This is a genomic window from Stenotrophomonas sp. TWI273 (assembly GCF_039674765.1).
GTDB lineage: Bacteria > Pseudomonadota > Gammaproteobacteria > Xanthomonadales > Xanthomonadaceae > Stenotrophomonas.
In genome coordinates, this window is the sequence record NZ_JBDJOA010000014.1 from 1 (window position 1) to 55,421 (window position 55,421).

At 66.9% G+C, this 55,421-nt stretch carries 56 protein-coding genes, 5 tRNA genes and 1 pseudogene (1 of these 62 running past the window's edge); 37 read left to right on the forward strand and 25 right to left on the reverse strand.

Annotation, left to right across the window (positions count from 1 at the left end; genetic code table 11):
* Positions 1-183: 183 nt before the first annotated feature.
* Positions 184-723 carry a Smr/MutS family protein gene (locus ABE571_RS15170; protein WP_346465499.1) on the reverse strand — a complete coding sequence of 180 codons (540 nt, stop codon included), beginning with the start codon at positions 721-723 and terminating at the stop codon, positions 184-186.
* A 186-nt stretch (positions 724-909) separates the two neighbouring features.
* On the opposite strand from ABE571_RS15170, the gene surE reads away from it, so the two are divergent.
* The 4 genes from surE to ABE571_RS15190 are packed head-to-tail and all read left to right on the forward strand — an operon-like array spanning position 910 to position 3,773.
* Positions 910-1,689, forward strand: a complete 780-nt coding sequence (surE, locus tag ABE571_RS15175; protein WP_346494048.1) for a 5'/3'-nucleotidase SurE — start codon at positions 910-912, stop codon at positions 1,687-1,689.
* Positions 1,686-2,363 (forward strand): protein-L-isoaspartate(D-aspartate) O-methyltransferase, encoded by a 678-nt coding sequence (locus tag ABE571_RS15180; protein WP_121041772.1) that lies wholly within the window; start codon positions 1,686-1,688, stop codon positions 2,361-2,363. Before surE ends, ABE571_RS15180 begins: the two co-directional genes overlap by 4 nt.
* Before the next feature lie 19 nt (positions 2,364-2,382).
* Positions 2,383-2,997 (forward strand): YqaA family protein, encoded by a 615-nt coding sequence (locus ABE571_RS15185; protein WP_121041774.1) that lies wholly within the window; start codon positions 2,383-2,385, stop codon positions 2,995-2,997.
* Positions 2,994-3,773, forward strand: coding sequence for a peptidoglycan DD-metalloendopeptidase family protein (locus ABE571_RS15190; protein ID WP_313211998.1), 780 nt, complete (start codon positions 2,994-2,996; stop codon positions 3,771-3,773). The genes ABE571_RS15185 and ABE571_RS15190 overlap by 4 nt, the downstream gene beginning before the upstream one ends.
* Positions 3,774-3,825: 52 nt before the next feature.
* Here ABE571_RS15190 and ABE571_RS15195 read toward each other — a convergent pair whose 3' ends face one another.
* Both ABE571_RS15195 and yhbY read right to left on the reverse strand, forming a co-directional pair.
* Positions 3,826-4,200 carry an Mth938-like domain-containing protein gene (locus ABE571_RS15195; RefSeq protein ID WP_123728906.1) on the reverse strand — a complete coding sequence of 125 codons (375 nt, stop codon included), beginning with the start codon at positions 4,198-4,200 and terminating at the stop codon, positions 3,826-3,828.
* Between the two features lie 13 nt (positions 4,201-4,213).
* Positions 4,214-4,519 carry a ribosome assembly RNA-binding protein YhbY gene (yhbY, locus tag ABE571_RS15200; RefSeq protein WP_019183325.1) on the reverse strand — a complete coding sequence of 102 codons (306 nt, stop codon included), beginning with the start codon at positions 4,517-4,519 and terminating at the stop codon, positions 4,214-4,216.
* Between the two features lie 65 nt (positions 4,520-4,584).
* On the opposite strand from yhbY, the gene rlmE reads away from it, so the two are divergent.
* From rlmE to ABE571_RS15280, 16 genes are all read left to right on the forward strand, one after another.
* Positions 4,585-5,217, forward strand: coding sequence for a 23S rRNA (uridine(2552)-2'-O)-methyltransferase RlmE (rlmE, locus tag ABE571_RS15205; protein ID WP_121041780.1), 633 nt, complete (start codon positions 4,585-4,587; stop codon positions 5,215-5,217).
* A gap of 53 nt (positions 5,218-5,270) precedes the next feature.
* Positions 5,271-7,217, forward strand: a complete 1,947-nt coding sequence (gene ftsH / locus ABE571_RS15210) for an ATP-dependent zinc metalloprotease FtsH (protein ID WP_313211994.1) — start codon at positions 5,271-5,273, stop codon at positions 7,215-7,217.
* Between the two features lie 103 nt (positions 7,218-7,320).
* Positions 7,321-7,506, forward strand: coding sequence for a hypothetical protein (locus ABE571_RS15215; RefSeq protein WP_019183322.1), 186 nt, complete (start codon positions 7,321-7,323; stop codon positions 7,504-7,506).
* 107 nt (positions 7,507-7,613) lie between these two features.
* Complete coding sequence (locus ABE571_RS15220; protein WP_346481850.1) at positions 7,614-8,117, forward strand: hypothetical protein; 504 nt, start codon at positions 7,614-7,616, stop codon at positions 8,115-8,117.
* 57 nt (positions 8,118-8,174) lie between these two features.
* Positions 8,175-9,074: a dihydropteroate synthase gene (folP, locus tag ABE571_RS15225; RefSeq protein ID WP_346494020.1), complete on the forward strand. Its 900-nt coding sequence runs from the start codon at positions 8,175-8,177 to the stop codon at positions 9,072-9,074.
* On the forward strand, positions 9,074-10,027 hold the full coding sequence (miaA, locus tag ABE571_RS15230; protein WP_346463711.1) for a tRNA (adenosine(37)-N6)-dimethylallyltransferase MiaA: 954 nt from the start codon (positions 9,074-9,076) through the stop codon (positions 10,025-10,027). Before folP ends, miaA begins: the two co-directional genes overlap by 1 nt.
* A 107-nt stretch (positions 10,028-10,134) precedes the next feature.
* Complete coding sequence (hfq, locus tag ABE571_RS15235) at positions 10,135-10,416, forward strand: RNA chaperone Hfq (RefSeq protein WP_123728913.1); 282 nt, start codon at positions 10,135-10,137, stop codon at positions 10,414-10,416.
* Positions 10,417-10,442: 26 nt separating this feature from the next.
* On the forward strand, positions 10,443-11,753 hold the full coding sequence (gene hflX, locus ABE571_RS15240; protein ID WP_313217881.1) for a ribosome rescue GTPase HflX: 1,311 nt from the start codon (positions 10,443-10,445) through the stop codon (positions 11,751-11,753).
* 140 nt (positions 11,754-11,893) lie between these two features.
* Complete coding sequence (locus tag ABE571_RS15245; protein ID WP_019183317.1) at positions 11,894-12,388, forward strand: CinA family protein; 495 nt, start codon at positions 11,894-11,896, stop codon at positions 12,386-12,388.
* 36 nt (positions 12,389-12,424) lie between these two features.
* Positions 12,425-14,104: a 2-polyprenylphenol 6-hydroxylase gene (gene ubiB, locus ABE571_RS15250; RefSeq protein WP_346465508.1), complete on the forward strand. Its 1,680-nt coding sequence runs from the start codon at positions 12,425-12,427 to the stop codon at positions 14,102-14,104.
* A gap of 440 nt (positions 14,105-14,544) precedes the next feature.
* Complete coding sequence (gene lexA / locus ABE571_RS15255) at positions 14,545-15,195, forward strand: transcriptional repressor LexA (protein ID WP_121041795.1); 651 nt, start codon at positions 14,545-14,547, stop codon at positions 15,193-15,195.
* A 204-nt stretch (positions 15,196-15,399) separates the two neighbouring features.
* Complete coding sequence (recA, locus tag ABE571_RS15260; RefSeq protein WP_123728917.1) at positions 15,400-16,440, forward strand: recombinase RecA; 1,041 nt, start codon at positions 15,400-15,402, stop codon at positions 16,438-16,440.
* A 110-nt stretch (positions 16,441-16,550) separates the two neighbouring features.
* The gene (recX, locus tag ABE571_RS15265; RefSeq protein WP_123728918.1) at positions 16,551-17,042 is read left to right on the forward strand and encodes a recombination regulator RecX; all 492 of its coding nucleotides are present in this window, start codon (positions 16,551-16,553) and stop codon (positions 17,040-17,042) included.
* A gap of 107 nt (positions 17,043-17,149) precedes the next feature.
* Positions 17,150-19,798: an alanine--tRNA ligase gene (gene alaS, locus ABE571_RS15270; RefSeq protein WP_313212551.1), complete on the forward strand. Its 2,649-nt coding sequence runs from the start codon at positions 17,150-17,152 to the stop codon at positions 19,796-19,798.
* 145 nt (positions 19,799-19,943) lie between these two features.
* Complete coding sequence (gene csrA, locus ABE571_RS15275; protein ID WP_019183311.1) at positions 19,944-20,147, forward strand: carbon storage regulator CsrA; 204 nt, start codon at positions 19,944-19,946, stop codon at positions 20,145-20,147.
* Between the two features lie 81 nt (positions 20,148-20,228).
* A tRNA-Ser gene (locus ABE571_RS15280) sits at positions 20,229-20,321 on the forward strand.
* A gap of 58 nt (positions 20,322-20,379) precedes the next feature.
* On the opposite strand, the gene ABE571_RS15285 is transcribed toward ABE571_RS15280, so the two are convergent.
* Positions 20,380-20,757: a VOC family protein gene (locus ABE571_RS15285; protein WP_313212552.1), complete on the reverse strand. Its 378-nt coding sequence runs from the start codon at positions 20,755-20,757 to the stop codon at positions 20,380-20,382.
* A gap of 238 nt (positions 20,758-20,995) precedes the next feature.
* Between ABE571_RS15285 and ABE571_RS15290 the strand changes: the two genes are divergently transcribed.
* The 3 genes from ABE571_RS15290 to ABE571_RS15300 all read left to right on the forward strand — a co-directional run bounded on the left by ABE571_RS15290 (position 20,996) and on the right by ABE571_RS15300 (position 25,264).
* Positions 20,996-21,625: an ankyrin repeat domain-containing protein gene (locus ABE571_RS15290; RefSeq protein WP_346494050.1), complete on the forward strand. Its 630-nt coding sequence runs from the start codon at positions 20,996-20,998 to the stop codon at positions 21,623-21,625.
* Between the two features lie 121 nt (positions 21,626-21,746).
* On the forward strand, positions 21,747-22,895 hold the full coding sequence (locus ABE571_RS15295; RefSeq protein ID WP_313212554.1) for an aldo/keto reductase: 1,149 nt from the start codon (positions 21,747-21,749) through the stop codon (positions 22,893-22,895).
* A gap of 230 nt (positions 22,896-23,125) precedes the next feature.
* Positions 23,126-25,264, forward strand: a complete 2,139-nt coding sequence (locus ABE571_RS15300; RefSeq protein WP_346483039.1) for a TonB-dependent siderophore receptor — start codon at positions 23,126-23,128, stop codon at positions 25,262-25,264.
* A gap of 57 nt (positions 25,265-25,321) precedes the next feature.
* Here ABE571_RS15300 and ABE571_RS15305 read toward each other — a convergent pair whose 3' ends face one another.
* Positions 25,322-26,023, reverse strand: coding sequence for a pirin family protein (locus tag ABE571_RS15305; RefSeq protein ID WP_346494022.1), 702 nt, complete (start codon positions 26,021-26,023; stop codon positions 25,322-25,324).
* 140 nt (positions 26,024-26,163) lie between these two features.
* Here ABE571_RS15305 and ABE571_RS15310 point away from each other — a divergent pair, with 140 nt between their 5' ends.
* Positions 26,164-27,090, forward strand: coding sequence for a LysR family transcriptional regulator (locus ABE571_RS15310; protein WP_346494024.1), 927 nt, complete (start codon positions 26,164-26,166; stop codon positions 27,088-27,090).
* A gap of 155 nt (positions 27,091-27,245) precedes the next feature.
* A pseudogene (locus ABE571_RS15315) lies at positions 27,246-28,334 on the forward strand (alpha/beta fold hydrolase); the annotation flags it as partial.
* 64 nt (positions 28,335-28,398) lie between these two features.
* Here ABE571_RS15315 and ABE571_RS15320 read toward each other — a convergent pair.
* From ABE571_RS15320 to ABE571_RS15365, 10 genes are all read right to left on the reverse strand, one after another.
* Positions 28,399-28,475, reverse strand: a tRNA-Arg gene (locus tag ABE571_RS15320).
* An 82-nt stretch (positions 28,476-28,557) separates the two neighbouring features.
* A tRNA-Arg gene (locus ABE571_RS15325) sits at positions 28,558-28,634 on the reverse strand.
* Positions 28,635-28,688: 54 nt separating this feature from the next.
* Positions 28,689-28,765, reverse strand: a tRNA-Arg gene (locus tag ABE571_RS15330).
* A gap of 62 nt (positions 28,766-28,827) precedes the next feature.
* On the reverse strand, positions 28,828-29,667 hold the full coding sequence (locus ABE571_RS15335) for an alpha/beta fold hydrolase (RefSeq protein WP_346494026.1): 840 nt from the start codon (positions 29,665-29,667) through the stop codon (positions 28,828-28,830).
* Positions 29,664-30,473 carry a bifunctional hydroxymethylpyrimidine kinase/phosphomethylpyrimidine kinase gene (gene thiD / locus ABE571_RS15340; protein ID WP_313212559.1) on the reverse strand — a complete coding sequence of 270 codons (810 nt, stop codon included), beginning with the start codon at positions 30,471-30,473 and terminating at the stop codon, positions 29,664-29,666. The genes ABE571_RS15335 and thiD overlap by 4 nt, the downstream gene beginning before the upstream one ends.
* Before the next feature lie 43 nt (positions 30,474-30,516).
* Positions 30,517-31,188: a YoaK family protein gene (locus tag ABE571_RS15345; RefSeq protein ID WP_313212560.1), complete on the reverse strand. Its 672-nt coding sequence runs from the start codon at positions 31,186-31,188 to the stop codon at positions 30,517-30,519.
* A gap of 30 nt (positions 31,189-31,218) precedes the next feature.
* The gene (locus tag ABE571_RS15350) at positions 31,219-31,698 is read right to left on the reverse strand and encodes a hypothetical protein (protein ID WP_313212566.1); all 480 of its coding nucleotides are present in this window, start codon (positions 31,696-31,698) and stop codon (positions 31,219-31,221) included.
* Positions 31,699-31,721: 23 nt separating this feature from the next.
* A complete protein-coding gene (locus ABE571_RS15355) occupies positions 31,722-33,119 on the reverse strand; it encodes a PhoH family protein (RefSeq protein WP_313212561.1) in 1,398 nt (465 codons plus the stop codon).
* An 81-nt stretch (positions 33,120-33,200) separates the two neighbouring features.
* Positions 33,201-33,680 (reverse strand): peroxiredoxin, encoded by a 480-nt coding sequence (locus ABE571_RS15360; RefSeq protein WP_176989669.1) that lies wholly within the window; start codon positions 33,678-33,680, stop codon positions 33,201-33,203.
* 78 nt (positions 33,681-33,758) lie between these two features.
* Positions 33,759-34,319 (reverse strand): glycine cleavage system protein R, encoded by a 561-nt coding sequence (locus ABE571_RS15365; protein WP_019183297.1) that lies wholly within the window; start codon positions 34,317-34,319, stop codon positions 33,759-33,761.
* 163 nt (positions 34,320-34,482) lie between these two features.
* Between ABE571_RS15365 and dapA the strand changes: the two genes are divergently transcribed.
* Positions 34,483-35,376 (forward strand): 4-hydroxy-tetrahydrodipicolinate synthase, encoded by an 894-nt coding sequence (gene dapA, locus ABE571_RS15370; RefSeq protein WP_346483353.1) that lies wholly within the window; start codon positions 34,483-34,485, stop codon positions 35,374-35,376.
* A gap of 26 nt (positions 35,377-35,402) precedes the next feature.
* Positions 35,403-35,927, forward strand: coding sequence for a hypothetical protein (locus ABE571_RS15375; protein WP_346494028.1), 525 nt, complete (start codon positions 35,403-35,405; stop codon positions 35,925-35,927).
* A 185-nt stretch (positions 35,928-36,112) separates the two neighbouring features.
* Here ABE571_RS15375 and fdxA read toward each other — a convergent pair whose 3' ends face one another.
* Entirely contained in the window at positions 36,113-36,436 is a 324-nt protein-coding gene (fdxA, locus tag ABE571_RS15380) for a ferredoxin FdxA (RefSeq protein ID WP_137189155.1), read from the reverse strand.
* 204 nt (positions 36,437-36,640) lie between these two features.
* Positions 36,641-37,549, reverse strand: a complete 909-nt coding sequence (locus tag ABE571_RS15385) for an SMP-30/gluconolactonase/LRE family protein (RefSeq protein WP_346494030.1) — start codon at positions 37,547-37,549, stop codon at positions 36,641-36,643.
* A gap of 328 nt (positions 37,550-37,877) precedes the next feature.
* Here ABE571_RS15385 and ABE571_RS15390 point away from each other — a divergent pair, with 328 nt between their 5' ends.
* Complete coding sequence (locus tag ABE571_RS15390; protein ID WP_346494032.1) at positions 37,878-39,308, forward strand: sugar porter family MFS transporter; 1,431 nt, start codon at positions 37,878-37,880, stop codon at positions 39,306-39,308.
* A 151-nt stretch (positions 39,309-39,459) separates the two neighbouring features.
* On the opposite strand, the gene ABE571_RS15395 is transcribed toward ABE571_RS15390, so the two are convergent.
* Positions 39,460-39,534 (reverse strand) — tRNA-Glu (locus ABE571_RS15395).
* A 50-nt stretch (positions 39,535-39,584) separates the two neighbouring features.
* Between ABE571_RS15395 and pcnB the strand changes: the two genes are divergently transcribed.
* The 6 genes from pcnB (at position 39,585) to pgi (ending at position 45,233) form a co-directional block, all read left to right on the forward strand.
* Positions 39,585-40,952, forward strand: coding sequence for a polynucleotide adenylyltransferase PcnB (pcnB, locus tag ABE571_RS15400; protein WP_070427115.1), 1,368 nt, complete (start codon positions 39,585-39,587; stop codon positions 40,950-40,952).
* Between the two features lie 3 nt (positions 40,953-40,955).
* On the forward strand, positions 40,956-41,444 hold the full coding sequence (folK, locus tag ABE571_RS15405) for a 2-amino-4-hydroxy-6-hydroxymethyldihydropteridine diphosphokinase (protein WP_346463694.1): 489 nt from the start codon (positions 40,956-40,958) through the stop codon (positions 41,442-41,444).
* Between the two features lie 31 nt (positions 41,445-41,475).
* Complete coding sequence (gene panB, locus ABE571_RS15410; RefSeq protein WP_121041839.1) at positions 41,476-42,291, forward strand: 3-methyl-2-oxobutanoate hydroxymethyltransferase; 816 nt, start codon at positions 41,476-41,478, stop codon at positions 42,289-42,291.
* Entirely contained in the window at positions 42,288-43,130 is an 843-nt protein-coding gene (panC, locus tag ABE571_RS15415) for a pantoate--beta-alanine ligase (RefSeq protein WP_019183274.1), read from the forward strand. Before panB ends, panC begins: the two co-directional genes overlap by 4 nt.
* A 211-nt stretch (positions 43,131-43,341) precedes the next feature.
* A complete protein-coding gene (gene panD / locus ABE571_RS15420) occupies positions 43,342-43,722 on the forward strand; it encodes an aspartate 1-decarboxylase (protein ID WP_019183273.1) in 381 nt (126 codons plus the stop codon).
* The gene (gene pgi, locus ABE571_RS15425; protein ID WP_346494034.1) at positions 43,719-45,233 is read left to right on the forward strand and encodes a glucose-6-phosphate isomerase; all 1,515 of its coding nucleotides are present in this window, start codon (positions 43,719-43,721) and stop codon (positions 45,231-45,233) included. The genes panD and pgi overlap by 4 nt, the downstream gene beginning before the upstream one ends.
* Before the next feature lie 346 nt (positions 45,234-45,579).
* Here the strand turns inward: pgi and ABE571_RS15430 are convergent, their stop codons facing one another.
* Positions 45,580-46,164: a response regulator transcription factor gene (locus ABE571_RS15430; RefSeq protein WP_019183269.1), complete on the reverse strand. Its 585-nt coding sequence runs from the start codon at positions 46,162-46,164 to the stop codon at positions 45,580-45,582.
* Positions 46,161-47,387 carry an ATP-binding protein gene (locus tag ABE571_RS15435; RefSeq protein WP_313212903.1) on the reverse strand — a complete coding sequence of 409 codons (1,227 nt, stop codon included), beginning with the start codon at positions 47,385-47,387 and terminating at the stop codon, positions 46,161-46,163. Before ABE571_RS15435 ends, ABE571_RS15430 begins: the two co-directional genes overlap by 4 nt.
* 144 nt (positions 47,388-47,531) lie before the next feature.
* Here ABE571_RS15435 and ispG point away from each other — a divergent pair, with 144 nt between their 5' ends.
* The 3 genes from ispG (at position 47,532) to ABE571_RS15450 (ending at position 50,354) form a co-directional block, all read left to right on the forward strand.
* The gene (ispG, locus tag ABE571_RS15440; protein ID WP_313217914.1) at positions 47,532-48,797 is read left to right on the forward strand and encodes a flavodoxin-dependent (E)-4-hydroxy-3-methylbut-2-enyl-diphosphate synthase; all 1,266 of its coding nucleotides are present in this window, start codon (positions 47,532-47,534) and stop codon (positions 48,795-48,797) included.
* Complete coding sequence (locus tag ABE571_RS15445) at positions 48,778-49,485, forward strand: phosphatase PAP2 family protein (RefSeq protein WP_313217916.1); 708 nt, start codon at positions 48,778-48,780, stop codon at positions 49,483-49,485. The genes ispG and ABE571_RS15445 overlap by 20 nt, the downstream gene beginning before the upstream one ends.
* A gap of 221 nt (positions 49,486-49,706) precedes the next feature.
* Complete coding sequence (locus ABE571_RS15450) at positions 49,707-50,354, forward strand: response regulator (RefSeq protein ID WP_019183265.1); 648 nt, start codon at positions 49,707-49,709, stop codon at positions 50,352-50,354.
* A gap of 54 nt (positions 50,355-50,408) precedes the next feature.
* Here the strand turns inward: ABE571_RS15450 and ABE571_RS15455 are convergent, their stop codons facing one another.
* The 5 genes from ABE571_RS15455 to zwf form a co-directional block, all read right to left on the reverse strand.
* Complete coding sequence (locus tag ABE571_RS15455) at positions 50,409-51,068, reverse strand: bifunctional 4-hydroxy-2-oxoglutarate aldolase/2-dehydro-3-deoxy-phosphogluconate aldolase (RefSeq protein ID WP_313212899.1); 660 nt, start codon at positions 51,066-51,068, stop codon at positions 50,409-50,411.
* 201 nt (positions 51,069-51,269) lie between these two features.
* Complete coding sequence (gene edd, locus ABE571_RS15460) at positions 51,270-53,186, reverse strand: phosphogluconate dehydratase (RefSeq protein ID WP_346463688.1); 1,917 nt, start codon at positions 53,184-53,186, stop codon at positions 51,270-51,272.
* Positions 53,187-53,231: 45 nt separating this feature from the next.
* Positions 53,232-53,954, reverse strand: a complete 723-nt coding sequence (gene pgl / locus ABE571_RS15465) for a 6-phosphogluconolactonase (RefSeq protein ID WP_313211452.1) — start codon at positions 53,952-53,954, stop codon at positions 53,232-53,234.
* Complete coding sequence (glk, locus tag ABE571_RS15470; RefSeq protein WP_346494036.1) at positions 53,951-54,958, reverse strand: glucokinase; 1,008 nt, start codon at positions 54,956-54,958, stop codon at positions 53,951-53,953. Before glk ends, pgl begins: the two co-directional genes overlap by 4 nt.
* Positions 54,955-55,421, reverse strand: the 3' portion of a protein-coding gene (gene zwf / locus ABE571_RS15475; protein WP_313211456.1) for a glucose-6-phosphate dehydrogenase. 973 nt of this gene lie beyond the right edge of the window; the window shows 467 of its 1,440 coding nt (coding positions 974-1,440); its start codon lies beyond the right edge, outside the window; it ends in the stop codon at positions 54,955-54,957. The genes glk and zwf overlap by 4 nt, the downstream gene beginning before the upstream one ends.

The window sequence follows — 55,421 nt, forward strand, 5'->3', positions numbered from 1 at the left end:
CCGGAAAACCTGCACCGCTCAGCCGACCAACGGTCGGCTCTACCTCAGCCGACCAACGGTCGGCTCTACCTCAGCCGACCAACGGTCGGCTCTACCTCAGCCGACCAACGGTCGGCTCTACCTCAGCCGACCAACGGTCGGCTCTACCGCGCGCGGTGCATGGCGGTGATTCCGGGCCCGTCGTTACCGGTTCGCCAGCAGCACCAGTACCGCACCCGTCCCGCCTTGACCGGCGGGCGCGGAATGAAACGCCAGCACATCGTTGCGCAGGCGCAGCAGCCGATCGACCAGATTCTTCAGCACCGGTGCGCCGCCATCGGACTGCAGCCCCTTGCCGTGGATGATGCGCACGCAGCCGTACTCATGCGCATGCGCTTCCACCAGGAACTGCCGCACCAGCGCCTCGGCCTGGGCCACGGTCGCACCATGCAGGTCCAGTTCGTCCTGCACGGAGTACTGGCCGCGCTTGAGTCGCTGGAACATTCGTGGCGGCAGGTTCTCGCGCCGGTAGCTGGCCGTATCGCCAGCCTCCAGGGGGCTGCTGTCGCGCAGCAGCCGGGCGAATTCCCCGCGTGCGTCCTGTTCATCCTGCTCGGCCATCCGTGCACGCGGCTTCGGCCGCGGCGCGGCCGGCGGCGGGGTGACCACCTTGCGCAGCGGTTTGACCTCGCCGATAGCGGCGCGGAACAACGCGGCAGGATCTTCGTCTTCAGGATGTGACATGCGTACAGCCTAATGGGCGGGGAGGGCGATGCCTACCGTTATCGGGGTAGGACGATCTGTCCGCTTGCGGCACAATAGCGGACGCACTTGCGCGGTCGTCATGCTCCCAAGGGGGCACGGCCACCGCCGCCAACAGTGGGAAGTGATGGAATCGAAGTCTTGAAAAATCAAGCGGTTAAATCGCAGATGCGGATTCTGGTCAGCAACGATGACGGTGTCGATGCACCGGGCATCAAGATGCTCGCCACGGTTTTACGTGACGCCGGTCATGAAGTGACCGTGGTCGCCCCCGATCGTGATCGCTCCGGCGCCAGCAATTCGCTGACCCTGGATCTGCCGATCCGCATGAAGCGCATCGACCACTACACCTGCTCGGTGGCCGGCACCCCGACCGATTGCGTGCATCTGGCCCTGACCGGCATGCTCGAGTACGAACCGGACATGGTGGTATCGGGTATCAACAACGCCGCCAACCTCGGCGACGACGTCATCTACTCCGGCACCGTCTCGGCGGCGATGGAAGGGCGATTCCTCGGCCTGCCCGCCGTGGCGATGTCGCTGGTCACGCACAACCACGAGCCGCGTAACTTCGACACCGCCGCCCGCGCCGCGGTCGAGATCGTCACCCGGCTCAAGGCCGACCCGCTGCCCGCCGACACCATCCTCAACGTCAACGTGCCGGACCTGCCGTGGAGCGAGGTCCGTGGCTTTGAAGTGACCCGCCTGGGCAACCGCCACCGCGCCGAAGGCTGCATTGCCCAGCGCGATCCGCGCGGCAATGAGGTGTTCTGGATCGGCCCGGCCGGGCGCGAGCAGGATTCCGGCCCCGGTACCGATTTCCACGCGGTCCGCAACGGCTACATCTCGATCACCCCGATCCAGGTCGATCTCACCCGTTACCAGGCCTTGGAGAAAGTGGCCAGCTGGGTGGCGGGGCTGACCGACGCGCTGGAACGGCCGGCATGACCCCGCGCCTGCGCCTGCAGCCCGAAGCCGTCGGCATCGGCATGACCTCGCAGCGGGTCCGTGATCGCCTGGTGGATCGCCTGCGCGATGCCGGCATCGCCGACGAAGCCACCCTCAATGCCATCCGCGTGGTGCCGCGCCATCTGTTCATCGATGAAGCGCTGGCGTCGCGTGCCTACGAAGACACCGCGCTGCCGATCGGGCACGGGCAGACCATTTCCCAGCCCTGGGTGGTCGCGCGCATGACCGAAGCGGTGCTGCAGTCGGCGCCGAAGAAGGTGCTGGAAGTCGGCACCGGCTCGGGCTACCAGGCCGCTGTGCTGGGCGCGATCGGGCTGGAGGTCTACACGGTCGAGCGTATCGGTGATCTGCTGCGCCAGGCGCGCAAGCGCTTCCGTGCGCTGGGCATGAACATCCGCAGCAAACATGACGATGGCCGCATCGGCTGGGCCGAGCACGGTCCTTACGATGCGATCGTGGTGACCGCGGCCGCACCGGCGCTGGTCGATGCGCTGGTCGAACAGCTTGCCGTGGGTGGCCGCCTGGTCGCGCCGGTCGGCGGCCCGGGCGCGCAGTCGCTGATCCAGTTGACCCGTCGCGATGACGGCAGTGTTGAACAGCAGGTACTGGCGCCGGTCACGTTCGTACCGCTGCTGTCTGGCATGCTGGACTGATTCCAAGGAGCGTTGCGTCATGAAGATTTTTGGTCCGCTGTACGAGCGGGCAATGAAGTGGGCCGCGCACGAGCGCGCGCCGACCTATCTGACGGTGTTGAGCTTCATCGAGGCGATCATCTTCCCGGTGATGCCCGAGGTGATGCTCGCCCCGATGTGCGTGGCCCAGCCCAAGCGCGGCTGGTGGTTCGCCACGCTCAGCCTGGCCGGTTCGATGGCCGGTGCGCTGGTCGGCTATGCGCTGGGCCACTTCGCCTTTGAAGCGCTCAAGCCGGTGTTCGCCGCGCTGGGCATGTTGACCAGCATCGAAGGCGGCATCGCCATCGTGCAGGCCAAGATGGCCGAGTCGCCCTGGGCGGTGTTCACCTTCCTGGTGCTGGGCGGCTTCATGCCGATCCCGATGAAGGTCTTCACATGGGCATCGGGTATCGTCGGCGTGCCGTTGCCGCAGTATTTCCTGAGCATGTTGATCGGCCGTGGCAAGCGCGTGTACGTGCTGGCGGCGGTCATTCGTATTGGCGGGCCGCGCGCGGAAGCTGCGCTGCGCCGTTGGATTGAACCGCTGGGCTGGATCGCGACCGCGCTGGTGGTCGTGCTGGTGGCCTGGCTTGTATGGAGAGCGAAGTTCGCATGAGTGCTGATCGTTTGAGCAAGGGAGTGCGCACCGGCGCGCTGCTGCTGGTGGTGTCGGCGCTGAGCGCCTGTGGCACCGCCACCGTGGTGCGGCCTTCGGGCTCGGGCGGTGTGGCCCACAGCACCCCGCAGACCTCGGTGGCCAAGCCCGGCCAGACCGCTGTCGTCCGTCGTGGCGACACGTTGTATGCACTCGCGCGCATCCACAACATCACCCCGCGCGATCTGGCCGCCTGGAACGGGCTGGCCGAGCCCTACACGATCTATCCGGGGCAGTCGCTGCGGCTGTTCCCGGGCGGCAGTGGTGGCAGTCCGGCCCGCGCGCCGACCACCGTGGTCACCGCGCCGCGGCCGGGCAGCACCGCGCCGGCCGCCACCCCGTCGCCGACCACCGCGATCAAGAGCAACATCAGCTGGCGCTGGCCGGCCGATGGCGCGATCGTCGGCCGTTTCGTCGCCGGTGAAGCGACCAAGCAGGGCGTGGACATTGCCGGCACCAGTGGCCAGCCGGTCCGCGCGACCGCCGCCGGCGTGGTGGTGTACTCCGGTGCCGGCCTGGTCGGTTTCGGTGAGCTGATCATCATCAAGCACAGCGATCAGTGGCTGTCAGCGTATGGTCACAACCGCAAGCGCCTGGTCAACGAAGGCCAGAGCGTGAAGGCCGGCGAGCAGATCGCGGAGATGGGCCGCACCGGCGCCGCACGCGACATGCTGCACTTCGAGATCCGCTACAACGGCAAGCCGGTCGACCCGCTGCTGTACCTGCCGCCGAAGTAAGCACGAAAAAGGCCGCCTCAAGGGCGGCCTTTTCTGAACGGAAATCCCGGTCTCACCCCTTCAGGATGAACGCCGCGGCCACCTTGCGGCCCTCGCTGGCAAGGATGTTGAAGGTCCGTGCCGCCGCCGGGTTGTTCATCACTTCCAGGCCGATCCCGCGGGTCAGGCACGCGGCCATGACCGCGGCCGGCGGGAACACCTGGGTATCGCCCGTGCCCAGCACCACCAGCGCGGGGTTCAGTGCCAGCACCGGCTGCAGGTCTTCCGGGGTCAACTGGGCGATATCGGCCACCGGCCACGCTTCGATTAACGTGTCCGGGGCGAGGATGAAACTCGCGGCCAGGGTCCGGTCATTCACTTTCGCACTGCGGCCATCGGCGGCACGCAGGGCGTAGGCGTAGTCGGGGATTTCGTGGCTCAGCTGCATGGGCGTTCCGGGATCAGCCGCGCGGCAGGACGATCTGGCGCTGTTCCTTGCTCGGGCGGTACAGCACGGCCACGTGGCCGATACGCTGCACCAGCGCGCTTTCGCTGGCACTGACCAGCTCGGCGATGAGGGCGTCGCGGGCCTCGCGGTCTTCGGCGGCAACCTTGACCTTGATCAGCTCGTGGCGCTCCAGCACCTCTTCCAGTTCAGCCAGGAAGGCCGGTGTCACCCCCTTGCCGCCGATCTGGAGCAGGGCTTTCAGATCATGCGCGTGGCCGCGGAGGAAACGGGTTTGGGAAGAAGTCAGGGCGATAGCCATTCAGGAACAAGCGGTTAACTGGGGCGATCAGGGTATCATGACCTCCCCATCCGACCCGCATCTCAATGGCAACCCGTAGCAAAAGCAGTCAACGCTGGTTGAAAGAGCACTTCGCCGACCCCTTCGTGAAGAAGGCCCAGGCCGAGGGCATGCGCTCGCGCGCGGCCTACAAGCTGGAGGAGTTGCTGCAGCGCGATCGGCTGCTGAAGCCGCACATGGTCGTGGTCGATCTGGGCGCCGCCCCGGGTGGCTGGTCCCAGCAGGTCCGCCGCCAGATCGGCGATACCGGCCGGGTGCTGGCGCTGGACATCCTGGAGATGCCGCCGCTGGCCGGCGTGGAGTTCCTTCACGGTGACTTCAGGGAGCAAGCCGTCCTATCGGAGTTCGAAGCCATGCTGGGGGATCAGCCGGTAGACCTTGTGCTCTCGGATATGGCCCCCAATAAGAGTGGAATGGATGCGGTGGACCAACCGCGGATGATGCACCTGGCGGAGTTGGCGTTGGATTTTGCCGACAACCATCTCAAGCCGGGTGGCGCGTTCCTGATCAAGCTGTTCCAGGGCGTGGGCTTTGACGACTACGTGCGCGAAATGCGCCGCCGGTACGACAAAGTAGTGATCCGCAAGCCTGAAGCCTCCCGGAAGCGCTCGCCCGAGGTGTACGCCTTGGGGCAGGGAAAACGCGCGCAGATCAAGTAAGCTCAACCATACGAATCGCGTCAGGAATTAGAGGAACACCGGAGCCAATGAGGATGAACGACTTGACCAAGAACCTCCTGCTATGGGTGGTCGTCGCCGTCGTGCTGATGGTGGTCTTCCAGAGCTTCTCGCCGAAGAGCAGCGGAGCCGGCGCACAGGGCGCGACGTACTCGCAGTTCCTGGACCAGGTGGACAGCGGCAACGTCCAGAAGGTGACCTTCAGCGGTGACATGCGTGGCGGCACCAATCAGATTTCCTACACCACCCGTGGCGGCCAGTCGGCCACCATCACCGCCCCGTTCGATCGCGACCTGATCAACGTGCTGCGCGGCAAGAACGTGGAAATCGTCCAGGAGGAGCCCTCCAGTGGCATCTCGCTGGGCGCGATCCTGATGAACTTCCTCCCGGTGATCCTGATCATCGGCTTCTGGATATTCATCATGCGCCAGATGCAGGGCGGTGGCGGCGGGGCCAAGGGCGCAATGTCCTTCGGCAAGTCGCGGGCCAAGCTGCAGGGCGAGGACCAGATCAAGGTCACCTTCGCCGACGTTGCCGGGTGCGACGAGGCCAAGGAAGAAGTCGGCGAACTGGTCGATTTCCTGCGCGACCCGACCAAGTTCACCAAGCTGGGCGGCAAGATTCCGCGCGGCGTGCTGATGGTGGGTCCGCCGGGTACCGGCAAGACGCTGCTGGCCCGCGCGATCGCCGGTGAAGCCAAGGTCCCGTTCTTCTCGATCTCCGGTTCGGACTTCGTAGAAATGTTCGTCGGCGTCGGCGCAAGCCGCGTGCGCGACATGTTCGAGCAGGCCAAGAAGCAGGCGCCGTGCATCATCTTCATCGATGAAATCGACGCCGTCGGTCGCCACCGTGGCGCCGGTCTCGGCGGCGGTCATGACGAGCGCGAGCAGACCCTGAACCAGCTGCTGGTCGAGATGGACGGCTTCGAGGGAGGCGAGGGCGTGATCGTCATCGCCGCCACCAACCGTCCCGACGTGCTGGATCCGGCGCTGCTGCGCCCGGGCCGTTTCGACCGCCAGGTCGTGGTCGGCCTGCCGGACGTCAAGGGCCGCGAGCAGATCCTCAAGGTGCATATGCGCAAGCTGCCGCTGGCCGACGATGTCGAGCCGATGGTGATCGCGCGCGGTACCCCGGGCTTCTCCGGTGCGGACCTGGCCAACCTGGCCAACGAAGCAGCACTGTTCGCCGCGCGCGGCGGTGAGAAGGAAGTCCGCATGGACCACTTCGACCGTGCCCGCGACAAGATCCTGATGGGTGCCGAACGTCGTTCAATGGCGATGAGCGAAGAAGAAAAGACGCTCACCGCCTATCACGAAGCTGGCCACGCCATCGTCGGTCGCCTGGTTCCCGAGCACGATCCGGTCTACAAGGTCACCATCATTCCCCGCGGTCGTGCGCTGGGCGTGACGATGTACCTGCCGGAAGGCGACAAGTACTCGATGAACCGGGTGGCGATCGAATCGCAGTTGTGCTCGCTGTACGGCGGTCGTGTGGCCGAAGAGCTGATCTTCGGCACCGACAAGGTCACCACCGGTGCCTCCAACGACATCGAGCGCGCCACCAAGATGGCCCGCAACATGGTCACCAAGTGGGGCCTGTCCGACGAGCTCGGACCGATCGCCTACGGTGAAGAGGACGATGAAGTGTTCCTCGGCCGTTCGGTGACGCAGCACAAGAGCGTGTCGGATGACACCGCGCGCCGCATCGACGAAGTGGTCCGCAGCATCCTGGACAAGGCGTACGCCCGTACCACCGAACTGCTGACGGCCAATCTCGACAAGCTGCACACGATGTCGCAGCTGCTGCTGCAGTACGAGACCATCGATGCGCCGCAGATCAATGCCGTGATGGAAGGCCGTGATCCGCCGCCGCCGATGGGCTGGGACAAGTCCGCCAGCAACAAGGATGGCGGCAACAACAACGACAAGGGGGGCGATGCCCGTCCCGTGTCGCCGATCGCCGGTCCTGCCGAGCAGATCTGAGGGTGTTGCCCACGTAAGTGACGAAGGCCGGGGAAACCCGGCCTTCGTCGTTTCGGGCAGGTCATAATGACGGTCCGTTTTCGCCCCTCGTTCTGGAGTCGTCATGTCCGCACCCCCGCCGCAGCCGATCTCGCACACCACTGAAATGGTGATCGCCACGATCATTGGCGTGGCCATCGGCCTGACCCGCGACAACTTCCTGCTCGGCGCCGGCATCGGCATCGCGGTTGGCGTGTTGATGAGCATCGCCAAGACCGTCTACGTGGAGCGCAAGCGCCGCCAGCGCTGAGTGCTTGCGTGCGCGGCCGGCAGTGGGCACGATGCGCGTGCCCGCGCCGCATGCCGCGGTCGGGCATGGCCGGGGGATCGGCCCACACACTTTCCAGGGGGATGTTCATGCGTCATTCGATGCGCGCAGCCGTTGCTGCGCTGCTGTGCTGTGCCACGCCGGTCATGGCGGCCGAGATCCACGTGCAGGATCCGGTGCCGTTCAACGAGTCGGCGATCATTGCCGAGAACATCAAGGCCGAGTGCCGGATGGGCGCGCAGCTGGCGACCGCGCTGGGCAAGAATGCCCCGGCGCATGGCAACACCATCGTCTTCGGCAGTGATCCGGTGAACACCGGCAGCGGGCACGCGTTGAAGCTGGAGCTGGTGGAAGCGCAGAGCGCAGGCAATGCGTTCACCGGCCACTTCAAGTCGGCGGCCGTGCGCGGCGTGCTGTTCGAGAACGGCCAGCAGGTGGCCACGGTCACCGCACGCCGCGTGTCGCGCGGTGGCGCGTTTGCCGGCTTCAAGGGCTCCTGCGACGTGCTTGAACGCACCGTCAATGCGATCGGCAACGATCTGGCGATCTGGCTGGCCAAGCCGGTCGATGGAGCCCGCCTCGGCGACCTCTGACAGCCGGTCCGGTGCGCCAGCGTAAACTACGCGCTGGCGTACTTCGTGGATCTGCCCATGTTCGATATCTCCCCCCAGCTCGATTGCGGCGGCCGGCTGCTGCGGCTGGATCGCCCGCGGGTCATGGGCATCGTCAACGTCACCCCGGATTCGTTCTCCGACGGCGGTGACCACGACAGCGTGGAGGCTGCGGTCGCGCACGGCCTGCAACTGGTGGCCGAGGGCGCGGATCTGCTCGACATCGGCGGCGAATCGACCCGGCCAGGCAGTGCGCCGGTGCCGTTGGATGAAGAACTCCGCCGGGTCATCCCGGTGATCGAGCGCTTGGCACGCGAAACCACCGTGCCGATCAGCATCGACACCTTCAAGCCCGAGGTGATGCGCGCAGCGGTCGCGGCCGGTGCCGGCCTGATCAATGACATCCATGCGTTGCGCCAGCCCGGTGCGCTGGACGCCGCCGCCGAACTCGGCGTGCCGGTGGTGCTGATGCACATGCAGGGCGAGCCGGGCAGCATGCAGGACACCCCGCACTACGATGACGTGGTCGCCGAGGTGCATCGCTTCCTGACCGAGCGCATGTTCCAGGCCGAGATGGCCGGCGTGGCCAAGAAGCATCTGATCATCGATCTGGGCTTCGGCTTCGGCAAGACCACCGAACACAACATGATCCTGCTAGCGCGTTCGGAGCGCTTCCTCGAGCTGGGCGTGCCAATGCTGGCCGGCCTGTCGCGCAAGCGCAGCATCGGTGAACTGACCGGTCGTGAGCAGCCGCGTGACCGCGTGGCCGGTTCGGTCGCCGCGCACCTGATCGCGGCCCAGCGTGGCGCGATGCTGCTGCGTGTGCACGATGTCGCCGCCACGGTCGATGCGCTGAAGGTGTGGGCCGCGGTCGATGCCGTGCCGATGCCGCGGGTGTCCGCCGCCCCGGCGATGCCGCGCTGGCCGGACGAGGACTGATGGCCGTCGATCAGCGCCCGCTGGCGATCGCGGTGATGGGCCCGACCGCGTCAGGCAAGACCGCCACCGCGATCGCACTGGCCCAGCAGCTGGACGGTGAGATCGTCAGCGTCGATTCGGCGCTGGTCTATCGCGGGCTGGATATCGGCTCGGCCAAGCCCGATGCGGCCGAGCGCGCACAGGCGCCGCACCATCTGCTCGATGTGCGCGACCCGTGGCAGACCTATTCGGCGGCGGAGTTCGCCAGCGACGCGGCGCGGGCCGTCCGCGACATCATCGCGCGCGGTCGCATGCCGATCCTCGCCGGTGGCACCGGGCTGTATTTCCGCGCGTTGCTACAGGGCCTGTCGCCGATGCCCGAGGCCGATCCGGCGGTGCGCGCACAGATTGCCGCCGAGGCGGCCGAGCAGGGCTGGGCGGCAATGCATGCCCAACTGGCCGGCATCGATCCGGCCGCGGCAAAGCGCATTCACGCCACCGACCCGCAGCGCATCCAGCGGGCACTGGAAGTCCATCGGCTGACCGGTACCCCGATCAGCGAATGGCAGAAGCTGCCCGGCGTCGACCGGCTGCCGGTACGGGCGCTCAAACTGATTCTCGCGCCGCGCGAGCGCACGGTGCTGCACCAGCGCATCGAAACCCGTTTCGACGCGATGCTGGATCACGGCTTCCTGGACGAAGTCCACGCCCTGCGGGCCCTGCCGGCGATGGCCGAGGTGGCCGCGCCGTTGGATCTGCCGGCCGTGCGGGCGGTGGGCTACCGGCAGGCCTGGGAGTATCTGGACGGGCAGGGCACGGCCGAGGCGTTCCGTGAGCGCGGCATCCAGGCCACCCGCCAGCTCGCCAAGCGCCAGCTGACCTGGCTGCGCGGGGAGCTTGATGCGCGCTGGTTCGATCCCCATCTAGACAGGGCTTCCCTGGCGGATGCGGTGTCGACCTTCGTCGCACGCTGAGTCCACGCCTTCACCCGCCCACCCCGTGTACCATCAAGGGTTCCGGCGGGCGGCGGGGGCCGTGGTAACTGCCGGAAGACCATAAAAACAATAATCAGGAGTGTGCAATGTCCAAGGGGCAATCGCTGCAGGATCCGTTTCTGAATGCACTTCGGCGCGAACGCGTGCCGGTGTCGGTGTATCTGGTCAATGGCATCAAGCTGCAGGGAACGATTGAATCGTTCGACCAGTTCGTGGTGCTGCTGCGCAATACGGTGAGCCAGATGGTGTACAAGCACGCCATCTCGACCGTGGTGCCGGCGCGCAACGTGAAGGTCGGGCCCGGAGGTGGTTATGTGCAATCCAATGATGGCGCCGATGGCGTCCAAGGTGATGACGACGTTGAGTGACTGCGTGAAGAATTCTGGAGAACTGCGTGTTTGACCGTTCCAAGCGAGGCGAACACGCACTCCTGATCCAGCCGCATGCCGGCCGGCTCGAAGATGACGTGCTTGAAGAGTTCACCGATCTGGCCCGCTCCGCCGGGGCCAGCATCGCGGCCACGCTGACCGCGCGCATCGATCGGCCCAATCCGTCGATCCTGATCGGCAGCGGCAAGCTGGACGAGGTCAAGGCCGCGGCCGATGCCACCGGCGCCGACCTGATCCTGGTCAACCATGCGCTGTCGCCGGGGCAGGAGCGCAACCTGGAGCGCTTCCTGGAACGGCGCGTGATCGACCGCACCGGGCTGATCCTGGATATCTTCGCCCAGCGTGCGCGCAGCCACGAAGGCAAGCTGCAGGTGGAGCTGGCGCAGCTGCGCCACATGTCCACGCGGCTGATCCGCGGCTGGACCCATCTGGAGCGCCAGCGTGGTGGTTCCATCGGCCTGCGCGGCCCGGGTGAAACCCAGCTGGAAACCGATCGCCGCCTGCTGCAGAAGCGGGTGGAGCAGCTGCAGAAGAAGCTGGAAAAGGTGGAAGTGCAGCGCACCCAGATGCGTCGTGCCCGCCTGCGCAGCGAGCTGCCGCGCGTGGCGCTGGTGGGCTACACCAACGCCGGCAAGTCGACCCTGTTCAACGCATTGACTGGCGCCGAGGCCTTCGCCGCGGACCAGTTGTTCGCGACGTTGGACCCGACCGTGCGCCGCATCGCGCTGCCGGGCGGCAGCGTGGTGCTCGCCGATACCGTCGGCTTCGTCCGCGACCTGCCGCATGATCTGGTGGCCGCGTTCCGGTCGACCCTGTCCGAAGCCCGCGAAGCGGACTTCCTGCTGCACCTCGTCGATGCGGCCGATCCGCACCGTGAGGAGCGCATCGCACAGGTGGATGAAGTGCTGACCGCCATCGGCGCGGGCGATCTGCCGCAGTTGCTGGTGTTCAACAAGATCGACCGCATCGACGGGGCCGACGTGCGTCACGATGCCCAGGACGGCATCCCCGACAACGCGCGCCGCGAGCGGGTCTGGATTTCCGCCCGCGACAACGTTGGCCTGCCGCTGCTGCAGTCCGTGCTGGGCAAGCGCCTGGGCCTGCAGCACGTCAGTGGCGAGCTGCGGCTGCCGCCGAGTGCCGGTCGCCTGCGTTCGCGCCTGCATCAGCTGGAGGTCGTGCGCAGCGAAGCCACCGACGAAGACGGTTGGCTGCTGCAGGTCGAGATCCCGATCGCCGAGGCCGAGAAGCTGGCGGCTGGCGAGGGCGGCGAACCGATCCGCGCGATGCTTCCGGAAAAGCTTCCGGAATGGTGATGCGGGTGCCGGCCGCCGGCTGGCGCCCATGATTCTCCCGGCGGGGCTTCGCCCTCCGTCGCACCCGGCAACACACGACATCACTCACGATTTCGGCTAAAACAGGGGGCGTTCGTCCCCCCGTTGATCCAGGACTTCCCATGACCGTTCCTTCCGACGCCGAGCTGGGCGCCCTCGCCAGTGACGTGGGCCAGCGCCTCCAGCAGGCCTCGCTGCAGCTGGTGACTGCCGAAAGCTGCAGTGGCGGCTGGATCGCCAAGGCGATGACCGATATCGCCGGCTCCTCGGCGTTCTTCGATTGCGGCATGGTGGTCTACAGCTACGAAGCCAAGCAACGCCTGCTGGGCGTGCGCGCGCAGACGCTGGAACAGTTCGGCGCGGTCAGCCGCGAGACCGTGCTGGAAATGGTCTCCGGTGCGCTGATCAATTCCGGTGCCGGCATCGCCGTGGCGGTGACCGGCATTGCCGGGCCGGGCGGTGGCAGCGAGGACAAGCCGGTCGGCAGCGTCTGGATCGGCTGGAAGGGCCGTGGCGGCTACGCGCGTGCGCAGCTGTTCCAGTTCGATGGCGACCGCGAAGCCATACGGCGGCAGACCGTGCAGCAGGCGCTGACGGGAATCTTCCCGCTGTTGTGACATCCTGACCGGGTGTGCTGACAGGAGAGTGGGCCGATGTGGGAAACGCTGGGTACCGTGCGTGACCTGGGGCGATTGCAGGAAATCGCGTCGGTCCTGATCCGCTATGGCTTCGGCGACCTCGTGCGCCGCATCGGCCTGGCCGATGTGCTCGAACGCGCTGGCCGCCTGCTGCACTGGAACGATACCCAGCAGATGCTGCGGATGACCGCGCCTGTGCGCGTGCGCCGCGCGATGGAAGACCTGGGCCCCACCTTCGTCAAACTCGGCCAGGTGCTGGCCACCCGCGTGGACCTGTTCCCGCCGGATTGGATCGCCGAGTTCTCCGAACTGCAGAACGCCGTGCCCGCGCTGCCGTATGCACAGGTGCGTGAGCAGCTCGAACGTGATCTCGGCGCACCGGCCACCGAGGTGTTCGCGTGGCTCGATGAAACGCCCATGGCCGCGGCCTCGCTGGCACAGGCGCATCGCGCAACGCTGCATGACGGCACCGCCGTGGTGCTGAAGATCCGTCGTCCGGGCATCCGTGACGTCATCGAAGCCGACCTGCGCCTGCTGGCGCGGCTGGCCGAGATCGTGGAGGCGCGCCTGCCCGATCTGCAGCGGTATCGGCCGGCCGAGGTGGTGCAGCAGTTCCAGGTGTCGCTGCGCCGCGAGCTGGATTTTGCCGCCGAATGCCGCAATGCCGAGCGCATCGCGCGCAATTTCCAGGGCCGCGACGACATCCTGATCCCCAACGTGCACTGGCAGTGGACCTGCGAGAGCCTCAACGTGCAGGACTTCGTGGACGGCATTCCCGGCCGCGATCTGGTTGGCGTCGATGCGGCCGGTCTGGACCGCGTGCAGCTGGCCCGCACCGGCGCGCGCATCGTGCTGAAGATGGTGCTGGAGGACGGCTGTTTCCACGCTGATCCGCACCCGGGCAACATCATCTACCTGCGGGATGGCCGCATCGGCGTGATCGATTTCGGCATGGTCGGGGCGATCTCCGAGCAGCGCCGCTTCCAGGTTGCCCAGCTCCTGCATGGCCTGGTCACCCAGGAGCCGGAGCAGGTGGCCGACGTGCTGCTGGACTGGGCCGGTGGCGTGGAAGTGGACGAGTCGCGCCTGCAGCAGGACATCAGCACCTTCGTGGACCAGTACCGCGGGGTCCCGCTGAAGGACCTGCACATGGGCCTGATGCTGGGCAACATCACCCAGCTGCTGCGCCAGTACGCGCTGACCCTGCCGGCCGATCTGGCGCTGATGATCAAGACCTTCCTCACCCTGGAAGGCATGGGCCGCCAGCTGGACCCGCAGTTCGATATGGCCAGCGCCGCGCGCCCGTATCTGGAGCGGGTGATGTGGCAACGCTACTCGCCCGGCGCGATGCTCAAGCGCGGCAAGCGCAGCCTGGTCGGGGTGATGGATCTGGTCGGCGATCTGCCGCGCGATGTCCGCCGCCTGCTGCAGATGGCGCGCCGCGGCCGGCTCCAGCTCAAGATTGAAACCACGGCGCTGCAGGGCTTCGGCGACCAGGTCAACCGCGCGGCGAACCGGCTGGTGATGGGCATCGTGACCGCCGCGCTGATCATCGGCTCCTCGATCGTCATGCACAGTGTCGGCGGCATCTCCAGCCGCTGGCTGCTCGCGCTTGGCGTGGCCGGCTTCATCGGTGCCGGCTTCTGTGGCGTGTGGATCCTGTTTTCGATCTGGCGCAGCGGCAAGAACCCGTAGGGTTCTTACCGCTGGGATCCGCAGGATCCCCGGAATCTCCCGCGCAAGCGGGGGATTACGTGTAGGTCCGACCGTTGGTCGGACGCTCCTGCCTGACGACCCGTCACTATTTGCCCACCGGTAGAGCCACGCCATGCGTGGCTGCTCCAGCCCGCCGCCGCACCCACCGGTAGAGCCACGCCATGCGTGGCTGCTCCTCGTCCGGCCCCCACGAATGCCTGACCCAACAGATTGCAGAGGCTAAACGCCGGAGAGCTGGCCGCAAGCGATACGCACCCGCGCCGTCAGACATCGCCGCGCGTTCGCGCGGTCACCGACCAACGGTCGGTGGCTACGGGCATTGCTGGAGGCTTCGGCCGGTGCGGGACAGCCCTTCTTCTATCGGCTCTTCCTCTGCGGGCACTTGCGTGCCCGCATCGTTAGTAGTAATACTACTAACCATGGACCTGACCGATACCCAGCAGGCGATCCTGCAGTTGATCGCCGAGCGTATAGAGACCGATGGCGCACCGCCGTCGCAGACCGAAATCGCCCGCGCGTTCGGCTTCAAGGGCGTCCGCGCAGCCCAGTACCATCTGGAAGCGCTGGAGCAGGCCGGGGCGATCCGTCGCATCCCGGGCCAGGCCCGCGGCATCCGGCTGGTCCAGGCGCCGGCGCTGCAGAACGGCCTGCCCGAATCACTGCCTGCGTCGGCGTTGCCGGACCACGTTCTGCGCCTGCCGGTGCTGGGCCGGGTCGCGGCCGGTCTGCCGATCGGCGCGGATATCGGCTCGGATGATTTCGTGGTGCTGGACCGGGTGTTCTTCTCGCCCGCGCCGGACTACCTGCTGAAGGTGCAGGGCGACTCGATGATCGACGAGGGCATCTTCGACGGCGATCTGATCGGTGTGCACCGCACCCGCGACGCCCGCTCCGGGCAGATCGTGGTGGCCCGCATCGATGACGAGATCACGGTCAAGCTTCTGAAGATGGGGAAGGATCGGATCCGCCTGCTGCCGCGCAACCCCGATTACAAGCCGATCGAAGTGCTGCCCGACCAGGACTTCGCCATCGAAGGCCTCTATTGCGGGTTGCTGCGGCCCAACCGCTGACCCTGTTCCCCATTGAATCATGCGCGGTCTTTTGTGGCACATCTCTGGTTTTGCTGAGGTTGGTACGGATGTCCGATAATTTTTTTCCGAACGCCGGGCAGAATCTCAGCCCGTGCGATACGCCAGCCTTAAAGTGAACCCATGGCCAAGAAGACTTCCAAAGACAGCACCTCCACCGATACGACCTCTGCAAGGACCACTCCGATGGACGAAAACAAAAAGCGCGCCCTCACCGCCGCGCTGAGCCAGATCGAAAAGCAGTTCGGCAAGGGCGCCGTGATGCGCATGGGCGACCGCGTCGTCGAAGCGGTCGAGGTCATCCCCACCGGTTCGCTGATGCTGGATATCGCCCTCGGTATCGGTGGCCTGCCCAAGGGTCGCGTCGTGGAGATCTACGGTCCGGAATCCTCGGGCAAGACCACCCTGACCCTGCAGGCGATCGCCGAGTGCCAGAAGAAGGGCGGTACCGCGGCCTTCATCGATGCCGAGCACGCGCTGGATCCGATCTACGCCGCCAAGCTGGGCGTCAACGTGGACGACCTGCTGCTCTCGCAGCCGGATACCGGTGAGCAGGCGCTGGAAATCGCCGACATGCTGGTGCGCTCCAGCTCGGTGGACATCGTGGTGGTCGACTCGGTCGCCGCGCTGACCCCGAAGGCCGAAATCGAAGGCGAAATGGGCGACCAGCTACCGGGCCTGCAGGCTCGCCTGATGAGCCAGGCGCTGCGCAAGCTGACCGGCAACATCAAGCGCTCCAACACCCTGGTGGTCTTCATCAACCAGCTGCGCCACAAGATCGGCGTGATGATGCCGGGCCAGAGCCCGGAAGTGACCACCGGCGGCAACGCGCTGAAGTTCTACGCCTCGGTCCGCCTGGACATCCGCCGTATCGGCGCCATCAAGAAGGGCGACGAGATCATCGGCAACCAGACCAAGATCAAGGTGGTCAAGAACAAGCTGGCGCCCCCGTTCAAGCAGGTCATCACCGAGATCCTGTACGGCGAAGGCATCAGCCGCGAAGGCGAACTGATCGACATGGGCGTGGAAGCCAAGCTGGTCGAGAAGGCCGGCGCCTGGTACAGCTACGGCGAAGAGCGCATCGGCCAGGGCAAGGACAACGCCCGCGGCTACCTGCGCGACAACCCGCAGATCGCCCAGCGTCTGGAAGCCGAGCTGCGCGAGAAGTTCCAGCCGGAAGAAGCCGTGCGTGAAGGCGGCGACGAGGCTGAAGACGACGCCGAGTGAGTTTCCTGCGGGGCAGGGCAGCGCCGTCAGTGACGCTCGCCCTGTCCTGCAGTTTCAAGAATCCCCGACGGGATGGCGCCAAGGATGGCGCACTGTAATGGACCGCTGCCATGCAAGACTCCGAAGCCCCCGCACCCCGGCGCAAGCGCCGTGTCCAGGAACAGACGCCGGTCCAGCGGGCGTTGGGGCTGCTGGTGCGCCGCGAACACTCGCGTAAAGAGCTGACCCGCAAACTGCAGGCCCGCGGCATCGAGAACGAGGCCGCCGAAGCAGCGGTCAGCAAGCTGGCCGAGGCCGGCTGGCAGGATGACACCCGCTTTGCCGAGAATCTGGTCCGGATCCGGGCCAACACCGGCTATGGACCGATCCATATCCGCGCCGAACTGGGCACGCATGGCCTGGACAGCGACCAGATCGCTGCGGCCATGGACACCTTCGAAGGCGATTGGACCGAGAATGCCCGCGACCTGGTCTGCCGCCGTTTTGGCGAGGCCGGCCCGCAGGAACTGCCTGCACGGCGCAAAGCCGCCGATCTTCTGGCCCGCCGGGGGTTCCCCGGCGACAGCATCCGCCAGGCCACCCGGTACGACCCTGAGGACTGAGCGGCCCGGGCCTGATACCCTTTGTGGTTTCGGCGGTCCTGCAGTTGACACCCGGCCATTGGGGCTGCGTGCCAGGGACTGACCGGCCCGCACAAAGCCAGCCCCCCATGAACGCATCCGTCAAATTCACTACCTCCCAGATCCGCAGCGATTTCCTTGAGTTCTTCAAGGGCAAAGGCCACACGATCGTGCCGTCGGCGCCCCTGGTGCCGGGCAATGATCCGACCCTGCTGTTCACCAACTCCGGCATGGTGCAGTTCAAGGACGTGTTCCTTGGCGCCGAGAAGCGCAGCTACGTGCGCGCGGCCGACGTCCAGCGCTGCCTGCGCGCCGGTGGCAAGCACAACGACCTGGACCAGGTCGGTTACACCGCCCGCCACCACACCTTCTTTGAAATGCTGGGCAACTGGTCGTTCGGCGATTACTTCAAGAAGGACGCCATCGCCTGGGCGTGGGAGCTGCTGACCCAGGTCTGGAAGCTGCCGGCCGAGCGCCTGCTGGTCACCGTGTACCAGACTGATGACGAGGCCTACGCGCTGTGGCGCGACATGGTCGGCATTCCGGAAGAGCGGATTGTGCGCATCGGCGACAACAAGGGTGCGCCGTTCGCGTCGGACAATTTCTGGCAGATGGCCGAGACCGGTCCGTGCGGCCCGTGTACCGAAATCTTCTATGACCATGGCGACCACATCGCCGGTGGCCCGCCGGGCTCGCCGGATGAAGACGGTGACCGTTTCATCGAGATCTGGAACCTGGTCTTCATGCAGTTCGACCGCCAGCCCGATGGCACCCTGGTGCCGCTGCCGGCCCCGTGCGTGGATACCGGCATGGGTCTGGAGCGTCTGGCCGCGATCCTGCAGCACGTCCACACCAATTACGAAATCGACCTGTTCCAGGCGCTGATCCGCAAGGCCAGCGAGCTGACCGGCATGGCCGATCTGGAGAACAAGTCGCTGCGCGTGATCGCCGATCACATCCGCGCCTGCTCGTTCCTGATCGTCGATGGCGTGCTGCCGTCCAACGAAGGCCGCGGCTACGTGCTGCGCCGGATCATCCGCCGCGCCCTGCGCCATGGCTGGATGCTGGGCGTGCGCCAGCCGTTCTTCAGCAAGCTGGTGCCGACCCTGGTCGAGCAGATGGGCGTGGCCTATCCGGAACTGCCGGCGCAGGCAGACACGGTGGTGCGCGCGCTGCAGGCCGAAGAAGAGCGTTTCGCGGAAACGCTGGATTCGGGCATGAAGATCTTCGACGACGTGGCCGCAAAGGTCAGCAACGGCGTGATCCCGGGCGTGGATGCGTTCCGCCTCTACGACACCTACGGCTTCCCGCTCGATCTCACCCAGGACATCGCGCGCGAGCGTGACCTGATCGTGGACATCGAGGGCTTCAACGCCGCGATGGACACCCAGCGCGAGACCGCGCGCGCGGCCGGCAAGTTCGGCGGCGGCGTGACCCTGTCGGCCGATCTGGTCGCCACGCTCAAGCCGACCGTGTTCCTCGGGTATGACCGCCTGCAGGCCGACGATCTCACCGTGGTCGCCATCCTCAAGGACGGCCGCCCGGTGGAGAGCGCCAAGGCCGGCGACGACGTCATCGTGCTGACCAACCAGACCCCGTTCTATGCCGAATCCGGTGGCCAGGTCGGCGACAACGGCACCCTGTCCGGCGCCGGCGTGCAGGTGGACGTCAGCGATACCCAGAAGTTCGCGGGCCAGTTCCATGGGCACGTCGGCAAGCTCACCGCAGGCAGCCTGAAGGTCGGCGACGTGCTGTCCGGTCAGGTCGATGGCCAGCGCCGTGGCGCGACCATCCTCAACCACTCGGCCACCCATCTGCTGCACGCCGCCCTGCGCGAAGTACTGGGCACCCATGTGCAGCAGAAGGGCTCGCTGGTCGCCCCCGATCGCCTGCGCTTCGATTTCTCGCACTTCGCGCCGATCAGCGCCGAGGACCTGGCGATCATCGAGCGCAAGGTCAACGAGCAGGTGCGTGCCAACAACGCCGCTGAAGTCCACAACATGGGCATGCAGGAAGCGCTCGACTTCGGCGCGATGGCGCTGTTCGGCGAGAAGTACGGCGAGCACGTGCGCGTGCTGAAGATGGGCGACTACTCCACCGAACTGTGTGGCGGTACGCATGTCTCGCGCACCGGCGACATTGGTCTGTTCAAGATCACGTCCGAAGGTGGCGTGTCCTCGGGCGTGCGCCGTATCGAAGCGGTGACCGGGCAGGGCGCGTTGGATTATGTGGCCCATGAAGAAGCCCAGCTGAGCGAAGCGGCGGCACTGCTCGGCGGCAACGCCGGCGACGTGGTCGACAAGATCCGCCAGCTCGGCGAGCGCCAGAAGAAGCTCGAGCGCGAGCTCGAGGCGCTCAAGGCCAAGCAGGCGGCCGGTGCGACCGCCGATCTTGGTGGCGCCGCGGTCGAGGTCAACGGCATCAAGATCCTGGCCGCGCGTCTGGAAGGCTTCGATGCCAAGGCGCTGCGCGATGCGATCGACCGGCTCAAGCAGCAGCTTGGCGATGCGGTGATCGTGCTGGCCGGCACCCAGGACGGCAAGGCGGCCCTGGTCGCCGGTGTGAACGGCAGCGCAATGGGCAAGGTCAAGGCCGGGGAACTGTTGGCCCATATCGCCAGTCAGATCGGGGGCAAGGGCGGCGGCCGCCCGGACCTCGCCCAGGGTGGTGGTGAGGACGGGCCCGCCCTTGCTTCTGCACTGGCCGCCGTCGTCGACTGGGTCACCCCCCGTATCTGAACAGCCTGAAGCCTCCTGCTCCTTGATGGGTCGGGAGGCCTGACGGTACTATGGCGAATCTTTTCCCGTTGTCGTGGGGCGCTCTTGCCGGGGCGCCAAGCCGGTGGGGAAATGCCACCACCGGTTCCCCTGGAGACTTGAACAAATGTTGATCCTGACTCGCCGTGTAGGCGAAACCCTGATGATCGGTGACTCGGTCAGCGTGACCGTGCTCGGCGTCAAGGGCAACCAGGTGCGTATCGGTATCACCGCTCCGAAGGACGTGGCCGTGCACCGCGAAGAGATTTATCAGCGGATCCAGCGCGGTGATGAGCCGAATGCATCCGGAAGTGAAAATTCTTCGGATTAAGGCTTTACCTGAGGGCGCGGAAAACGTTATTATTCGCGCCCCCGCTGAGATGATTCATCGCAGCGGCGGACCAAGAACACTGGAGCGGTGCCCGAGTGGCTGAAGGGGCTCCCCTGCTAAGGGAGTATAGGGCTTAAAACTCTATCGAGGGTTCGAATCCCTCCCGCTCCGCCAGTTGTAGAAAAGGCCTTCGTACGCAAGTACGGAGGCCTTTTTCTTTGTGCGATCCGGTTCAAATGGCCGACTTGCAGACCGCCTCGATCCGATGCCCGTCCGGGTCGATCAGGAACGCGGCGTAGTAGTGATCGCCATAATCCTCGCGCAGCCCCGGCGCCCCGTTGCAGGTGCCGCCAACCGCCAGTGCATCGCGGTGGAACGCGTCCACCGCCTGGCGCGAGGGCGCTCCAAAGGCCAGGTGGAATCCGGCACCGGGTGGCGAGGCATCGGCCCGCAGTTTCAGGCACAGCAGATCCTCGTCCTCGACATATCCATACCCGATCGCCTCGTCGTCTTCGAAGACGCGGCGCATGCCCAGCGCACCGAGCGCGGCATCGTGGAAGGCGGCGGCACGCGCGAGATCGCGCACGCCCAGGGAAAGGTGATGCAGCATGGTGGTGCGCTTCCGTGGGGAATGTGGCGCGCAGCGTCGCATGAAACAGGCGGAAGGCGCGCCGCCCGACGCATTCGGATGGCGCATGCAGTCGATCCCCAATCATCATTGGTGCCGACGCGGCGGCTCGGCTACGGTCGTTGTCCTGCGGCGTCCCACCGGGCGCCCCCGTGGAAGGAGCAGGAACATGTCGATGGAACGGAGGTCACTGCGTGGCTGGGTGGTCGTGAGCATACTGATGGGCATGGTCATGCCGGTCAGTGCCGCCTCGTTGGAAGAGCGGCTGCATCGGGCGGCGGAGAAGGGCGATGCCACTGCGGTGCGTACGCTGCTGGGGCAGGGCGCCCGCGTGGATGCGCGCGGCGTGGCGAAGGCGACACCGTTGCTGGTCGCGACCCACCACAACCACGTGGAGGCCGCACGTGCGCTGATCCAGGCCGGTGCTGACGTCAATGCCAAGGATGCGATCCAGGACAGCCCGTACCTGTACGCCGGTGCGCGAGGCCATCTTGAGATCCTGCGCGCGACACTGAGTGCTGGCGCCGACCTCAAGAGCACCAACCGCTACGGCGGCACCGCACTCATCCCAGCGGCCGAACGCGGGCACGTGGAGACCGTGGCGACGCTGATCGCGGCCGGTGTCGATGTGGATCACATCAACAAGCTGCAGTGGACCGCGCTGCTGGAGGCGATCATCCTCGCCGATGGCGGCCCGCGACATGTGGAGATCGTCCGTCAGCTCATCGCGGCAGGCGCGGATGTGAACCTGCCCGACGGTGAAGGCGTGACCCCGCTGCAGCATGCACGCCAGCGCGGTTACCGCGAGATGGAGGCGCTGCTTCTGGCAGCGGGTGCGCGTCCGGGCTGAGCGACGCGCAACCGGACAGGGTGGATGGATGTTGCCACTGCGTTGACGCCGCACAGGCATGCTCTGCACCGCTGCTCTGCCAAGGTGTGTGCTTCGCCCCCCCGCAGAAACAGGAGTCGCCGTGAACGCACGTCGCCACTTCCTTTCCGTTGCCGCCGCCGGCACGGCCGCGTTCGCCGCCGCCCCATTGATGGCGCAGTCGGCCGGCCCGGGCAGCGTCCTGCCCACCCGCGGCCAGGCTTCAGCGAAGCCCTTGCCCGGCAATCCCGCGCGGCAGGGCGGGCGTTACCGGCCGCAGACCCGCCTGGGCCTGGGCGGCGTCGCGATCGGCAATGGGTTTGCGGCCGCGACCGATGCGCAGAGCGAAGCCAGCCTCGCCGCAGCCTATGCCGCGGGCGTGCGCTATTTCGATACGTCACCCTGGTACGGGCTCGGCCTGAGCGAGCGTCGTTATGGCCATCATCTGCACAACCACCCGGCGCGCGAGTACACGCTGTCGACCAAGGTCGGGCGCCTGCTGACGGCGACCGCCGGTGAGTTGCAGGACGTGATGTGGAAGGACCCGTCGCCATTCCATTACCGTTACGACTACTCCGCCGACGGCACGCGGCGTTCGGTGGAGGACAGCCTCAACCGGCTCGGTGTGTCGCAGCTGGACGTGGTCTTCATCCATGACCTCTCGCCGGACAACGAGAAAGACCTGGGCATGCCTTGGGAGCAGCGTTTCGCGGAAGCAGCGAAGGGCGCGATGCCGGCGCTGACCCGCATGCGCGAGGAGGGGTTGATCAAGGCGTGGGGCTTCGGTGTGAACCGTCCCGAGCCGGCCCTGCGTGCGGTGGCCGAGGCGGATCCGGACATCTTCCTGCTCGCCTGTCAGTACTCGCTGCTGGACCACGAGCAGGCGTTGCATGACACCTTCCCCAGGATCGCCGCACACGGTGCATCGGTCGTGGTCGGCTCGCCGCTGCTGGCCGGCTACCTGGCCGGGCGTGATCGCTATCTGTATGACGGCAAGGTGCCGTCGTGGGCGCCGGAGAAGCGCGCGAAGGTGCAGGTCCTCTGCGAGCGCCATGGTGTGGATCTGCGCACCGCGGCGCTGCAGTTCGCCGATGCGCCGGAGGTGGTCTCGGCGGTCATTCCCGGCGCGCGGACGCCCGAACAGGTGCTGGCCAATGTCGCCTCCATGTCCGTGGCGATTCCGGCCGCATTCTGGGCCGAGCTCAAGCAGGAGAAGCTGATCGCCTCGGATGCCCCGGTGCCCCGCGGCTGACCCCCACGCCCCGCCTGACCCGGGGCGACCCCCGAACGCCTTCTGCCTCAACGGTCGCGCCATCTTCCACTGGCGGCCGGGATGCGGCATCATGCCGCCCATTCGTTCCCTCCAGCCGCCGCCAGAGGAGTCCCTTCCTGCCTGGAGGCATTGCCGTGTCCGTCGTTCCGTTCCGTGTTGCCCCGATCCATTCGGGTCGCCGTCGCGCTTTTCCCTCGCGCTCCCCGCTGATGCAGGCGATGGCCTGCGTGCTGGGCCTGGCCCTGTCCGCCTCGGCCGTGCAGGCCGAAGAGGCGCCGGCGGGGGACGCCCCTGCCAAGGACGGCGCACAGACCCTGCAGACCGTGCAGGTTACCGCCAACCAGCTCGGCACCGTGACCGAAGGCAGTGATTCCTATACGCCCGGCACGATCGCCACGGCCACCCGCCTGGTGCTCAGCCCGCGCCAGACCCCGCAGTCGATCAGCGTGATCACGCGGCAGGAAATGAACGACTTCGGCCTCAACGGCATCGATGACGTCATGAAGGTCACGCCGGGTGTGAGTATCGTCACCTACGACAGCGAGCGCACCGAGTACTACGCGCGCGGCTTCGCGGTACAGAACTTCCAGTACGACGGCATCCCGATGGCGCGCGATTCGGCGTACTCGGCCGGCAACACGCTCAGCGACATGGCCATCTACGATCGCGTGGAAGTGCTCAAGGGCGCCACCGGCCTGCTGACCGGCATGGGCGATCCGGGTGCGACCATCAACCTGGTGCGCAAGAAACCCACCCGGGAGCTGGCCGGCAGTGCCACGCTGGGCGTCGGTTCGTGGGACAGCTACCGCGCCGAAGTCGATGTCGGCGGGCCGCTGACTGAGAGTGGCCGCGTGCGCGGCCGCGTGGTCGGCGCCTACCAGGACAAGCATTCCAATGTCGACCACTACCAGCGCAGCAATGAGGTGTTCTACGGCATCCTGGAAGCCGACCTCGGCGAGAGCACGCTGCTGACCGTCGGTGCCGATTACCAGGACAGCGATCCGGAAGGCTCCAGCTGGGGCGGTATTCCCCTGCTGGACAGTGCAGGCAACTTCAACGACATGCCGCGCTCGTTCAACAACGGCGCGCGCTGGAGCCGCTGGGGCCAGTACGCCCGTACCGGCTTCGCGACGCTGGAGCACACCTTCGGCAATGACTGGGTCGCCAAGCTGCAGCTCAATCACCAGGTCAACGGCTATGACGCCTCGCTGGGCGCGGCGGCCGGTGGCAATCCGGATCCGGTCACCGGTGAAGGCGTGAGCATGTGGCTGGGCCAGTACATCGGCAAGACCACCAGCAACGCGGCCGATCTGTACGTCAGTGGCAAGTTCGAGTGGTTCGGCCGCCAGCACGAGCTGGTCGTCGGTGGCAGCGTGTCGCGCAAGCGCTGGGTCAACAATGGCTACTCGCCGCAGCCGGGCTATGTCAGCAGCGTTGCCGACTACTACGCCTGGACCGGCGATGTGCCCGAGCCGGACTGGCAGTGGGGCTACGGTGACAACCAGGTCACCCGCGAAAGCGGTGCCTATGTGGTGGGCCGTTTCGACCTGGCCGATCCGCTCAAGCTGATCGTCGGCAGCCGCATCGCCAACTACAAATCGCCGGATACCGACGAGAGCGGTGTGGTCGTGCCTTACGCCGGCCTGGTGTACGACCTCAACCGCAACTTCTCCGTCTTCGCCAGCTACAGCACCATCTTCAAGCCGCAGGGCAACCAGGACGAACAGGGCCGGGTGCTGGATCCGCTGGAAGGGCGCAGCTACGAAGCGGGCCTGAAGGCGGAGTTCTACGACGGTCGCCTCAACGCCAGTGCGGCGGTGTTCCAGCTGGAGCAGGACAACTACGCACAGCCGACCGGCGGCAGGACGCCGAGTGGCGGGATCGCCTATGAAGGCCTGATGGGGGTGCGCACCAAGGGTTACGAGCTGGAGGTATCGGGTCAGCTGGCGCCGGGCTGGCAGGTCCAGGGCGGCTACGCGCACAAGATCGCGCGCCAGCAGTCCACCAAGGTCTCCACGCTGGAGCCGGAAGATCAGTTCAGCGTGCACACCAGTTACCGCCTCACCGGTGTGGCTGACGGCTGGAGCGTTGGCGGGGGCGCGCGCTGGCAGGGGAGCACGTTCGGCACCATCACCAACCCGGCCACCGGCGGTAGCCAGCTCCACCGCACCGAGCCCTACTGGCTGCTCGATGCCATGGCGCGTTACCAGTTCAACGACCAGCTCTCGGCAACGCTCAACGTCAACAACCTGCTGGACAAGCACTACTACACGATCTTCAGCTGGTACAGCACCTACACCTGGGGCGAGCCGCGCAACGTGCGGCTGACGCTGAACTACCGATTCTGATCCACGCAACGCACGACACCCCGGGCAACCGGGGTGTCTGCGTTTGAAGCCGGCCGGTTAAAGCGCCAGCTCGAACACGATGACTTCCGCGTCGTTGGCGTTTTCCAGCGTCAGCTGCGCCTCGTCACTGACCTGCAGCGCATCGCCGGTCTCCAGCGTGATGCCGTTGACCTGCAGCTGCCCGCGGGCCACCTGCACGTACGCGCCGCGGCGCGGGGCCAGCGGCAGGTGGACGCGGTCGTCACCGTCCAGGATCGTGGCGTAGATGTTCGCGTCCTGGTGGATCAGCAATGAGCCGTCACGGCCATCGCGCGAGGCGATCAGGCGCAGCTGGCCACGCTTGGTTTTCGGCGCGAAATGCGTTTCCTGGTAGCTCGGGGTGATGTTCTCCTGATCGGGGAACAGCCAGATCTGCAGGAAGTGCACCGGCTCGTCGGCTGAGTGGTTGAACTCGCTGTGGCTGACGCCGCTGCCGGCGCTCATGCGCTGCACATCGCCGTAGCGCAGCACCGAGCCGGTGCCCATCGAGTCCTTGTGCTCCAGCGCGCCGCCGAGCACGTAGGAGATGATCTCCATGTTGCTGTGGCTGTGCGTGCCAAAGCCCTGGCCGCCCTGCACGCGGTCTTCGTTGATCACGCGCAGCGGTCCGAAGCTGGTATAGCGCGGGTCGTAATAATTGGCGAAGGAGAAGGTGTGCATGGAGTTCAGCCAGCCATGATCGGCCTTGCCACGGGTGTTGCTCTTGCGGATCTGCAGCATGGGAATCTCCTGGGTGTTCGATGGTTTCGATGGCGGTCCGGGGCGTTCACTGTCGTCCCCTTTCCTGTTGCGGCCAGTATCCGCTTGCGCCGCCCGCTTGAAAAACGGATAGTTTTGCAAGCCATCATCGAAAAATTCGAATGCTCAAGCTCAGCCTCGACGCCCTGCAGATCCTAGATGCCATCGACCGCCGCGGCTCGTTCGCTGCGGCCGGCAAGGCCCTGCACAAGGTGCCTTCGACCATCTCCTACACGGTCTCCAAACTGGAAGAGGACCTGGGCGTGCAGCTGTTCGATCGGGTGGGCCCGCGCGCGCACCTGACCCCGGCTGGGGAAGCGTTGCTGGAGGAGGGGCGCCATCTGCTGCGGGCGGCGCGGGAGCTGGAGATGCGGGTGCGGCGGGTTGCCTCCGGCTGGGAGGCCGAGCTGACCGTGGCGGTCGACTCGATGTTCCTGCCGGCGCTGCTGGCCGAGGACGTGCGTGCCTTCAATGCGGTGGCCGAACAGACCCGGATACGGCTGATCAGTGAATCGCTGTCGGGTACCTGGGAGGCGCTGCTGGACCGGCGCGCGGACCTGCTGGTCGGCGCGGCGGGCGAGGGCCCCAGCGGCGGGGGCTATGTGGTCGAGCCGATGGGCGTGGTGCGTTTCGTGTTCGCGGTGGCGCCCTCGCATCCGCTGGCGGCCGCGTCCGAGCCGCTGGGCCGTGAGTCGTTGGCCGCCCACTGCGCGATCGCCGTGGCCGATTCGGCGCGGCGGCTGCTGCCGCGCACGGTCGGGCTGCTGATGGGGCAGGAGACCGTGACCGTGCCGGACATGGTCAGCAAGTTCCGCCTGCAATGTGCCGGGCTCGGTTTCGGTTTCCTGCCCGAGCCGTACGTACAGCGGGCGGTGGCGCAGGGCCGACTGGTGATCAGGCAGGTTGAGGAGCCCAAGCCGGACGAGACGTTCTGGCTGGCCTGGCGCACTGGCGAGGAGGGGGCCGCGCTGAAATGGTGGCGCGAGCGCATGCAGCGCCCGGAGGTGCTGGATGGCTGGTGGCCCACCATGGAAGGCTGGCTGGGCTGATCGCAGGCCGGGCAGGGGCCTGCGGCGATGCCGCTGCCCGTCCGTTCAAGCTGAATGCTGACTTGGCTGTCATCGGATGGTCATCTGGATGCGATAGAGCGGCGCTGACGTGATCGGTACCCTGCGCGACTCGTCTGGTTTTTCCGATTCTGCCCATGAAGCGCTTGCTGCTGTTGCTGCTGGCCGGGGCTGGCCTGTGGCTGGCTGCCTGCTCCTCCTTGACCTCCACCGCCGCCTCGACCTCGTTGAGTGATCGGCTGATCGCGCCCGGCGGCGTATCCACGCTGCTGGACATGCCGCGCATCGCCGAAGCGGTTGAGAGTGTGCCCAACCGGCACGGTCTCGTGACCGGCCGCGCCGGCGTGCCGATCTTCTGGCGTGCGTTCGACCCGGGTCAGTACGGGCTGCATTACCAGTACCTGCCCCAGCACCATGACAACGGCGAGCCGCTGCGTACCGGCATGGCGCTGGACCTGCCGCACCCGTTCCAGCCGAAGGCACCGCGCGGCACGGTGGTGCTGCTGCACGGCTGGATGATGAACGGTGATGCGATGCTGCCGTGGTCGCTGCAGTTGGCGCAGTCAGGCTATCGCGTGGTCACCATCGACCTGCGCAATCATGGGCATTCCGGCGCCGGCCCGTCCGGTTACGGGACGTTCGAATCGGATGATGTGGTCGATGTCATCGCTGCGCTGAAGGCACGCGGGGAGGTGGTCGGGCCGCTGTATCTGTTCGGCGTTTCCTACGGCGCCGCCACCGCGCTGTTCACCGCCGACAAGCTCGGCGACCAGGTCACCGGCGTGGTGGCGATGGAATCCTTCGCCAATGCCGGCGATGCGATCCGCAGCATGATCCCGCACCTGATGTCGCTGCAGCCGACCGCGTGGAAGGCGCAGGCCATGGCCGCCTATGGGCGCTGGCGCTACGGTGGGCAGGATATCGACCAGGTGATCGCCGCGGCCAGCCAGCGCCTGGATCTGGACCTGGACCGCGTCGATGTCACCCGCGCGCTGGCCGACAGCCGTACCTGCGTGCTGCTGCTGCACGGCCAGGACGATCAGCATGTGCCGGTCGGGCAGGGCCGTCGCCTGGCCGCCGCCAGCCCGCGCGTGCACTACATCGAGATGCGGGGCGAAGACCACATCACCCTGCCGCTGCGCGTGGATCTGCTGGGCGGTGTGGTGGATGACTGGCTGGCGCACGACGCCCATGCCGGTGGTGGCTGCCCGGCGCCGGCACTACCGGGTGACAGCCGGCACCCACGCAAAAAAAAACAGCAACCGATGGCTGCTGTTTTCGTCGATGCAATGGTGCGCCCGGAGAGATTCGAACTCCCGACCGCCTGGTTCGTAGCCAGGTACTCTATCCAACTGAGCTACGGGCGCATTTGCATTGTCTGGTTGTGTGTCCTGCCGCGCGTGTTGCCACGTTCGACGGGAAGGCAAGCAAGCTTGCCGTTCGATGTAATGGTGCGCCCGGAGAGATTCGAACTCCCGACCGCCTGGTTCGTAGCCAGGTACTCTATCCAACTGAGCTACGGGCGCATTTACATCGAATTTTTACTGCTGATACCGACGGCGAAATCGATACCCTGTTGATGGTGCGCCCGGAGAGATTCGAACTCCCGACCGCCTGGTTCGTAGCCAGGTACTCTATCCAACTGAGCTACGGGCGCGTCAACAGGAGCGGAATTATGCGGATCGGCGTCGCATTCGTCAACGGTTTTTGTGAAGGTCTTCATTCAAATGAACGAAGAAGCTGCTCCACCACGGCTTCCGGCGTTTTCATCCAGGCGAAGTGATCGGCACGCGCACCCAGCATCTGCGCACTGACCACGCTGAGCTGCGCACGCATGCCCGGCATCTTGGCCAGCAGGCCCTGCATCGAGCCCGTCGGTGCCAACCAGTCGTGGTCCATCACCACGGCGGCCGCCTGGCCGCGCAGATCGCGCATCGCGGCCTCCAGATCGGTCGCCATGCCAGCGGCCGCGTAGTGATTGTTGAGGCCCACGCGCGACCAGTCGCGGATCAACCCGCGCGCCTCGGTGCCACCAAAGCCGAGCTTCTTGCCGTGCAGGGCCCCTTGGCGCTGGGCCAGCCAGGGCAGGAAGCGATACACCAGCGGCAGGGTCCAGCCACGCGGGGCCGGGAAGGTGCGCCAGTACGGCGTGCCGCTGGCGACCAGCCACACGCGGGCGAAGCGCTGCGGATGCAGACCGGCGAAGCAGCAGGCCAGCTGACCGCCGAGACTGTGGCCGCCGATGATCAAGGGTGTTGCAGCGTCTCCGGCCACGTTTGCCAGGCTCGCCGGCAGGTCCTGCTCGAGGAGGTCGCGATAGCCCCAGTCCTGCGTGCGCGACGGGCGCAGGCTGCTGCTGCCGTTGCCGCGCCACTCGTGCAGGTACACCGCAATGCCACGCGCAGCGAGCGCCTCGGCGAACGGCAGGTAATGGCGCGCGGCCACGCCCAGCGCCGGCAGCCACAGCAGGCGTGCGCGTGGCTGCGTCGGCACGCGCGCCAGCAGTTCGAAGCGATGCCCGTCTTCGGCCTGCACAGGCAGGGGCGAGGCGTCGATCATGCCGGGCGTGCCGCACCGAAGTGGTCGATCACCAGCACCTCGCTGCGGCCCGGGTAATACCCGCTCTGCAGGCCACGCGCGACGTAATCGATGGCCGCTTCGCAGGCATTGGGCAATGACAGCCCCTGGCACAGCTGCGCGGCGATGGCCGAGGCCAGCGTACAGCCGGTGCCGTGCGCATCCACCCGCAGGCGGGTATGGATGAATTCTTCGCGGGTCACACCGTCGAAGTAGCGATCGATCACGCGACTGCCTTCGTCCAGATGCCCGCCCTTGAGCAGTACCGCGCCGGCGCCCAGCTCCAACAGCGCGTCGGCGGCATCTTCGGCCTCCTCGGCGGTGACGATGCGGCGGCCGAGCAGCAGCTCCGCTTCGGGGGTGTTGGGCGTCAGCAGCGTCGCCAGTGGGATCAGGCGCGTGCGCATCGCCACCAGTGCGCTGTCTTCGAGCAGCTTGGCGCCGCTGGTGGCGACCATCACCGGATCCAGCACCACGTGCGGTGGGCGGTGCTTTTCCAGTGCGTCTGCCACCAGTGCGATCACCTCGGCGTTGGCCAGCATGCCCAGTTTCACCGCATGGATATCGAAATCGGCGAAGCAGGCATCGATCTGCGCCTGCAGGAAGTCCAGCGGCGGCACGTGTACGGCGGTAACGCCGCGTGTGTTCTGTGCGGTCAGTGCGGCGATCGCCGACAGGCCATGCACGCGATGGGCGGCGAAGGCCTTCAGGTCGGCCTGGATGCCGGCACCACCGCCGGAATCGGAGCCGGCGATGGTCAGGGCGGAAACGGGGCTGGAAGGCGTCATGCCCCAATTGTGCAATGTTTGTCGCGGCAGTGCTGCCGCGCCCTCAGCGCGCCCGCAGCAGTGCCCACTGCCGGTACAGCACGTAGCCCACCCCGGTGCCGCCGGTGAGCAGTGCCGGGGCGAGCAGGGCGTCGTAGCCGAAGCGCAGGAACAGCATGGCGCCCATCACGCCGCCGGCCAGGAAGCCGCTGACGATCAACCCGCTCAGGGTCAGTCGACGGATCGGCAGCGGCAGGCCGCGCATCAGGTGGCCCAGCCCGATCCCGAGATCGGTGAACATGCCGCTGAGATGGGTGGTGCGCACCACCGCGCCACTGAAGGTGGTGGCCATCGCGTTCTGCAGGCCGCACGCCATCGCCGCGGCCAGTGCCCCCCAGATCTGCTGCTGTTTGAACAGCGGGATCGCGATCAGCAGCAACAGCGATTCCAGTGCCAGCACTGCGCCATAGCGGCGGCCCAGTTGCAGGCCGCTGTCCTGGATGATCACGCCGCTGAGCGTGGCGCCCACGCAGAACGCGATCAACAGCCCCCACAGGTGCCCGACCACGCGCCAGTCGCGTTGGGCCAGCGCCATGCCGAGCTGGCTGGTGGTGCCGGTCATGTGGCTGACGGCCTGGTGTTCGAACCCCAGGAAGCCGACCACGTTGACCATCCCGGCCACGCAGGACAGGGCGATCGCCCCGATCCAGACCCAGGTGGGCAGCCGGATGCTCATCCGGCGTGCGCGGTGGTGGTCACGTCACGATCAACGGCCCGCGGGCGGGCCGTTGAACTGCACATCCGAGAAGCTGCCGCTGGCCGGATCGAACAGCGCGCCCCAGAACTGCGCGCCGCCATCGCAGACCCGGATTGCATCGCGCGCTGGATCGATGTCGGCATCGTCAGGCAGATGGAAGGCGTTGAGATAGATCAGCTGCCGGCCGTCCATCTCGATGCCGACATATTGGCGGTCGAAATCGGCAGCCTTGGGCACCTGCGTCTCCAGCGACGGCAACCGGGCTTCCAGCTGCTCCACCTGTTGGCGGCTGGGCGCCCAGTAGCCGGTGACGCGCCCCGGCTCGCGGCCGGGGCTGGAACGCGAGCAGGTATCCAATACCTGGGCGGCGACGACGGGGCGGGTCACCACCCAGGACTGGCCGGTCTTGATCGCGGTCGGGACGCTGGCGCCCGGCCGCGTATTGGCAGGCGTGCAGGCGGCCGCCAGCGCAGCAAGCGCCAGCGGCAGGACGGCACGGGACAGGGAACGGCTCACAACACCTCCGAGGCGTAATCGGCCAGGCGCGAACGCTCGCCACGGCGCAGCGTCACGTGCGCGCTGTGCGGCCAGTTCTTGAAACGGTCCACCGCGTAGGTCAGGCCCGAGGTGGTCTCGGTCAGGTACGGGGTATCGATCTGTTCGACGTTGCCCAGGCAGACGATCTTGGTGCCCGGGCCGGCACGGGTGATCAGGGTCTTCATCTGCTTGGGGGTGAGATTCTGCGCTTCATCCAGGATCAGATAGCGTGACAGGAACGTGCGCCCGCGCATGAAGTTCAGCGAGCGGATCTTGATCCGGCTGGCGATCAGGTCGTTGGTCGCCGCCCGGCCCCATGCGCCGCCTTCCTGGGTATGCGTGAGCACTTCCAGGTTGTCGGTCAGCGCGCCCATCCATGGGGTCATCTTCTCTTCCTCGGTACCGGGCAGGAAGCCGATGTCCTCGCCGACGCTGACCGTGGCGCGGGTCATGATGATCTCGCGGTAGCGCTGCTGGTCCATGGTCTGTGCCAGGCCCGCGGCCAGCGCGAGCAGGGTCTTGCCGGTGCCGGCGGTGCCGAGCAGGGTGACGAAATCGATCTCCGGGTCCATCAACGCATTGAGCGCGAAGTTCTGCTCGCGGTTGCGCGCGCTGATGCCCCACACCGCATGGCTGCCGTGGCGGAAATCGTTGACCAGCGACAACGTGATCTTGTCGCCGTCCACCTTGGCCACGCGCAGTTCGACTTCATCGTCGCCCGGCAGGTAGGCGTACTGGTTGGGGTGCCAGCTCTCGTCTTCGCTGGCGATGATTTCGTAACTGGTGCGGCCCTTGTCGCTCCAGCTGCGCAGGTTGTCGGTGTGCTTCTTCCAGAAGTCTTCCGGCAGTTCGGTGGCGCCGGTGTAGAGCAGGCTGAAATCGTCCAGTGCGCGGTCGTTCTCGTAATCCTCCGAGACGATGCCGGCAATCGCGGCCTTGATCCGCAGGTTGATGTCCTTGGAGACGAACACCACCGGAATCTCGGGCACCTGTTCCTTCAGCGCCAGGATCGCGCCGAGGATGGCGTTGTCCGGAATCACCGCGCCGAAGCTCTTGCCCGCATCGAAATGACTGGTCTGGAATCGCAGCAGGCCCACGCTCTGCTTGCCGCGCAGCTGCAGCCCGTTCGGGCGTTGCAGCGGGATGCCGTCGGCCAGGTTGTCCAGGCCCGAGGCCTGCACCAGCTCATTGAGGAAGCGGCTGACCTGGCGCGCGTTGCGGCTGGCCTCGGTGGTGCCCTTCTTGCCGTTGTCCAGCTCTTCGATCACCTGCATCGGCAGGTAGACATCATGCTCCTCGAACTTGAACAGCGCGGTCGGATCGTGCATGAGCACGTTGGTATCCAGTACGTAGATGCGCTTGCCTCGGGTCATCGTCAATTCCTGGTGGCAGAACAGGGACAAGCCATCACGACCTGCGGGGCAGGGTGATGACCATTGGGGGTGCCGGATTGATCACTGGGTTTTCGCGGCCTTCAGGGCTTCAAGGACGGTGTCTGCGTGGCCGGCCACTTTGACCTTGCGCCACACCTGCACGATACGACTGTCCGGCGAAATGAGGAAGGTGCTGCGCTCGATGCCACGCACCTGCTTGCCGTACATGTTCTTCAGCTTGATCACGTCGAACGCGGTGCACAGCGCTTCATCGCCATCGCTGATCAGCGGAAAGGCGAAGCCCTGCTTGGCGCAGAAATTATCGTGGGATTTGACCGAATCGCGGGAGACGCCGAAGACGCGGGCGCCGGCCTTCGTGAACTGCGGGAGCAGCGCGTTGAAATCGATGCCCTCGGTGGTGCAGCCCGGGGTGCTGTCCTTGGGGTAGAAGTACAGCACCAGCCACTGGCCGGCCAGATCGCCGAGGGTGGTGGTCTCGCCGCCGGACAACGCCAGCGGCAGTGCGAGGGTGGTGCTGTCCAGGGTGTCGCCGTCGTTCATGGGTTCCTTTCCGGATCCTGGGGTAGATCTACTACAACTGCATGAAACCCCGCGCGCCCGTGACGAACGCGCGAAGCATCAGAACTTCATCGGGTCCATGATCGCATCGAGGTTGAGGTGATCGCAGAACTCGAGGAAATCATCACGCAGCGCGGCAATGTGCATGTTGGCCGGCACCCCGATCGTGACCTGCGCGGAGAACATTTCCGCACCGGTCTGCATCGCGCGGTAACGCGTGCTCTGCAGGTTTTCGATGGTGATGCCCTGGCGGTCGAAGAAATCGGCCAGCTGGAACAGGATCCCCGGCTTGTCGGCGGCGATCACTTCCACGATGTAGGGCAGCAGGTTGGACTGCGCCTGCTTGGCACCGGTGCGGTACCAGACCAGCTTCAGGCCTTCCTCGCGCTCCAGCCGGGTCAGCATCGCCTCCAGCTTGGCCACCGAGTCCCACGAGCCGGTGGCCAGGGCGGTGACGGACACGTCGCGCCCGACCGTGGCCAGGCGGGCATCGACCAGATTGCAGCCACTGTCGGCGATACGCCGGGTCACAGGCAGCAGGGGGGACTCCGGATGCGTCGTATAGGCGTTGATCAGGAGGTGGTTTTCGGTCGGCGCAGGCCGCGGCGTGGTGTCGGTCAAGAGGGTTCCGGGTGATGCAAGGTGAGTCTGAACGGCCGGCGACGGCACGTTCGCCGGAGTCCAGCATACTTGCCCGCGCTTTCGACCCGCAAGTAACATGCAACGTACATCTGGCCGGCGTTTACGCAGGCCCGGTGCCCCCTTTCTTCCGAGCACGATGTCCTTGTCCCTTTCCGGTCTCATCACCGCGCTGGCGACGCCCTTTCAGGCGAACGGCGCATTGGATCCCGACGGTTGGCAGCGCCTGCTGCACCTGCAACTGGAGGGTGGTGTTCACGGGGTGGTGGTGGCCGGTTCGACCGGTGAAGCCGCTGCCCTGTCCGACGACGAATACGACCAGCTGCTGCGCAGTGCGGTAAAAACCGTCGCCGGACGCATCCCGGTACTGGCCGGGACCGGCCTGTCGGGGACGGCCAAAACGATCGAGCAGACCCGTCGTGCGGCCGCCAACGGCGCGACCCATGCGCTGGTGGTGACCCCGCCGTACGTGCGCCCGACCCAGGCCGGCCTGATCGCGCATTACCGCGCGGTGGCCGACCAGGGCGGCCTGCCGGTCATCCTGTACAACGTGCCCGGCCGTACCGGCTGCGACATGCTGCCCGAGACCGTGGCCGAACTGGCGCGGCACCCGAACATCGTGGGCATCAAGGAGGCGGTCGGCGATGTGGGCCGCGTCAATGCCCTGCTGGCGCTGCGTTCGCCGGACTTCGCCATCCTCAGCGGTGACGACGGTACGGCCGCGCGTTCGATCCTGTCCGGCGTGGACGGCCTGATCTCGGTGGGCTCCAACGCCCTGCCGGGCGCCTACCGCCGGATGTGCGACCTGGCGGCAGCCGGGGAACGCGAGGCGACCGAGTCGTGGGATGCCCGTCTCGAGCCGTTCCATGAATTCTGCGGCGTGGAGTCCAACCCGATCCCGGTGAAGGACCTGCTGCGCCGGATCGGCATTGGTGATGGCCTGCGCCTGCCGCTGCTGCCCTTGTCCGCGGCCCATCACGCCGCTGCTGAACACCTGGCCACCGATATCGGTGCGCTGGAAGCACTATCCAACCACTGATGTCAGTGGTCACCCAGGAGATTCCCATGCGTCAATCCGTTTCCGCCTTCCGCGTGCTGTCCTTCGCGATCCTGGCTACCGCCACCCTCGTCGGCACCACCGGTTGCTTCAAGCGCGGCGCCAAGGGCGACTACGCCCTGGCCCCGGAAGTTCGCCCGCTGGAAGTGCCGCCGGATCTGAACGTCCCGGCCGGCCAGGCTGCCGCTACCGCTGCCACCAGCTCCTCGCTGGCCTCGCAGGCGGCGCGCCCGGCCCCGGCCGCGAACCCGGCGGCCGCCAACAATGCCGGCTTCACCGTGCCGGGCACCAAGGAAGAGGTGTTCGCCAAGGTCGGTACCGCCCTGGAGACCGTTGCAGGCGTGAAGATCGCCAGCAAGGCCCAGCTGCTGGGTTCCTACGATGTGGCCTTCGAAGGCAGCGACTTCCTGGTCCGCGTGGTCGCCGTCGATGCCGGTGCTTATGTGTCGGCCGTCGACCCGCGTGGCCTGCCGGCCACCGCGGCGGCCCCGACCAAGCTGCTGGGTGAGCTGAAGGCGAAGCTGGCCCCGTAAGGAGGCCTGCGGTAGGTCCGCTCGCTGGCCGGGCAGGCAGGCATGCATCCCGTGCCTGCCCGGGTCTGACGCTGATGGCGTTGGGGCGAAGGGCAGCCGGCCAGCGGCCGGCACTACCGGGGATCCGGTTGGGGAAACAAAAAGGGCGCCCTAGGCGCCCTTTTTCGTTTGCGACGTGCCGCGGCTCAGCGTTCCAGAAGGGGCAGCTTGTCCGGCTTGCCGTCCCATTCGCCGGCATCGGCGGGCGGGTCCTTGCGCACGGTCAGCACCGGCCAGGCCTTGGCCAGCTCGGCGTTCAGGGCGACGAACGCTTCCTGCCCGGCGGGCACGTCGTCTTCGGGGAAGATCGCGTTGACCGGGCACTCCGGTTCGCACAGGGTGCAATCGATGCACTCATCCGGGTCGATCACCAGGAAGTTGGGGCCTTCGTGGAAGCAATCCACGGGGCACACTTCCACGCAATCGGTGTGTTTGCACTTGATGCAGTTTTCGGTGACGACGAAAGGCATGGGGAAATCCGGCGTTAAGCCGACCAATTCTAGAACAGGTTGTGGCTGAATGCTGGCGTGGCGTGCTCAGACAGCGCGCCTCGATACCTGATCAAGTGCGGGCGGCCCTTGTGCAACAAGGCGTTGCGGGTGATGCGCGGCGCTTCCCTGTCAACGTGCGCCACCGCTGGCCAACCGCCCGGTGCATGCCCGGCCCGCAACCGGTCAGGCCAAGTGGACCCGGCTCTCCGGCAGACCGGGGTGGTCCTGGCGCGCGCTGAACAGGCTGCCCGCATGCGGGCTTGCGGCCAGCGCCTCGGGCGTGTGGTCCAGCTGCGAACTGATCACGTACAAGGTGCGCAGGTCGGGGCCGCCGAAGGCAACGCAGGTGGGGTTCTTGACCGGCACCGGCTGCACCTGCAGCAGTGTGCCGTCGGCGCCATAGCAGCTCACCTGGCTGGCGCGCCATTGCGCGTTCCAGACCCGCCCATCGGCATCCACCGCCGACCCGTCGGGCTCGGCAGCGCGGTTGGCCAACGTGGTGAACACACGCACGTTGGCGGTGCTGGCGCGCTCTGGGTCGTAATCGCAGGCCATGATCTGCGGCGTCACCGAATCGCACCAGTACAGCGTGCGGCCATCCAGGCTGAAGCTGATCGCGTTGGGAATCACGATGCCCGGCAGCGGCAGTTCGCGCAGGCCGTGGCGGCTGGAGTACTGATAGAAGCGGCCATCGGCGGCGCGCGCCGGGTGTTCGTTCATCGTGCCGAACACGAAGTTCCCGTGGCGGTCGGCGCGGCCATCGTTGCTGCGCGTGTATGCGTTGTGTGGGTCCACATCGGCCAGCCACTGCAGCGGCAGCGCATCGTCGGTGGCGGCAGCCAGGTCGGCGCGGTGCAGCGAACTGACCAATGCGACCAGCAGCGTGCCATCGTCGAACAACCCGATGCAGCCGGGGCGGTCCGGCAACACCCAGTGGCGCGTGCTGCCGCTGGCCGGCGTGTGCTGCCACAGCCGACGTTCGGCGATGTCGATCCAGAGCAGGCTCTGCCGCCGGTCGCACCAGAGCACGCCCTCGCCGTGGGTGCAGCGGCTGTCCACCGCCAGCGTGGCCGGCGCGCGTTCGAGGCTCATTGCGACGCACCGGTGGGCATCCGCACCATCGGCGTGGCGCCACAGCGGGATGGGGCGATCGGGCGAACGAACATGGGCATGGGCAGGCGCTCCTCGACAATGCCGCGCCACGCCCGGGAGTGGGCAGGGCGGCCAGGCGGGCATGGTCGCAGTGGAGGGCGTCGGTGATCAACCGGTGGTCGAGCGCGGCGATGCGCGCACGCCGCTGCGGGCCGCCGCCAGGTCCGGGCCCACCCGCCGCCGCCCAGCCGGCGCGAAAGGTATGAGAACCTGCGCCATCCGTCCCTGCTGCGGTCGTGCGCAGCGTCCCTTCAACCCAGGGTTTCCCATGACCAGTGCTTCGCTCAGCAGTACACGTGCCGTCAGCGGCGAGAACACCGGCTTCATCATCCTGATCAGCTGCGTGGCCACCATCGGTGGCTTCCTGTTCGGGTTCGACAGCGGCGTGATCAACGGCACCGTCGATGGCCTCAAGGACACGTTCCAGTCCAGCTCGGCCGGGATCGGCTTCGAGGTCGCCTCGATGCTGCTCGGCTGCGCGATCGGTGCGTTCTTCGCCGGCCGCCTGGGCGACCGGCTCGGCCGCCGCGGCGTGCTGATCATCGCGGCGGTGATGTTCCTGTTCTCGGCCCTGGGGGCCGGTGCGGCGCACAGCTCCACGGTGTTCATCATCGCCCGGGTGATCGGCGGGTTCGCGGTCGGCGCGGCCAGCGTGATGTCGCCGGCCTACATTGCCGAGGTGGCCTCGGCCCGGTACCGCGGCCGGTTGGCCACGGTGCAGCAGATCGCGATCATCAGCGGGTTGTTCTGTGCCTTCCTCAGCAACTATCTATTGGCCAAGGCGGCCGGCGCCTCCACCGAGTCCCTGTGGCTGGGCCAGGCGGCATGGCGCTGGATGTTCTGGATGCAGGCCATTCCCTCGCTGCTGTTCCTGTGCCTGCTGCTGGTGATCCCGGAAAGCCCGCGCTTCCTGGTGGTCAAAGGGCGCCGTGACCAGGCCCTGGCGGTGCTGACCCGTCTGTACGGGCCGGCCGAGGCGCAGGCCAAGATCACCGAGATCGAGGGTTCGCTGTCCCAGGACCAGCACCGCCCGACCTTCTCGGACCTGATCAGCAAGGCCACCGGCAAGCTGCGCCCGATCGTCTGGATCGGGATCGGCCTGGCGGTGTTCCAGCAACTGGTCGGCATCAACGTCGTCTTCTATTACGGCGCGGTGCTGTGGCAGGCGGTGGGCTTCTCGGAGAGCGACGCGCTGCTGATCAACGTGCTGTCCGGTGCGCTGAGCATCGGTGCCTGCCTGGTCACCGTGGTGCTGATCGACCGCATCGGACGCAAGCCGCTGCTGTGGGTCGGCTCGGTCGGCATGGCGATCTCGCTGGCGCTGGTCACCCTTGCCTTCGCCAGCGGCTCGCTGGATGCCGGCGGCAAGCTGCAGCTGTCCGACAGCATGGGCGTGCTGGCGCTGGTGGCGGCGAATGTCTACGTGATCTTCTTCAACATGTCCTGGGGCCCGGTGATGTGGGTGATGCTGGGCGAGATGTTCCCCAACCAGATCCGCGGCTCGGGGCTGGCGGTGGCCGGCGCGGCGCAGTGGACGGCCAACTTCGCCATCACCGTGTCCTTCCCGGTCCTGCTGGGCAGCATCGGCCTGGCCGGGGCCTACGGCATCTATACGGTGGCCGCGGTGCTGTCGGTGTTCTTCGTGCTGCGCTTCGTCAAGGAGACCAAGGGCAAGGAACTGGAGCAGATGGAGGGGTGAGCGCCGCTTCCGACATCCTCGTCGCGGGGCGCTTTGCCGGGTCGGGGGGTGCACTCCCCGACCCGGGCCTGGCAGGGCAGGCGCCGCACGCCCTGACCCTGAACGCAAAAAACCCCGCCGTGGCGGGGTTTTTGGCTTTCTGCACCGCGACTGGTGCTCCCTAGGGGACTCGAACCCCTGTTTTAGCCTTGAGAGGGCCACGTCCTAACCATTAGACGAAGGGAGCAGGCTTTGTCGCGAACTGCGCAGCGCGCTAGTATATGGACCTAGATGCCATTGGGCAATCCCGAAAACTCAACCGGAAGCGCCAACATCAATTCCTCTGCTACATCACCGTTCAGCCTGCGCGTGATCCCGCGCGATCAGCACAACATCTCCCGCAAGGACATCAGCCCCAACGCCCTGCGCGTTCTGTACCGGCTGCGTGATTCCGGGTTTGCCGGTTACCTGGTCGGCGGCGCCGTCCGCGATCTGCTGGTGAACGGCCACCCCAAGGATTTCGACGTCGCCACCGACGCGACGCCCGAGCAGGTCAAGCAGTTGTTCCGCAACTGCCGGCTGATCGGCCGCCGTTTCCGCCTGGCGCACGTGGTGTTCGGCCGCGAGATCATCGAGGTCGCCACCTTCCGCGCCAACATCGACGATGGCAGCGGCGACCGTGAGATGGAAAACGGCATGCTCGTGCGCGACAACGTGTACGGCAGCATCGAAGACGACGCGATCCGCCGCGACTTCACCTGCAACGCCCTGTACTACGCGATCGAGGATTTCTCGGTGCGCGATTACACCGGTGGCTTTGAAGACGTGCAGGCCCGCCTGATGAAGCTGATCGGCGATCCCGAGCAGCGCTACCGCGAAGACCCGGTGCGCATGCTGCGCGCGGTGCGCCTGGCGGCCAAGCTGGGCTTCCAGATCGAAGAGGCGACCGCCGAACCGCTGCCGCGCCTGGCCAACCTGCTGGCCGAGGCCGCCCCGGCGCGTCTGTTCGAGGAAGTGCTCAAGCTGTTCCTGTCCGGGCACGGTGTGGCCAGCTTCGAGGGCCTGGAGCGGTACGGCCTGCTCGATGTCATGTTCCCGGAAAGCGCCGCGGCCCTGCGCAGCAATCGCAGTGGTGCGTTGCGCCGCATGGTCATCGAAGGTCTGCACAACACCGATCTGCGTGTGGCCAATGACGAGCCGGTGTCGCCGTCGTTCCTGTTCGCGCTGCTGCTGTGGCCGGCGTTCTGCCGCGCCCTGGCCAGCCTGCAGAAGCAGGGCGTCGCACTGGAAGAGGCGCAGCGCCGTGCGGCGGACCGCGTCACCCTGCACCAGCTCACCACGATCGCCCTGCCGCGCCGTTTCTCGCTGCCGATGCAGGAGATCTGGCTGCTGCAGGGGCGCTTTAGCTCGCGCCAGCGCAAGCGGGTGATCCGGACCCTGACCCATCCGCGCTTCCGCGCCGCCTACGATTTCCTGGTCCTGCGCCAGGTCGCCTCCAGCGAGCATGAAGCCGACGTGGCGTTCTGGCGCGAGGCCCAGCTGCAGTCCGGTACCGAGCTGGATTCGGCGCTGGATGCCGCCCAGGCCGACGGTGAGGGCGAAGACGGTGCACCGCGCAAGCGTCGCCGCCGCCGTCGTCGTCCCGGTGGAGTGGCAGGCGAGTAAGCCGTGACCCTGGCCTGTATCGGATTGGGCGCCAATCTCGGGGACGCCGCGCAGACCCTGCGCGATGCGTTCCAGGCGCTGGCGGCCCTGCCGCAGACCACACTGCGGGCGCGCTCGCAGCTGTACAGCACGCCGGCGTGGGGCAACCTGGATCAGCCGGCGTTCGTCAACGCCGCCGCCGTGCTGGAGACCCGGTTGCCCGCACCGGATCTGCTGGCTGCGCTGCTGGAGATTGAGTGCCGCTTCGGCCGCGTACGGGATCCTGCCGTGCACTGGGGGCCGCGTGCACTGGATCTGGACGTGCTGCTGTACGGCGAGGAGGTCATCGATCTGCCGCAGCTGCAGGTACCGCATCCCTATCTGCATGAGCGCGCGTTCGCGCTGCTGCCGCTGGCCGAGATCGCGCCCGACGCCCTCATTCCCGGGCACGGCCGCGTGCGGGATGCTGTGATGCGGGTCGAGGCCTGCGGGATCGCTTCAATAGGAGGATAATGCGGGGCTTATCGCCACCGGTTATCAGCTCATGAGTACCCACGCAGACAGCAAGCCCTGGACCGTGCCCGCGTTGGCCGAGGCCAAGCGCAACGGACAGAAGCTGGTGATGTTGACCGCCTACGATGCCGGGTTCGCCCGCAGCTTCGACGCCAACGGCGTGGACCTGATCCTGATCGGCGACTCTCTGGGCATGGTGGTGCAGGGGCATGACTCGACCCTGCCGGTGACCACCGACGACATGGTCTATCACACCCGCGCCGTGGCCCGTGTACTGCAACGCGCGCTGCTGGTGGCGGATCTGCCGTTCGGCGCCGACGCTACCCCGGAGCGCGCGCTGGATGCCTCGCTGCGCCTGCTACAGGCCGGTGCGGAGATGGTCAAGATCGAAGGTGCCGGCTTCAAGCTGGACATCATCCGTTACCTGGTCGAGCGCGAGATTCCGGTCTGTTCGCACCTGGGCCTGACCCCGCAGTCGGTGCTGCGCCTGGGCGGCTATCGCGTGCAGGGCCGTGGCGACGCCGCCCAGCAGCTGCGCGATGACGCCAAGGCCGCGGTTGCCGCCGGCGCCAGCCTGGTCGTGCTCGAATGCGTGCCCACGCCGGTGGCTGCCCAGGTCACCGCGGACATCAGCGTGCCCACCATCGGCATCGGCGCCGGCCCGCAGTGCGATGGCCAGGTGCTGGTGCTGCATGATTTCCTCGGTCTGGACAGCGGCCATCGCCGTCCCAAGTTCGTCAAGGATTTCCTTGCCGAAGGCGGGTCGGTTGCCGGTGCGGTCCGTGCCTACGCCGACGCCGTGCGCGACGGCTCCTTCCCCGACGCAGAACACGCCTACGCCTCATGATCGAAACCGTCACCGAACTGTCCCGTCTGCGCGCCGTCGTCAACGGCTGGAAGCGCGAGGGCCTGCGCGTCGCGCTGGTCCCGACCATGGGCAACCTGCACGCAGGGCATTATTCACTGGTCACGCTGGCCCGGCAGTACGCCGATCGCGTGGTCTCCAGCGTCTTCGTCAACCCGACCCAGTTCGGCCCGAACGAGGACTTCACCCGCTACCCGCGCACGCCCGAAGCCGACACCACCGGCCTGGAGCAGGCCGGGTGCGATGTGCTGTGGCTGCCCACGGTTGAGTCGATGTACCCGTTCGGTGTCGAACTGGCGGCCAGCGTCAATGTGCCCGGCATCAGCGGCCTGCTCGAAGGCGCGCACCGCCCGGGCCATTTCGATGGCGTCTGCACCGTGGTCTCGCGCCTGTTCAACCAGGTGCAGCCGGATGTGGCGGCCTTCGGCAAGAAGGACTACCAGCAGCTGGCGGTGATCCGCCAGATGGTGGAAGACCTGGCCTTCCCGATCCAGATCGTCGGGGGCGACATCGTGCGCGAAGACGACGGTCTGGCGATGAGCTCGCGCAACCAGTATCTCAACGCCGAGCAGCGCCCGGTCTCGACCACCATCCACCAGGTGCTGCTGGGCATGCGCGAAGGCTTCATTGCGGGCAAGAGCCGCAGCCTGATCGAGGCCGAAGCCGCCGCGGCGCTGCAGGCCGCCGGGTTCCAGGTCGACTACGCCGTGGTCCGCCTGCCGGACCTGTCCGAGCCGGCCGATGCCAACGACGGCACCCGCGTGGCCCTGATCGCCGCGCGGATCGGCAATACCCGGTTGATCGACAACCTGGAGTTCTGAGGGCTGCGCCCCGCCGGGTAGGGCCACCCCATGGGTGGCTGCTGGGCGATGCCGGACGCGCAGCCACCCATGGGGTGGCTCTACCGGGGCGGCGGGGCGGCCTGACGATGCTGAACGGTGGGCAGCCCCCTCCCGGGACCGGCGCCGCGCGCCCTGCCGCCGATCCAGCGGGTGCTAGAATTTCCCTTTCCTTTACCGTTGTCCCGTCGCCATGCACCTGTCCCTGCTGAAGACCAAGATCCACCGCGCCACCGTCACTCACTCCGAGCTGAACTACGAAGGTTCCATCGCCATCGATGACAACCTGCTGGCTGCCACCGGCATCCGTGAGTTCGAGCAGGTGCACATCTGGGACGTCACCAACGGTGCGCGTTTCTCCACCTATGCCATCCGCGCCGAAGCCGGCAGCGGTGTGGTGTCGCTCAACGGTGGCGCCGCGCGCCACGTGCAGGTGGGCGACATCATCATCATCGCGGCCTTCGCCAGCATGAGCGAAGAAGAAGCTGACAGCTTCAAGCCGAAGTTGGTATATGTGGACGGCAAGAACCAGATCTCCCACACCAACGACACGATCCCGACACAGGCCGCATGACACAGCACAACGGATTCGACCCGCTTCATTCCCATGCCCAGCGCCTGCGTGGCGCGAGCATCCCTTCGTTGATCGCCGCCGAACCGGGCCGCGCACAATCGCTGGGGCTGCGGGTCGGTCCGTTGTACGTCAATTTCGCGCGGCAGAAATACGACCGCGCGGCGTTGGACGCACTGCTGCAGCTGGCCGCCGAGCGCGATGTCGCCGGCGGCTTCCAGCGTCTGTTCCGCGGTGAAACGGTCAACGTGACCGAAGGCCGCGCGGCGCTGCACACTGCGCTGCGTGGGGACGCCAGCGGCGCACCGGTGGCCGGTGAGGCCTTCGCTACCGCCGCGCAGGTGCGCCAGCAGATGGGCGAGCTGATCGCCGCGCTGGAAGCAACCACTATCACCGATATCGTCAGCGTCGGCATCGGCGGCTCGGACCTCGGTCCGCGGCTGGTCGCCGATGCGCTGCGTCCGGTCACCGGCGCACGCTTCCGCGTGCATTTCGTTTCGAATGTGGACGGCGCGGCGATGCAGCGCACGCTGGCCACGCTGGACCCGGCGACCACGGCCGGCATCCTGATCTCCAAGACCTTCGGCACCCAGGAAACACTGCTCAACGGGCAGATCCTGCATGACTGGCTGGGCGGCAGCGAGCGCCTGTATGCGGTCAGCGCGAATCCGGAGCGTGCGGCCAAGGCCTTCTCGATCGCCGCCGGCCGCGTACTGCCGATGTGGGATTGGGTGGGCGGGCGCTATTCGCTGTGGTCGGCGGTCGGTTTCCCGATCGCACTGGCGATCGGCTTCACGCGCTTCGAGCAGCTGCTCGAGGGCGCGGCGCAGATGGACGAACACGTGCTCACCGCGCCGCTCGAACAGAACCTGCCGGTCCTGCATGCCCTGACCGATATCTGGAACCGCAACCTGCTCGGCCATGCCACGCATGCGGTGATGACTTATGACCAGCGCCTGGCGCTGCTGCCGGCCTACCTGCAGCAGCTGGTGATGGAAAGCCTGGGCAAGCGGGTGCAGCTTGATGGCAGCCCGGTTGCCAGCGACACCGTGCCAGTGTGGTGGGGCGGGGCCGGTACCGATGTGCAGCACAGCTTCTTCCAGGCGCTGCACCAGGGCACCAGCGTGATCCCGGCCGACTTCATCGGCTGCGTGCACAACGATGACCCGTACGTGGTCAACCACCAGGCGCTGATGGCCAACCTGCTGGCGCAGACCGAGGCGTTGGCCAATGGCCAGGGCAGCGAGGATCCGCACCGCGAGTATCCCGGTGGCCGCCCGAGCACGCTGATTCTGCTCGACGCACTGACTCCGCAGTCGCTGGGTGCCCTGATCGCCATGTACGAACACGCGGTGTACGTGCAGTCGATCATCTGGAACATCAACGCCTTCGACCAGTTCGGCGTGGAGTTGGGCAAGCAGTTGGCCAGCCAGTTGCTGCCGGCGTTGCAGGGTGAAGCGCATGCGATCACCGACCCGGTGACGCTGGAGTTGCTGGGCCGGCTGACCGCCTGACCACCGCGTAGATCCGACCGTTGGCCGGCTAAAAGGGCAGGTAGAGCCGACCGTTGGTCGGCTATCGCGCGCAGCGCGCGGTGTTGATCGGTGTGGTGAAGAGCAGCCGACCAACGGTCGGCTCTACCGGTTGATGCGCCCGTGTTTGAGCAGCCGACCAACGGTCGGCTCTACCGATGCAGGTTCAGTGCGGGTAGGGCCGACTAAAAAGGCAGGTAGAGCCGACCGTTGGTCGGCTATCACGCGCAGCGCGCGGGGTTGGTCGATGTGGCGAAGAGCAGCCGACCAACGGTCGGCTCTACCGGTTGTTGCGGCCGGTGTTTGCGCGGCCAGCCCGCGCCCGGCATTACCGACTCGGGTCGCGTTCCGGGCTGGGGCGCTTGGCCAGCTTGCGCTGCAGCGAGCGCCGGTGCATGCCGAGCAGACGCGCCGCGGCGGACACGTTGCCGCCGGTTTCATGCATCGCCTGCTGGATGTGCTCCCACTGCAGCCGGCTGATCGGGGTCATCGCATCCGGCGGCTCCATGTCGCCATCGTCGGCCGGGCCATCGTCTTCTTCGCCGAGCGCACGCAGGATCATCGGCACCGTGGCCGGCTTGGGCAGATAGTCGTCCGCGCCGAGCTTGATCGCTTCCACCGCGGTGGCGATGCTGGCATAGCCGGTCACCAGCAGGATCCGCATGTCTTCGCGCAGGGCGCGCAGCGGCTGGATCAGCGCCAGGCCGGATTCGGTGCCGAGCTTGAGGTCGATCAGCGCGTAGGCCGGCGGCTGCTGCCGGGCCAGCAGCAGGGCCGAGGCGGTGTCGCTGGCGGTGACGGTTTCCAACCCTTTGCGGGCCAGGCTGCGCTGCAGCGTGCGCAGGTACAGTTCGTCGTCGTCGACCAGCAAGCCATGGCTGGCCTGGCCGGGCGCGGGGGTGAAAGCAGTCATGCGGAAGTCTCCCGTGGGGACAAGGGCAGGCGGAAGCCGACGCGGGTGCCGGCGCCATTGGCCGGGCGCATCCACAGCTCGCCGTCCAGGCGTTCGATGGTGGCGTGGGACAGGGCCAGGCCCACGCCCATGCCATCGGTCTTGCCGCTGTTGAACAGGGTGCCGGGCAGGACCGCCTGGCGGGCATCGAAGCCGTGGCCGTAGTCGCGCACTTCGCCGATCAGGTCATCGCCCTCGATGCGCAGCGACAGATCCACTTGCGGCCGGTCGGCCTTCTCACCCGCGTCGGCGGCATTGTTGAGCAGCACCATCAGCAGGTGCCCGATGCCCGGGTCCAGCGGCAGGGTGAGCGGGGCATCCTCATTGCGCTTCAGCGCGATGGTCGGACGCACCAGCCGCCACTGTTCCAGCACCTGCGGCAACGTCACCGCATCGCGGCCGGGTGCATCGCCGGCGGCCGGGCGGGCGAGGGCGAGCACCCGCTCCCGGCACTGCACCAGCAGCTCGCGCAGGGTTTCCACGTCATCGCGGACCTCGCTGCTTTCGGTCTGGTCGGCGATATCGTCGGCGAGCAGGGTCATGGTCGCCAGCGGGGTATTGAGCTCATGCGCAACCGAGGCGGCATGGGTGGCCAGCGCGACGATGCCCTCATTGCGCACGAAGCGTTCGCGCAGCATGGCCAGCTCGCGTTCGCGCTGGCGCAGGGCGATCGCCAGTCGGGTCGCGAACACCAGCACCACCGTGGCCGACAGCAGGAAGTTGCAGACCACGCCCCACTGCTGCATCTGCGCACCGGTGAAATAGCCGCTCGGCAGCGGCAGGCCGAACACGCCGCTTGCTGCATAGCCGATCAGGCAGGCCGCGGCCACGGCGAGGGTCCAGCGCAGGGGCAGGGCGAGCGCAGCCAGTGCGATCAGGATCAGGAAGAGTGAGCCGAAGGGATTGGCGATCCCGCCGCTCCAGCCGACCATCCAGGTCAAGACGGTGACATCCACCAGGATGTGGCAGAACGCGGTCAGTGGTGCGGTGTCGGCATCGTGTACGCGCAGTTGCGCATACAGATTGAACAGGGCCAGTGCAGCCACGCCGGCCCAAAGCGGCAGCTGCGGCAACTCCAGGCCCAGTACCCAGGTGGCGACCAGGATCGTGGCGGCCTGGCCAGCCACGGCCAGCCAGCGCAGGCTGCACAGGGTGCGGAGGAAGGGGGCGTCGGTACCGGTCATGTGCGCACATCGTATGCGCTCCGGCCTGGACCTGCCTGCGACAATAGGCCGCATCCGGGGTAGGCGGCGCGCGCGGGGCGCTGAACATGAGTGCCAACCAACGCTGGGCACCTACCCGTGCGCTGGGCGCGCTAAAATAGGCGGATGCATGACGCCGTGACCCGACCGACCCAACCCGCCGACTCCGCCGTGTGGGCCCGCCGCCAGACCCAGCCCGTCCATATCGGCGGCGTGGTCGTGGGCGGGGGCCATCCCGTGGTGGTGCAGTCGATGACCAACACCGACACCGCCGATGTCGCCTCCAGCGTGAAGCAGGTCGCCGAACTGTGGCGCGCGGGCTCGGAGATGGTGCGGTTGACCGTCAACAATCCCGAGTCTGCTGCGGCCATCCCGCGGATCGTGGAGAAGCTGCAGATGATGGGGATCGATGTCCCCCTGATCGGCGACTTCCATTACAACGGCCACCAGCTGCTGACCCAGGAGCCGGCCTGCGCCGAAGCGCTGGCCAAGTACCGGATCAATCCGGGCAACGTCGGCTTCGGCAAGAAGAAAGACACGCAGTTCGCGCAGCTGATCGAGTTTGCGATCCGCTACAACAAGCCGGTCCGCATCGGCGCCAACTGGGGCTCGCTGGACCAGTCCCTGGCCGCGCGCCTGATGGACGAGAACAGCCAGCGCGCGCAGCCGTGGGATGCCGGGCGCGTGCTGCGTGAAGCGCTGATCCGCTCGGCGCTGGATTCGGCGGAGACCGCCGTGGAACTGGGCCTGCCGCGCGATCGCATCGTGCTGTCGGCCAAGGTCAGCGGCGTGCAGGAGCTGATCGCGGTGTACCGCGACCTGGCCCAGCGCTCGGATTTCGCGCTGCACCTGGGCCTGACCGAGGCCGGTATCGGCAGCAAGGGCATCGTCGCCTCGTCGGCGGCGCTGGCGGTGCTGCTGCAGGAAGGCATCGGCGACACCATCCGTATCTCGCTGACCCCCGAACCGGGCCAGTCGCGCACGGCCGAAGTGATCGTTGCCCAAGAGCTGCTGCAGACCACCGGGCAGCGTGCCTTCACCCCGCTGGTCACGGCCTGCCCCGGCTGCGGCCGGACCACCTCGGAGTTCTTCCAGGAGCTGGCCAAGGTCGTGCAGAACCACGTGCGCGAGAAGATGCCGCTGTGGAAGGTGAGCCACCCGGGTGCGGAGAACATGACCCTGGCGGTCATGGGCTGCATCGTCAACGGCCCGGGCGAATCGCGCCACGCCAATATCGGCATCTCGCTGCCGGGCACGGGTGAAACGCCGGCCGCGCCGGTGTTCGTGGATGGCGAAAAGACGGTCACCCTGCGTGGCGAGAACATCGCCCAGGACTTCGTCACGCTGATCGATGAGTACGTTGAACGCACCTATGTCCGAAGCGCCGGGTAAGCCGACGGTGCTGGCCACGCCGGAGCCGGCCGCCGGCGTCCGCCACTGGATGGGCCGCAACGCCTGGCGCTTCGTGCTGCTGTTCGTGGGCGTGTTGCTGCCGTTGGCGGGCTTCGTCGCCCTGGCCGATGAAGTGCACGAGCTGGAGGCGATCTACTTCGACGACCTGCTGTTGTGGAAGCTGCACGCCCTGCATTCGCCGGGCCTGGACCGGTTCTTCGTGCTGCTGTCCAAGCTGGGCTACGAGTGGTTCCTGATTCCGGCCGACGTGCTGATCGTGGGCCTGCTTGCCTGGCGCAAACGCTGGCGCGAGGCCAGTTTCGTCGCGATCTGCTTTGCCGGCTCGGCCCTGTTGAACCTGGGCAGCAAGCGCTTCTTCCAGCGCGACCGGCCCAGCCTGTGGGAGTCCATCGCCCCGGAGAGCACCTTCAGCTTCCCCAGCGGCCATGCCATGGGCTCGATGACCCTGGCCGTCACGCTGGTGCTGCTGGCCTGGAACACCCGCTGGCGCTGGCCGGTGGCCCTAGCCGCGCTTGCTTTTGCGGTCCTGGTGAGCGTCTCGCGCATGTACCTGGGGGTGCATTACCCCTCCGATATCCTGGCCGGCTGGTGTGCCGCCCTGGTCTGGGTGGTAGGGTGCTTCCTGGTCATGTTCCGCCGCCGCCATCCGTGGCGGCATCGCCACTGAAACAAATACGGCGGTAAACTGGCCGAAAGCGGCATGAAGGCGGGCTGCACCCATAGGCTGCTCCATTGGATCAGGCAAGGGTGAGAGGCACAGGGGGAGGGCAGGACAGCATGTCTGTGATGCGCGGACCAGAACGCGATGATGGGGAACCCGGTTCCTTGTGATCGCCACATCCCGCGGCTAGGCTTGCCCCCGTTCACAGTGTTTGACGAGGTTGGCGGATGACGATTCGAGTGTATCTGGTGGACGATCATGCCCTGGTGCGTACGGGCATGAAGATGATCCTCTCCAATGAAACCGACATCGAGGTGGTCGGTGAGGCGGAGAGTGGCGAAGATGCGCTGCCGGATATCCGCCGCCTGCGGCCCGACGTCGTGCTGTGCGATCTGCATCTGCCGGGCGTGAGCGGCATGGAAGTCACCGAGCGCGTGGTCCGTGGCGATCACGGCACCCGCGTGGTGATCGTCTCCGTCCTTGAAGATGGTCCGATGCCCAAGCGCCTGCTCGAAGCCGGTGCTTCCGGCTACATCGGCAAGGCCTGCGATGCACAGGAACTGCTGCGCGCGGTGCGTGATGCCGCACTCGGCCGCCGTTACCTCGGCAACAGCATCGCGCAGAACCTGGCGCTGTCGAACGTGGAAGGCAACCATTCACCGTTCGACACCCTGTCCCCACGCGAACTGGAAGTGGCGCTGCTGCTCACCCAGGGCCTGCGCCAGGAAGACATCGCCAAGCGCCTGAGCCTGAGCGCGAAGACCGTCAATACGCACAAGGCCCGCCTGTTCGAGAAGATGGGCATCAACGACAACATCGCGCTGGCGCGCATGGCCAGCCAGTACGGCCTGGTGGATCCGGCACGCCCGATGTAACCCGCCTTCTGGCGGCGGATGGAAAAACGCCCGGGCATGCCCGGGCGTTTTCGTTCAGTGCGCGCGGACCCGCGCGACGATCTTCGCGGCCTGGGCCGCACTCTCGCGCACCTTGTCCCACTCGCCGCGCTCGATCCAACCGCCCGGCACCATCCACGAACCGCCGATGCAGACCACGTTCTTCTGCTCCAGGTACTCGGCTGCCGTGTCTTCGGTGATGCCACCGGTCGGGCACAGCTTCAGATCCGGGATCGGACCGGCCAGACCCTTGATCATCGCCAGCCCACCCACGGCCGAGGCCGGGAACAACTTGCACACCCGGAAGCCGCGCGCATACAGCGCCAGCATTTCCGTCGGCGAGGCCGCACCCGGCACCACCGGCAGCGGTGCCTGCGCCAGCGCATCGGCCATGTGCGCCGGCGTACCCGGCGTGACCAGGAAATCCGCACCCGCATCGATCGACTGCTGCATCTGCTCCACGGTCAACACCGTGCCCGCACCCACCACCACATCCGGCAGCTCGCGCTTGAGCATGGCGAGCGCGTCCATCGCCACCGGCGTACGCAGCGTCAGCTCGATCGCCGGCAGCCCGCCCTCCAACAACGCCGCGCTGACCGCACGGGCCTGATCCAGCGTATGCACGGTCACCACCGGCAGAATGCCGGCAGCCTTCAACAGGGTTTCAGCGCGTTTCTGATACTCGGCGATGCTCATGCGTTTTCAATCCTTATTCCAAAAAGTACGACGCCAACAACGCGCCGATAAGTGTCGGGAGGCAGCGGATGGCCCCAACCAGGACCGTTACAGCGCCATGGATGGCGCTGACGAGCGCCCATGGATGGGTTCACGGCGCGTCCTGGTTGGGGCCATCCCGCTGCCTCAACCAGAACATCCGGCCGCCGCGTTTGCGTCAGCTCACGCGTCCTTACCCTCATGCGGCGCATCCGCCGCCGCGGCATCATGCCCAAGCTCGTACTCCGCATCGTAATTCCAGATGCTGCCGTCATCGGCCGCCGGCCCGCACGAAATCGACATCGCGCCCTGATCGGCCGGACCCACCAGGCGGCGGCTCATCGCGAACAGATTGCGGCCCAGATCATGCGCCGCCGGTGCGGTGTTTGGCGCCGGCTCACGTGCCGCGAACTCGGCCGCATCCACCAACAGCTCCAGCGTGCCGGCCTCACCATCCAGACGGATGATGTCGCCCTCGCGCACACGTGCCAGCGGACCGCCACGCGAGGCTTCCGGGGTCATGTGGATCGCCGCCGGGAACTTGCCCGACGCGCCCGACAGACGACCGTCGGTAACCAGCGCCACGCGACGGCCCTGGTTCTGCAGCAGGCCCAGCAGCGGCGCCAGCGAATGCAGCTCCGGCATGCCGTTGGAGCGCGGACCCTGGTAACGGACCACCGCCACGAAATCGTGCGGCAGCACACCGGCCGCGTGCAGCTTGTTGAGGACCTGCGGCGCATCGACCACCACCGCCGGCGCTTCGATCGTGCGGAACTCCGGCTTCACCGCCGACAGCTTGATCAGCGAACGGCCGAGGTTGCCGCGCAGCAGGCGCAGGCCGCCCTGGGATTCGAACGGATTGGCCACGCCACGCACCACATCCGGATCGGCGCTCTCGCGCACACCGTCGATGTAGGTCAGCTTGCCGTCGCGCAACGCCGGCTCCTGGCCGTACTGCGGCATGCCGCCTTCGGCCACGGTCTGCAGGTCGGCGTGCATCAGGCCGGCCTCCATCAGCTCACGGAACACGAACGCGGTGCCGCCCGCGGCAGCGAAGCGGTTCACGTCGGCTTCGCCGTTCGGATAGACGCGGGCCAGCAGCGGGATCAGCTGCGAGAGCTGGTCCATGTCGTCCCAGGTCAGCACGATGCCGGCCGCACGCGCCACTGCGATCCAGTGGATGGTGTGGTTGGTCGAGCCGCCGGTGGCCATCAGGGTGACCACGGCGTTGACGATCGCGCGTTCGTCGATCAAGCGGCCGAGCGGTCGGAAGTCGTCGCCCAGCGCGCTGATCTCCAGCGCACGCACAGCTGCCTGGCGGGTCAGTGCATCGCGCAGCGGCGTATCCGGATTGACGAACGAGGCGCCCGGCATCTGCACGCCCATCGCCTCGAGCAGGGTCTGGTTGGAGTTGGCGGTGCCATAGAAGGTGCAGGTGCCGGCGCCGTGGTACGAGGCGGCTTCGGCTTCCAGCAGTTCTTCGCGGGTCGCCTGGCCGGCCGCATAGCGCTCGCGCACTTCGGCCTTCTGCTTGTTCGGAATGCCCGGGGTCATCGGGCCGGCCGGCAGGAAGATCGCCGGCAGGTGGCCGAAAGCGAGCGCACCGATCAGCAGGCCCGGCACGATCTTGTCGCAGACGCCGAGGTAGACGCTGGCATCGAACATGTCATGGCTCAGGCCGATCGCGGTCGACTGGGCGATCACATCGCGCGAGAACAGCGACAGCTCCATGCCGCCGCGGCCCTGGGTGACGCCGTCGCACATCGCCGGCACGCCACCGGCAACCTGTGCGGTCGCGCCGAGTTCGCGCGCGGTTTCGCGCAGGATCTCCGGGTAGTGCTCGAACGGCTGGTGCGCCGAGAGCATGTCGTTGTACGCGGTGATGATGCCCAGGTTGGGCGTCACGCCGCCGCGCAGGCGCGACTTGTCGGTCGGGCCGCACGCGGCGAACCCGTGGGCAAGGTTGCCGCAGCTCAGGCGCGAACGGAACGGACCGTCGCGCAGCGCCGCGTCGACACCGGCCAGGTAGGCGGCGCGCGAGGCGACGCTGCGCTGGACGATGCGCTCGGTGATGGCATGGAGTTTGGGATGCAGGCTCATTGGCTACCGGCTATGAGAAGGCGAACGGAACAACACCGGGGCAACTCAGTCACACCAGTGGACGCGCAGTTTCGCGCCGTCGAGATCGATCGCGTTGAGGATGGGATACAGCTGCGGATTGTTGCTTTCCAGCGCGTGCTTGAGCACTTCCAGCTTCTGCTTGCCACGCAGCAGCAACAGGCGCTGGCGGCTCTGCTTCAAGCCGTGCGGCGTGAGGGTGATGCGCAGCGGCCACTGGTTCGCACCGGGGCAGCCGGTGGCATCCAGCGCCGCGTAGGGCAGGGTGCTTTCCAGTGCGCGGGTCAAATCCTTCGAACCCGGGAACAGCGAGGCGGTGTGGCCGTCATTGCCCATGCCCAGCACGCTCACGCAGGGCCGCTGGCTGTGCCGGGCCTGCAGGTTGGCGCTGTAGACGCACTCGGGCAGCGGCTTGCCGACCCGCACCAGCGGATCGAAATGCGCGCCTTCAGCACGGGTGAGAAAGCTCTCCTTCACCAGCCATGCATTGCTGTCGCGATCCTGCGGCGAGAGCCAGCGCTCATCGACCAGGCTCACTTCCACCCGGTCCCATTGAACGTCCAGCTCGGCCAGTGCCTGGTAAATCGGCGCCGGCGTGGTGCCGCCGGAGAGCAGCATGCGCGCCCGGCCGAACTCGGCGATGTCGCGGTTGAGCTCGGCGGCCATTTCGGCGGCCACGGCCTCGATCCAGCCATCGGCATCGCCATGGCGGATCAGGGTGAAACGATCGGACGTATCCAGGGTATTCATGCGGTGCCTCCCGGCAGATCGCGTTCCACATCCGCCGCATACGCGGCCGCGCCGAGCAGGCCGGGGCTGGGGTGCATCACCGCCAGTGACGGCACCTTGGACATGATCGAAGAGAAGCGGCCCTTGTGTTCAAAGCGCTGGCGGAAGCCGGAGTGCTGCAGCGAATCGAGCATCTTCGGCACCAGGCCGCCGGTCAGGAACACGCCATCCCAGGCGCCCTGCATCAGCACCAGGTCACCGGCGATCGCGCCGAACACCGCACAGAACACATCCACGGTCCGCATCGCCTGCGGGTCGCCATGCAGCGCACGCGCGGTGACGTCCACCGGCTCCAGCTGGCCCGGATCGATGTCGGCCATCTCGCACACGGCGCGATGGATGTTGACCAGGCCGGGTCCGCAGATCAGGCGCTCGTTGGAGACACGGCCGAACTGTTCGGACAGGATTTCCAGGATGCGGATCTCTTCCGGCGTCCCGGGCGGGAAGCTGACGTGGCCACCCTCGGTTTCCAGCGGATAGCAGCGGCCGTGGCGCAGGATCAAGCCGCCCACGCCCAGCCCGGTGCCGGGGCCGATCACCGCATAGTTGCGCGGCTGGCCCGGCTTGCCCGGCACCCACGCCGCGCCGCCGACCTGGATCACATCGTGCGGCTGCAGCAGCGAGATCGCCATCGCCTGGGCGGCGAAGTCGTTGATCAGGTGCAACTCATCGAAGCCGAGCATGTGCGCGGTGCGCATGCGCGAGATCACCCACGGGTGATTGGTGATGCGCGCTTCGTCACCGTCCACGCGGCCGGCCACGGCGAACACGCCGCGCTTGGCTTCCGCGCCGATCTGTTCGAGATAGTGCCGTGCGGCCTCGCCCAGCGAAGGGAACTCAGCGACGGCGAATTCGCGGATGCTGTCCTGCTGCAGTGGCGCGGCCAGCGAGGTGTCGGCGAGCGCGAAGCGAGCGTTGGTACCGCCGATATCCGCGACGAGGACCGGCTGGGACAACACCGTCATGCCTGGCCACCACGGGCAGCGTCGGCGTCGGCATCGGCGGGCAGGAAGCCGGCCGCTTCTTCCGGACCCCATTCACCGGCCGGGTAGGGCTGCAGCGGCAGCTTGGCTTCCTTCCATGCGTCGCTGACGCTGTCGATCCAGGCCCAGGCCGCGCGCACTTCGTCATCACGCACGAACAGCGCGTGGTTGCCGTTGAAGGCATCCAGGAACAGGCGCTCGTAGGCGATGCGGCGGTGCAGGCCGGTGGGTACGGACAGTTCCAGTTCCAGCGGGTGCAGTTCCAGCGCGCCCCATTCCGGGCCGGCCAGCGAACTCATCAGGCCCAGCTCGATGTTTTCCTGCGGCTGCAGCTGGAAGGTGATCCGGTTCGGGGTGGCGTTGCCGCGGTGCGGTCGTTCGAACAGCCAATGGGTGACCGGCTTGAGCGTGACCACCACGCGGGTGGTGCGCTCGGCCAGGCGCT

Bases quoted from the DNA above. Each gene is read 5' to 3' on its own strand.
- ABE571_RS15170 (WP_346465499.1), bottom strand. From the start codon at position 723: ATGTCACATCCTGAAGACGAAGATCCTGCCGCGTTGTTCCGCGCCGCT.
- surE (WP_346494048.1), top strand. From the start codon at position 910: ATGCGGATTCTGGTCAGCAACGATGACGGTGTCGATGCACCGGGCATC.
- ABE571_RS15180 (WP_121041772.1), top strand. From the start codon at position 1,686: ATGACCCCGCGCCTGCGCCTGCAGCCCGAAGCCGTCGGCATCGGCATG.
- ABE571_RS15185 (WP_121041774.1), top strand. From the start codon at position 2,383: ATGAAGATTTTTGGTCCGCTGTACGAGCGGGCAATGAAGTGGGCCGCG.
- ABE571_RS15190 (WP_313211998.1), top strand. From the start codon at position 2,994: ATGAGTGCTGATCGTTTGAGCAAGGGAGTGCGCACCGGCGCGCTGCTG.
- ABE571_RS15195 (WP_123728906.1), bottom strand. From the start codon at position 4,200: ATGCAGCTGAGCCACGAAATCCCCGACTACGCCTACGCCCTGCGTGCC.
- yhbY (WP_019183325.1), bottom strand. From the start codon at position 4,519: ATGGCTATCGCCCTGACTTCTTCCCAAACCCGTTTCCTCCGCGGCCAC.
- rlmE (WP_121041780.1), top strand. From the start codon at position 4,585: ATGGCAACCCGTAGCAAAAGCAGTCAACGCTGGTTGAAAGAGCACTTC.
- ftsH (WP_313211994.1), top strand. From the start codon at position 5,271: ATGAACGACTTGACCAAGAACCTCCTGCTATGGGTGGTCGTCGCCGTC.
- ABE571_RS15215 (WP_019183322.1), top strand. From the start codon at position 7,321: ATGTCCGCACCCCCGCCGCAGCCGATCTCGCACACCACTGAAATGGTG.
- ABE571_RS15220 (WP_346481850.1), top strand. From the start codon at position 7,614: ATGCGTCATTCGATGCGCGCAGCCGTTGCTGCGCTGCTGTGCTGTGCC.
- folP (WP_346494020.1), top strand. From the start codon at position 8,175: ATGTTCGATATCTCCCCCCAGCTCGATTGCGGCGGCCGGCTGCTGCGG.
- miaA (WP_346463711.1), top strand. From the start codon at position 9,074: ATGGCCGTCGATCAGCGCCCGCTGGCGATCGCGGTGATGGGCCCGACC.
- hfq (WP_123728913.1), top strand. From the start codon at position 10,135: ATGTCCAAGGGGCAATCGCTGCAGGATCCGTTTCTGAATGCACTTCGG.
- ABE571_RS15245 (WP_019183317.1), top strand. From the start codon at position 11,894: ATGACCGTTCCTTCCGACGCCGAGCTGGGCGCCCTCGCCAGTGACGTG.
- ubiB (WP_346465508.1), top strand. From the start codon at position 12,425: ATGTGGGAAACGCTGGGTACCGTGCGTGACCTGGGGCGATTGCAGGAA.
- lexA (WP_121041795.1), top strand. From the start codon at position 14,545: ATGGACCTGACCGATACCCAGCAGGCGATCCTGCAGTTGATCGCCGAG.
- recA (WP_123728917.1), top strand. From the start codon at position 15,400: ATGGACGAAAACAAAAAGCGCGCCCTCACCGCCGCGCTGAGCCAGATC.
- recX (WP_123728918.1), top strand. From the start codon at position 16,551: ATGCAAGACTCCGAAGCCCCCGCACCCCGGCGCAAGCGCCGTGTCCAG.
- alaS (WP_313212551.1), top strand. From the start codon at position 17,150: ATGAACGCATCCGTCAAATTCACTACCTCCCAGATCCGCAGCGATTTC.
- csrA (WP_019183311.1), top strand. From the start codon at position 19,944: ATGTTGATCCTGACTCGCCGTGTAGGCGAAACCCTGATGATCGGTGAC.
- ABE571_RS15285 (WP_313212552.1), bottom strand. From the start codon at position 20,757: ATGCTGCATCACCTTTCCCTGGGCGTGCGCGATCTCGCGCGTGCCGCC.
- ABE571_RS15290 (WP_346494050.1), top strand. From the start codon at position 20,996: ATGGGCATGGTCATGCCGGTCAGTGCCGCCTCGTTGGAAGAGCGGCTG.
- ABE571_RS15300 (WP_346483039.1), top strand. From the start codon at position 23,126: ATGCAGGCGATGGCCTGCGTGCTGGGCCTGGCCCTGTCCGCCTCGGCC.
- ABE571_RS15305 (WP_346494022.1), bottom strand. From the start codon at position 26,023: ATGCTGCAGATCCGCAAGAGCAACACCCGTGGCAAGGCCGATCATGGC.
- ABE571_RS15310 (WP_346494024.1), top strand. From the start codon at position 26,164: ATGCTCAAGCTCAGCCTCGACGCCCTGCAGATCCTAGATGCCATCGAC.
- ABE571_RS15335 (WP_346494026.1), bottom strand. From the start codon at position 29,667: ATGATCGACGCCTCGCCCCTGCCTGTGCAGGCCGAAGACGGGCATCGC.
- thiD (WP_313212559.1), bottom strand. From the start codon at position 30,473: ATGACGCCTTCCAGCCCCGTTTCCGCCCTGACCATCGCCGGCTCCGAT.
- ABE571_RS15345 (WP_313212560.1), bottom strand. From the start codon at position 31,188: ATGAGCATCCGGCTGCCCACCTGGGTCTGGATCGGGGCGATCGCCCTG.
- ABE571_RS15355 (WP_313212561.1), bottom strand. From the start codon at position 33,119: ATGACCCGAGGCAAGCGCATCTACGTACTGGATACCAACGTGCTCATG.
- ABE571_RS15360 (WP_176989669.1), bottom strand. From the start codon at position 33,680: ATGAACGACGGCGACACCCTGGACAGCACCACCCTCGCACTGCCGCTG.
- ABE571_RS15375 (WP_346494028.1), top strand. From the start codon at position 35,403: ATGCGTCAATCCGTTTCCGCCTTCCGCGTGCTGTCCTTCGCGATCCTG.
- fdxA (WP_137189155.1), bottom strand. From the start codon at position 36,436: ATGCCTTTCGTCGTCACCGAAAACTGCATCAAGTGCAAACACACCGAT.
- ABE571_RS15385 (WP_346494030.1), bottom strand. From the start codon at position 37,549: ATGAGCCTCGAACGCGCGCCGGCCACGCTGGCGGTGGACAGCCGCTGC.
- ABE571_RS15390 (WP_346494032.1), top strand. From the start codon at position 37,878: ATGACCAGTGCTTCGCTCAGCAGTACACGTGCCGTCAGCGGCGAGAAC.
- panB (WP_121041839.1), top strand. From the start codon at position 41,476: ATGAGTACCCACGCAGACAGCAAGCCCTGGACCGTGCCCGCGTTGGCC.
- panC (WP_019183274.1), top strand. From the start codon at position 42,288: ATGATCGAAACCGTCACCGAACTGTCCCGTCTGCGCGCCGTCGTCAAC.
- panD (WP_019183273.1), top strand. From the start codon at position 43,342: ATGCACCTGTCCCTGCTGAAGACCAAGATCCACCGCGCCACCGTCACT.
- pgi (WP_346494034.1), top strand. From the start codon at position 43,719: ATGACACAGCACAACGGATTCGACCCGCTTCATTCCCATGCCCAGCGC.
- ABE571_RS15430 (WP_019183269.1), bottom strand. From the start codon at position 46,164: ATGACTGCTTTCACCCCCGCGCCCGGCCAGGCCAGCCATGGCTTGCTG.
- ABE571_RS15435 (WP_313212903.1), bottom strand. From the start codon at position 47,387: ATGACCGGTACCGACGCCCCCTTCCTCCGCACCCTGTGCAGCCTGCGC.
- ispG (WP_313217914.1), top strand. From the start codon at position 47,532: ATGCATGACGCCGTGACCCGACCGACCCAACCCGCCGACTCCGCCGTG.
- ABE571_RS15445 (WP_313217916.1), top strand. From the start codon at position 48,778: ATGTCCGAAGCGCCGGGTAAGCCGACGGTGCTGGCCACGCCGGAGCCG.
- ABE571_RS15450 (WP_019183265.1), top strand. From the start codon at position 49,707: ATGACGATTCGAGTGTATCTGGTGGACGATCATGCCCTGGTGCGTACG.
- ABE571_RS15455 (WP_313212899.1), bottom strand. From the start codon at position 51,068: ATGAGCATCGCCGAGTATCAGAAACGCGCTGAAACCCTGTTGAAGGCT.
- edd (WP_346463688.1), bottom strand. From the start codon at position 53,186: ATGAGCCTGCATCCCAAACTCCATGCCATCACCGAGCGCATCGTCCAG.
- pgl (WP_313211452.1), bottom strand. From the start codon at position 53,954: ATGAATACCCTGGATACGTCCGATCGTTTCACCCTGATCCGCCATGGC.
- glk (WP_346494036.1), bottom strand. From the start codon at position 54,958: ATGACGGTGTTGTCCCAGCCGGTCCTCGTCGCGGATATCGGCGGTACC.